Annotated in this window: 43 protein-coding genes and 4 pseudogenes (1 of these 47 only partly in view); 24 read left to right on the forward strand and 23 right to left on the reverse strand. The window is 70.4% G+C overall.

The annotated features are described in order from the left end of the window. Positions 1-996: the 3' portion of a C4-dicarboxylate transporter DctA gene (gene dctA / locus ACH4TL_RS41905; protein ID WP_398329382.1), read on the forward strand. It extends 438 nt beyond the left edge of the window; the window shows 996 of its 1,434 coding nt (coding positions 439-1,434); the start codon falls outside the window, past its left edge; it ends in the stop codon at positions 994-996. A gap of 71 nt (positions 997-1,067) precedes the next feature. On the opposite strand, the pseudogene ACH4TL_RS41910 reads toward dctA, so the two are convergent. Then, a pseudogene (locus ACH4TL_RS41910) lies at positions 1,068-2,153 on the reverse strand (MFS transporter); the annotation flags it as partial. A gap of 150 nt (positions 2,154-2,303) precedes the next feature. Between ACH4TL_RS41910 and ACH4TL_RS41915 the strand changes: the two are divergent. Continuing rightward, positions 2,304-3,572, forward strand: coding sequence for a cytochrome P450 (locus tag ACH4TL_RS41915; RefSeq protein WP_398329386.1), 1,269 nt, complete (start codon positions 2,304-2,306; stop codon positions 3,570-3,572). 28 nt (positions 3,573-3,600) lie between these two features. Here ACH4TL_RS41915 and ACH4TL_RS41920 read toward each other — a convergent pair whose 3' ends face one another. After that, positions 3,601-4,560, reverse strand: a complete 960-nt coding sequence (locus ACH4TL_RS41920; protein WP_398329390.1) for an EamA family transporter — start codon at positions 4,558-4,560, stop codon at positions 3,601-3,603. Positions 4,561-4,590: 30 nt separating this feature from the next. Beyond that, positions 4,591-5,568, reverse strand: a complete 978-nt coding sequence (locus ACH4TL_RS41925) for a zinc-binding alcohol dehydrogenase family protein (RefSeq protein ID WP_398329393.1) — start codon at positions 5,566-5,568, stop codon at positions 4,591-4,593. Between the two features lie 94 nt (positions 5,569-5,662). On the opposite strand from ACH4TL_RS41925, the gene ACH4TL_RS41930 reads away from it, so the two are divergent. Beyond that, positions 5,663-6,007: an ArsR/SmtB family transcription factor gene (locus ACH4TL_RS41930; RefSeq protein ID WP_398329396.1), complete on the forward strand. Its 345-nt coding sequence runs from the start codon at positions 5,663-5,665 to the stop codon at positions 6,005-6,007. A gap of 16 nt (positions 6,008-6,023) precedes the next feature. On the opposite strand, the gene ACH4TL_RS41935 is transcribed toward ACH4TL_RS41930, so the two are convergent. Continuing rightward, positions 6,024-7,256, reverse strand: coding sequence for a cytochrome P450 (locus tag ACH4TL_RS41935; RefSeq protein ID WP_398329399.1), 1,233 nt, complete (start codon positions 7,254-7,256; stop codon positions 6,024-6,026). A gap of 51 nt (positions 7,257-7,307) precedes the next feature. Continuing rightward, a complete protein-coding gene (locus ACH4TL_RS41940; RefSeq protein WP_398329402.1) occupies positions 7,308-8,528 on the reverse strand; it encodes a cytochrome P450 in 1,221 nt (406 codons plus the stop codon). Positions 8,529-8,774: 246 nt separating this feature from the next. Here ACH4TL_RS41940 and ACH4TL_RS41945 point away from each other — a divergent pair, with 246 nt between their 5' ends. The 5 genes from ACH4TL_RS41945 to ACH4TL_RS41965 all read left to right on the forward strand — a co-directional run bounded on the left by ACH4TL_RS41945 (position 8,775) and on the right by ACH4TL_RS41965 (position 13,614). Continuing rightward, positions 8,775-9,431, forward strand: a complete 657-nt coding sequence (locus ACH4TL_RS41945; protein ID WP_398329405.1) for a TetR/AcrR family transcriptional regulator — start codon at positions 8,775-8,777, stop codon at positions 9,429-9,431. 132 nt (positions 9,432-9,563) lie between these two features. Continuing rightward, entirely contained in the window at positions 9,564-10,793 is a 1,230-nt protein-coding gene (locus ACH4TL_RS41950; protein WP_398329407.1) for a cytochrome P450, read from the forward strand. 72 nt (positions 10,794-10,865) lie between these two features. Continuing rightward, positions 10,866-11,066 carry a ferredoxin gene (locus ACH4TL_RS41955; protein WP_398329410.1) on the forward strand — a complete coding sequence of 67 codons (201 nt, stop codon included), beginning with the start codon at positions 10,866-10,868 and terminating at the stop codon, positions 11,064-11,066. Further along, positions 11,063-12,235 (forward strand): NAD(P)/FAD-dependent oxidoreductase, encoded by a 1,173-nt coding sequence (locus tag ACH4TL_RS41960; protein ID WP_398329413.1) that lies wholly within the window; start codon positions 11,063-11,065, stop codon positions 12,233-12,235. Before ACH4TL_RS41955 ends, ACH4TL_RS41960 begins: the two co-directional genes overlap by 4 nt. 188 nt (positions 12,236-12,423) lie before the next feature. Further along, a complete protein-coding gene (locus ACH4TL_RS41965) occupies positions 12,424-13,614 on the forward strand; it encodes an alginate lyase family protein (RefSeq protein WP_398329416.1) in 1,191 nt (396 codons plus the stop codon). Between the two features lie 49 nt (positions 13,615-13,663). Here the strand turns inward: ACH4TL_RS41965 and ACH4TL_RS41970 are convergent, their stop codons facing one another. The 6 genes from ACH4TL_RS41970 to ACH4TL_RS41995 form a co-directional block, all read right to left on the reverse strand. Further along, a complete protein-coding gene (locus ACH4TL_RS41970; RefSeq protein WP_398329419.1) occupies positions 13,664-14,698 on the reverse strand; it encodes an ABC transporter ATP-binding protein in 1,035 nt (344 codons plus the stop codon). Then, positions 14,691-15,674: an ABC transporter ATP-binding protein gene (locus ACH4TL_RS41975; RefSeq protein WP_398329422.1), complete on the reverse strand. Its 984-nt coding sequence runs from the start codon at positions 15,672-15,674 to the stop codon at positions 14,691-14,693. Before ACH4TL_RS41975 ends, ACH4TL_RS41970 begins: the two co-directional genes overlap by 8 nt. Next, a complete protein-coding gene (locus ACH4TL_RS41980; protein ID WP_398329425.1) occupies positions 15,671-16,633 on the reverse strand; it encodes an ABC transporter permease in 963 nt (320 codons plus the stop codon). Before ACH4TL_RS41980 ends, ACH4TL_RS41975 begins: the two co-directional genes overlap by 4 nt. A 14-nt stretch (positions 16,634-16,647) precedes the next feature. Then, positions 16,648-17,577 carry an ABC transporter permease gene (locus tag ACH4TL_RS41985; RefSeq protein ID WP_398329428.1) on the reverse strand — a complete coding sequence of 310 codons (930 nt, stop codon included), beginning with the start codon at positions 17,575-17,577 and terminating at the stop codon, positions 16,648-16,650. A 1-nt stretch (position 17,578) separates the two neighbouring features. Then, positions 17,579-19,141 carry an ABC transporter substrate-binding protein gene (locus ACH4TL_RS41990; RefSeq protein WP_398329431.1) on the reverse strand — a complete coding sequence of 521 codons (1,563 nt, stop codon included), beginning with the start codon at positions 19,139-19,141 and terminating at the stop codon, positions 17,579-17,581. A 127-nt stretch (positions 19,142-19,268) separates the two neighbouring features. After that, a complete protein-coding gene (locus ACH4TL_RS41995; RefSeq protein ID WP_398329434.1) occupies positions 19,269-20,153 on the reverse strand; it encodes a methyltransferase domain-containing protein in 885 nt (294 codons plus the stop codon). A 195-nt stretch (positions 20,154-20,348) separates the two neighbouring features. Between ACH4TL_RS41995 and ACH4TL_RS42000 the strand changes: the two genes are divergently transcribed. After that, on the forward strand, positions 20,349-20,594 hold the full coding sequence (locus ACH4TL_RS42000; protein ID WP_398329437.1) for a hypothetical protein: 246 nt from the start codon (positions 20,349-20,351) through the stop codon (positions 20,592-20,594). A 21-nt stretch (positions 20,595-20,615) separates the two neighbouring features. Here the strand turns inward: ACH4TL_RS42000 and ACH4TL_RS42005 are convergent, their stop codons facing one another. Next, on the reverse strand, positions 20,616-21,236 hold the full coding sequence (locus ACH4TL_RS42005) for an L-threonylcarbamoyladenylate synthase (protein WP_398329440.1): 621 nt from the start codon (positions 21,234-21,236) through the stop codon (positions 20,616-20,618). A gap of 150 nt (positions 21,237-21,386) precedes the next feature. Between ACH4TL_RS42005 and ACH4TL_RS42010 the strand changes: the two genes are divergently transcribed. Both ACH4TL_RS42010 and ACH4TL_RS42015 read left to right on the forward strand, forming a co-directional pair. Continuing rightward, complete coding sequence (locus ACH4TL_RS42010) at positions 21,387-22,082, forward strand: type 1 glutamine amidotransferase domain-containing protein (protein ID WP_398329443.1); 696 nt, start codon at positions 21,387-21,389, stop codon at positions 22,080-22,082. 13 nt (positions 22,083-22,095) lie between these two features. Continuing rightward, positions 22,096-22,389, forward strand: a pseudogene (locus tag ACH4TL_RS42015) (transposase); the annotation flags it as partial. Between the two features lie 132 nt (positions 22,390-22,521). On the opposite strand, the gene ACH4TL_RS42020 reads toward ACH4TL_RS42015, so the two are convergent. Next, positions 22,522-23,451, reverse strand: coding sequence for a LysR family transcriptional regulator (locus tag ACH4TL_RS42020; protein WP_398329446.1), 930 nt, complete (start codon positions 23,449-23,451; stop codon positions 22,522-22,524). Between the two features lie 114 nt (positions 23,452-23,565). On the opposite strand from ACH4TL_RS42020, the gene ACH4TL_RS42025 reads away from it, so the two are divergent. Both ACH4TL_RS42025 and ACH4TL_RS42030 read left to right on the forward strand, forming a co-directional pair. Further along, on the forward strand, positions 23,566-24,093 hold the full coding sequence (locus ACH4TL_RS42025) for a DapH/DapD/GlmU-related protein (protein ID WP_398329506.1): 528 nt from the start codon (positions 23,566-23,568) through the stop codon (positions 24,091-24,093). Continuing rightward, the gene (locus ACH4TL_RS42030) at positions 24,086-24,517 is read left to right on the forward strand and encodes a transposase (RefSeq protein WP_398329449.1); all 432 of its coding nucleotides are present in this window, start codon (positions 24,086-24,088) and stop codon (positions 24,515-24,517) included. Before ACH4TL_RS42025 ends, ACH4TL_RS42030 begins: the two co-directional genes overlap by 8 nt. A gap of 120 nt (positions 24,518-24,637) precedes the next feature. On the opposite strand, the pseudogene ACH4TL_RS42035 reads toward ACH4TL_RS42030, so the two are convergent. The 9 genes and pseudogenes from ACH4TL_RS42035 to ACH4TL_RS42075 all read right to left on the reverse strand — a co-directional run. After that, positions 24,638-25,396: pseudogene (locus ACH4TL_RS42035) on the reverse strand (class I SAM-dependent methyltransferase); the annotation flags it as partial. 15 nt (positions 25,397-25,411) lie between these two features. Continuing rightward, positions 25,412-27,520, reverse strand: coding sequence for a SpoIIE family protein phosphatase (locus ACH4TL_RS42040; RefSeq protein WP_398329509.1), 2,109 nt, complete (start codon positions 27,518-27,520; stop codon positions 25,412-25,414). After that, on the reverse strand, positions 27,490-28,089 hold the full coding sequence (locus ACH4TL_RS42045) for a hypothetical protein (protein WP_398329512.1): 600 nt from the start codon (positions 28,087-28,089) through the stop codon (positions 27,490-27,492). The genes ACH4TL_RS42040 and ACH4TL_RS42045 overlap by 31 nt, the downstream gene beginning before the upstream one ends. A gap of 94 nt (positions 28,090-28,183) precedes the next feature. Further along, a pseudogene (locus tag ACH4TL_RS42050) lies at positions 28,184-28,441 on the reverse strand (dihydrodipicolinate synthase family protein); the annotation flags it as partial. Positions 28,442-28,450: 9 nt separating this feature from the next. Further along, the gene (locus ACH4TL_RS42055) at positions 28,451-29,191 is read right to left on the reverse strand and encodes a GntR family transcriptional regulator (protein WP_398329452.1); all 741 of its coding nucleotides are present in this window, start codon (positions 29,189-29,191) and stop codon (positions 28,451-28,453) included. 82 nt (positions 29,192-29,273) lie between these two features. Then, positions 29,274-30,521, reverse strand: a complete 1,248-nt coding sequence (locus tag ACH4TL_RS42060) for an NAD(P)/FAD-dependent oxidoreductase (protein ID WP_398329455.1) — start codon at positions 30,519-30,521, stop codon at positions 29,274-29,276. Between the two features lie 204 nt (positions 30,522-30,725). Beyond that, complete coding sequence (locus ACH4TL_RS42065; RefSeq protein ID WP_398329458.1) at positions 30,726-31,583, reverse strand: class I SAM-dependent methyltransferase; 858 nt, start codon at positions 31,581-31,583, stop codon at positions 30,726-30,728. Between the two features lie 24 nt (positions 31,584-31,607). Next, positions 31,608-31,955, reverse strand: a complete 348-nt coding sequence (locus tag ACH4TL_RS42070; RefSeq protein WP_398329461.1) for a VOC family protein — start codon at positions 31,953-31,955, stop codon at positions 31,608-31,610. Position 31,956: 1 nt separating this feature from the next. Then, positions 31,957-32,136: a CopG family transcriptional regulator gene (locus ACH4TL_RS42075; protein ID WP_398329464.1), complete on the reverse strand. Its 180-nt coding sequence runs from the start codon at positions 32,134-32,136 to the stop codon at positions 31,957-31,959. 170 nt (positions 32,137-32,306) lie between these two features. On the opposite strand from ACH4TL_RS42075, the gene ACH4TL_RS42080 reads away from it, so the two are divergent. Further along, the gene (locus ACH4TL_RS42080) at positions 32,307-32,384 is read left to right on the forward strand and encodes a 50S ribosomal protein bL37 (RefSeq protein WP_370443954.1); all 78 of its coding nucleotides are present in this window, start codon (positions 32,307-32,309) and stop codon (positions 32,382-32,384) included. A 90-nt stretch (positions 32,385-32,474) separates the two neighbouring features. Here the strand turns inward: ACH4TL_RS42080 and ACH4TL_RS42085 are convergent, their stop codons facing one another. Beyond that, entirely contained in the window at positions 32,475-33,506 is a 1,032-nt protein-coding gene (locus ACH4TL_RS42085; protein ID WP_398329467.1) for a LacI family DNA-binding transcriptional regulator, read from the reverse strand. Between the two features lie 227 nt (positions 33,507-33,733). Between ACH4TL_RS42085 and ACH4TL_RS42090 the strand changes: the two genes are divergently transcribed. From ACH4TL_RS42090 to ACH4TL_RS42135, 10 genes are all read left to right on the forward strand, one after another. Further along, positions 33,734-34,765, forward strand: coding sequence for a sugar ABC transporter substrate-binding protein (locus tag ACH4TL_RS42090; RefSeq protein ID WP_398329470.1), 1,032 nt, complete (start codon positions 33,734-33,736; stop codon positions 34,763-34,765). Beyond that, positions 34,765-35,841 (forward strand): ABC transporter permease, encoded by a 1,077-nt coding sequence (locus ACH4TL_RS42095; RefSeq protein ID WP_398329473.1) that lies wholly within the window; start codon positions 34,765-34,767, stop codon positions 35,839-35,841. The genes ACH4TL_RS42090 and ACH4TL_RS42095 overlap by 1 nt, the downstream gene beginning before the upstream one ends. Before the next feature lie 4 nt (positions 35,842-35,845). Beyond that, a complete protein-coding gene (locus ACH4TL_RS42100) occupies positions 35,846-36,778 on the forward strand; it encodes an ATP-binding cassette domain-containing protein (protein WP_398329476.1) in 933 nt (310 codons plus the stop codon). Further along, the gene (locus ACH4TL_RS42105; protein ID WP_398329479.1) at positions 36,762-37,619 is read left to right on the forward strand and encodes a sugar phosphate isomerase/epimerase family protein; all 858 of its coding nucleotides are present in this window, start codon (positions 36,762-36,764) and stop codon (positions 37,617-37,619) included. The genes ACH4TL_RS42100 and ACH4TL_RS42105 overlap by 17 nt, the downstream gene beginning before the upstream one ends. 147 nt (positions 37,620-37,766) lie before the next feature. Beyond that, positions 37,767-38,744, forward strand: a complete 978-nt coding sequence (iolC, locus tag ACH4TL_RS42110; protein ID WP_398329482.1) for a 5-dehydro-2-deoxygluconokinase — start codon at positions 37,767-37,769, stop codon at positions 38,742-38,744. Between the two features lie 4 nt (positions 38,745-38,748). Continuing rightward, complete coding sequence (locus tag ACH4TL_RS42115; RefSeq protein WP_398329484.1) at positions 38,749-39,621, forward strand: aldolase; 873 nt, start codon at positions 38,749-38,751, stop codon at positions 39,619-39,621. Then, complete coding sequence (gene iolD / locus ACH4TL_RS42120; RefSeq protein WP_398329487.1) at positions 39,618-41,501, forward strand: 3D-(3,5/4)-trihydroxycyclohexane-1,2-dione acylhydrolase (decyclizing); 1,884 nt, start codon at positions 39,618-39,620, stop codon at positions 41,499-41,501. Before ACH4TL_RS42115 ends, iolD begins: the two co-directional genes overlap by 4 nt. A gap of 9 nt (positions 41,502-41,510) precedes the next feature. Continuing rightward, positions 41,511-43,016: a CoA-acylating methylmalonate-semialdehyde dehydrogenase gene (locus tag ACH4TL_RS42125; protein ID WP_398329490.1), complete on the forward strand. Its 1,506-nt coding sequence runs from the start codon at positions 41,511-41,513 to the stop codon at positions 43,014-43,016. Between the two features lie 59 nt (positions 43,017-43,075). Next, positions 43,076-44,515: a sugar porter family MFS transporter gene (locus ACH4TL_RS42130; RefSeq protein ID WP_398329493.1), complete on the forward strand. Its 1,440-nt coding sequence runs from the start codon at positions 43,076-43,078 to the stop codon at positions 44,513-44,515. 58 nt (positions 44,516-44,573) lie between these two features. Then, positions 44,574-45,770 carry a Gfo/Idh/MocA family protein gene (locus tag ACH4TL_RS42135; protein WP_398329496.1) on the forward strand — a complete coding sequence of 399 codons (1,197 nt, stop codon included), beginning with the start codon at positions 44,574-44,576 and terminating at the stop codon, positions 45,768-45,770. Positions 45,771-45,880 lie beyond the last annotated feature (110 nt).

Below are 45,880 nucleotides of genomic sequence, written 5' to 3' on the forward strand. Positions count from 1 at the left end.
TTCGTCCTCGCCATGATTCCGGACACGCTGCTCGGCGCGCTGACCGGTCACGAGATCCTCCCGGTGCTGCTGATCTCGGTGCTGTTCGGCTTCGGCCTGAACGCCGCCGGCGAGGCGGGGCGGGGGCTCACCCAGGGCATCGAGAAGCTGTCCAAGGTCCTGTTCACGCTCATCCGCTGGATCATGCGGCTGGCCCCGGTCGGCGCCTTCGGCTCCATGGCCTTCACCATCGGCAACTACGGGCTGGACACCCTGCGCCACCTCTTTCTGCTGGTCGGCTCCTTCTGGCTCACCGCGCTGTTCTTCGTCCTGGTCGTCCTGGGCGCGGTCATGCGCCTCAACGGACTGCGTCTGCTTCCCTTCCTCCGCTACATCAGGGAAGAGCTGCTGATCGTCCTGGGCACCTCGTCCAGCGAGCCGGTGCTGCCGCGCATGATGGGCAAGCTGGAGCACGCGGGCGCCTCCAAGCCGGTCGTCGGCATCACGCTGCCCGCCGGGTACTCCTTCAACCTCGACGGCACCGCCATCTACTTGACGATGGGCTCGGTCTTCCTCGGCCAGGCCCTCGGCATCGACCTCAGCCTTACCCAGCAACTGTCCATGCTCGCCGTCATGCTGGTCACGTCCAAGGGCGCCGCCGGAGTCAGCGGCTCCGGCTTCATCGCCCTGGCCGCCACGCTCAGCGCGGTTCCGCACGTACCCGCCGCCGCGCTGGCGCTCATCTTCGGCGTAGACCGCTTCATGTCCGAGGCTCGCGCCCTGACCAGCGTGGTCGGCAATGGTGTCGCCACCCTGGCGGTGGCCAAGTGGGAGGGGCAGCTCGACGAGAAGCGTGCCAAGGCCGTCCTGAGCGGCGAGATCCCCTACGCCTCCGCCTCCGAGGACGACCGCGCGCCCGAGCCGCAGGGCGACCCCGCACCCGGCGAGAAGCCCGCGGCGGCCGCCCCGGAGGAAGCCGCGGGGACGGACCGTGAGCCCGTGCCCGCCGCCGGTTGACGTATCCCACGCACAGCCGGTCCGGAGCCCGTGCTCCGGACCGGCGCTTTCCCGTTGTGCGGAAGGGAGACCTACGCCGTCGGGGTGGCCGCTTCGGTGTCCTCGCGCTGGCGGGGGAGGAAGGAGGCGAGGAGCAGGGCGATGAGGGCGGCGCCGCAGCCGATGGCCATGATCACCTTGAAGGAGTTTTCGGAGGGGAGTGGGTGGCCGGCGAAGTCGGTGGTCATCTGGGCGAGGATGACGCCGGAGGCGGCACTGGCGATGGAGGTGCCGATGGAGCGCATCAGGGTGTTGAACGCGTTCGCGGCGGCGGTCTCGGAGACGGGGACCGCGCCCATGATGAGCATGGGCAGGGCTCCGTAGGCGAAGCCGATGCCGGTGCCGATGACGCAGGAGACCAGGATCAGCTGCCATATCTCGCTCATCATCACGATGTTGAGGGCGTAGCCGGCGGCGACGATGAGTGCGCCGATCATGAGCGTGAGCTTCGGTCCCTTGGCCTGGGAGATCTTGGAGGACAGGGGTGCGGCGATCATCACGATCAGGCCCTGGGGTGCGAGGACCAGGCCGACGGTGAGCAGGTTCTCGCCCAGTCCGTAGCCGGTCTGTTCGGGCAGCTGGAGGATCTGCGGGACGATCAGCTGGACCGCGAACAGGGAGAAGCCGAACGCCAGGCCGGCGAGGTTGGCGAAGAGGACCTGGGGGCGGGCGGTGGTGCGCAGGTCGACCAGCGGCTGGCGGGTGCGCAGTTCCAGGAGGCCCCAGACCAGGAAGATCACGACGGCGGCGGTGAAGAGGCCGAGGGTGGTGGCGCTGGTCCAGCCCCAGTCGCCGCCCTTGGAGATGGCCAGCAGCAGGCTGACGAGGCCGCCTGCCAGGCCGAGCCCGCCGATGAGGTCGAAGCGTCCGCCGGTGCGCACCTTCGACTCGGGCACGAGGGCGAGGACAGTGATGAGGGCGACGGTTCCCAGGGCGGCGGAGGCCCAGAACAGGGTGTGCCAGTCGAAGTTGTCGGCGACGAAGGCGGCGATGGGCAGGCCGAGGGCGGCGCCGATGCCGAGGGATGCGCTCATCAGCGCGGTGGCGGAGGCGAGCCGGTCGGCGGGCAGCTCGTCGCGCATGATGCTGAGGCCGAGGGGGATGACGCCGGCGGACAGGACGATACGCCGGGGCTCGGTCGTGTCAACCGCGAAGCGGTGGGTCGCAATATTAAATCAATGGGTTGACTTATTTTGCTGTGCGGTGTTGTCTGGGCCTCCGGACAACTCTCGGCGATCTTGCGATGGCCGTTTCCCGAGGAGGAATCAGTGACCAGTGCGGTAGGCGATGCGGCGAGGGCGCAGTCGGCCGAGATGCCGGAGTACGACATCAGCAGGTCGCCGCGGTGTCCGCTGGACCCCGCGCCTGCCATGCGGGCGCGGCAGGCGGAGGGCCCGCTGCTGCGGGTGCGGCTGTGGGGCGGCAGCACGGCGTGGCTGGTGACCGGTTGGGAGGAGCACCGGGCGGTGCTCTCCGATCAGAGGGTCAGCGTGGACCCCATGCGTCCCGGTGCGCCGAAGCTCTCCGCGGGGGAGGCCTCGATGGCCGAGAGCCTGCGGAAACAGGGCAAGAGCTCGGTCGGGATGAGCTTCATCATGATGGACGACCCCGAACACGCCCGGCTGCGGCGCATGGCGACGTCCGCGTTCACCATCAAGAGGGTGGAGGCGATCCGGCAGCCCACCCAGCGGGTCGTGGACGATCTGATCGACACCATGCTCGACGGCCCGAAACCGGCCGATCTCGTCGAGGCGTTCGCGCTGCCGGTGCCGTCGCTGGTGATCTCCGAACTACTCGGTGTGCCTTACGGCGACCACGAGTTCTTCCAGTCCAACAGCCGGACCATCATCAACCGCCACACGCCCGGCGATGAGCGGCAGGCGGCACGGCAGCGGCTGATCGACTACCTGGACGGACTGCTGGGCGAGAAGCTCGCCCACCCTCGTGAGGACCTGCTCTCCGGGCTCGCCGAGCGCGTCAAGGCCGGGGAGTTGTCCCGGGAGGAGGCCACCGAGATGGGCGTGCTGATGCTCTTCGCGGGGCACGAGACCACCGCGAACATGATCGCCCTGGGCACCATGGCCCTGCTCCAGCACCCCGACCAGCTGGCCCTTATGCGGGACAGCGAGGACCCGAAGGTGGTCGCTTCGGCCGTGGACGAGCTGCTGCGCTACCTCACGATCACTCATGGCGGGCTGCGGCGGGTGGCGCTGGAGGACATCGAGGTCGGCGGGCAGGTCATCCGGGCGGGCGAGGGCATCGTTCCGGTCAACGAGACCGCGAACCGGGACCCGTCGGTCTTCGCCGACCCGGACCGGCTGGACCTTGGGCGTGACAACTCCCGCCATCATGTGGCCTTCGGGTACGGGATCCACCAGTGCCTGGGGCAGCCATTGGCCAGGATGGAGTTGCAGGTCGTCTATCCCACCCTGCTGCGGCGGATCCCGACCCTGGCTCTGGCCACGGACGTGGCGGAGATCCCGTTCAAGCACGACGGGTTCATCTACGGGGCCTACGAGCTGCCCGTGACCTGGTGACGAAGCCGGGGGCGGGGCCCGGGGCCACTCACTCGACCGGCACCGCGACGTTGCCGCTCTCCACCCGGGACGGATCCGCACCGTGCGACGGCTTGCCCTCCGTGTTCCCTCGCTCTCCGGCTCCCAGGAATGTGGCGGCGACGGAGGCGATGGCGACCGCGGCGATGCCGAGCCACTGGGGCCAGGCCAGCCGCTGTCCGAGGATGAGGAGTCCGAACAGGGCACCGGCGGCCGGTTCCAGGCTCGTCAGGACGCCGAACACGCGTGGGGGGATTCGGCGCAGGGCCTCCAGGTTGAGCGAGTACGGCAGCACGCTGGACGCCACCGCCACCACCGCGGCGACCCACAGCACTTGCGGGTCCAGGAGCGCGCTCCCGGCGTGGGCGATGCCGTACGGAGCGCTCAGCAGCGCGGCCCAGAGCACCGCGAGCGCCAGGCCCTGGCCACCGCTGAGGCGGCGTGCCATGCGGGAGGAGACGAGGATGTAGCCCGCCCAGCAGCACGCCGCCACCGCGGCCAGGGCGAGACCGCCAGGGGCCAGGGGGACGCCACCCCCGCTCAGCAGGAGGACACCTCCGGCCGCCAGGCACGCGGGCAACAGGTCGACCACGCGTCGTGATCCGGCCAGGGCGATGACGAACGGGCCGAGGAACTCGATCGTGGCCACGGCCCCCAGGGGGATGTGCTTGACCGCCTCGTAGAACGCGAGATGGTGGGCCGCCAGCAGGGCCCCGGCGCCGATGACCGTGCCCCAGGCGTCCTTCACCGAGTTCAGCGCCTGCCGCCGGGGGCGCCATACGAGGCACAGGAGTACGCCCGCGATCAGCAGCCGGAGGAACACCACGCCCGCGGCGCCCACCTGCGGGTACACCTGGGGTGCGAATGCCGCGCCGAACTGGATCCCGCACACGCCGCCCAGCACCAGTCCGGGAGCGGGGATCTTCCCCACGACCGCCGCGTGCCCCCGGGCCACGCTGCTCTGACTCATTGCTCTGTCCGAACTCTCGTCGTCCCGCGCTTAGTTGGCGATCCGCAGCAGCAGCTTGCCCGTCGATGTACGCCCGCCCATCAGCCGGTGGGCCTCGGCCGCGTCCGACAGCGGGAACTCCGCGGTGACCGGCAGGGTCACGGTGCCGTCGGTGGCCGTGCGGAAGGCGCGTTCGGTGAGTGAGCGCAGTGCCTCGGGCGCCGTCTGCGCGAGGGCCAGGATGGAGAAACCCGCGACGGTACGACCCTGTGCGGCGAGGTCCGCCTGCCCTGCCTGCCACGGCTCAGCCCCGCTGGCGTTGCCGAAGGAGACCAGGCGTCCGAAGACGGCCAGGGTGTCGAGTCCGCGGCGCAGGGTGTCGCCGCCGACCGGGTCGAGCACCAGGTCGACGCCCTTGCCGCCGGTGGCGCGGTGGACGTCGTCGGGGAAGGTATCGGCGGTGAACACCGCGTCGTAGCCGTGGGCCAGGGCGTACTCGGCCTTGGCCGCCGAGGACACCACGCCGTACACGGCGCCCGCGCCCGCGGCCCGGGCCAGCTGCCCGGCCACCGTGCCGATGCCGCCGGCGGCGCCGTGCACCAGCACGCTCTCCCCGGCGCGCAGCCGCCCCACCTCGTGCAGCAGGGCGTGCGCGGTCGGCAGCACGGTGGGGAGGGTGGCCGCGGTCCGCAGGTCCAGGCCCTCGGGGAGCGGGAAGACGGTGGTGGCCTCGGCCGCCACCACCTCCGCGTAGCCGCCGCCACTGACGAGCGCGGCGACTTCCTGCCCCGGCCGCAGCGCCTCGACGCCCCGGCCGACGGCCCGGATCCGCCCGGAGACCTCCAGGCCCGGGCGGTACGGCAGCGATGCCACCCGGTAGCCGTCGGCGCGGGCCTTGAGGTCCGCGAAGTTCACGCCCGCGTAGGCGACGTCGATGGTGACCTGGCCCTGCCCCGGCTCGGGGGCTTCGGCCTCTACGACCCGCAGTACCTCGGGGTCGCCGTACTCCTGGAACGCGACAGCACGCATCAGCGGAACGCACCTTTCCGGCCAGTGTTCAATGAAAAGCGAACACTGGGGACTGTAAGGTATTCATCGAACACTGGGCAAGGTGAGGAGGGTCATGGAGAACCAGACCGCGGGGGGCGGCCACCGCGCCGCGCCGGTGCACACGGACCCCCGCGAGGTGTCCGTCCTGACCGCCCTGTCCGCGCTCGCCGACCCCGTACGCATCCAGCTGATCCGCGAGCTGGCGGGCTCCGCCGACTGGACGCGCAGCTGTGGTGGCTTCGACGTGTCCGTAGGTAAAGCCGCGCTCAGCCACCACTTCTCGGTCCTGCGTGGCGCCGGTCTGGTGGAACAGCGTGACCAGGGGCCCAGGCGGGTCAACCGGCTGCGCCGTGAGGAGTTCGACGCCCGCTTTCCCGGACTGCTCGACCTGGTCCTCCGGACCGACGCCACCGCCTGATCATGGCCGGTCGCCGCTACCAGGTCACGGGTAGTTCGTAGACGCCGTAGACGACGCCGTCGTCCTTGAACGGGATGTTCTCCAGTTCGGTGGCGCGGCGCAGGGTGGGCACGCGGCGGAAGAGGGTGCGGTAGACGACCTGCAACTCCAGCCGGGCCAGTGGCTGGCCCAGGCATTGGTGGACGCCGAAGCCGAAGGCCATGTGGCGGCGGGCGTCGCGGTGGATGTCGAGCCGTTCGGGGTCGGGGAAGATCTCGTGGTCCCAGTTGCCGGTGGCGCCGGGGATGATGACGCCTTCACCGGCCCGGATGAGCTGGCCCCCGATCTCGATGTCCGCCAGCGCGAGGCGGCGCTGCCCGTTGTGGACGATGGTCAGGTAGCGCAGCAGCTCCTCCACCGCGCCCGCGAGGACCTCCGGGTCGTCGGTGTCGCGGACGGTGGCCAGCTGATCGGGGTGTTCGAGGAGGGCGAGGACACCCAGGGCGATCATGTTGGCGGTGGTCTCGTGTCCCGCGCCTAGCAGCAGCAGGCCCAGCATGGCGGCCTCGTGGCGGGTGAGGTCGCCGGTCTTCGTCCGGGCGGCCAGGTCGGAGAGCAGGTCGTCGGCCGGGTCGGCGAGCTTGGCCCCGATTTGCTTGTCCAGGTACGTCATGAGCGCGCCGGAGGCGGCCCGTGACTCTTCGGGGGAGGCGTCCCGGCGTACCCCTACCGCGCTCTTGCTCTGGAAGAATTCGTGGTCTTCGTAGGGGACGCCGAGCAGTTCGCAGATGACGAGGGATGGCAGCGGGAGCGCGAGGGCCGGGACCAGGTCGGCGGGTTTGGGTCCGGCCAGCATGGTGTCGAGGAAGTCGTCGGTCATCTTCTGGACGGCGGGCCGCATGGCCTCGATGCGTTTGATGATGAACGGGCCGGTGACCATGCGGCGGATGCGGGCGTGGTCGGGGTCGTCCATGTGGAGGAAGGACGGCACGTTCTTGGAGAGGGCTTCCTGGAACGCGGCGCTCATGTGGGGGAAGCCGGGGCGTGTGGGGTCGACGCTGAGCCGCTGGTCGCCGTACAGGGTGCGTTGGTCGGCGTGGCGGGTGACGAGCCAGGGCGTACTGCCGTCCCATAGCCGGACCCTGGAGATCGGCTGCTCGTCGTGCAGCCGCATCATCTCCGGCGGCGGGGCGAACGGACACCCAGTGGCCCGGGGCATCGGGAACTCGGGAACGTCCTCGTCCGGGGTGCGGTCAAGGGCGTTGGTCATGTGCACTCCTCGTGGTGGGGGGAATGGAGGCGGAGGTGGTCGGATCAGAGGTCACCAGCGCACGGGCACCTCGCGCAGGCCACCGACGGTCAGTCCCTGGATCTGCCGCAGTTCCTCGACGGGCACGGCCAGGTCGAGGGTGGGCAGTTCGCGCAGCAGGACCTCCAGGACGACCTGGAGTTCGGTGCGGGCCAGGGACTGGCCCAGGCAGGAGTGCGGCCCGGCGCCGAAGGTCAGATGGGGGTTGGGGCTGCGACCGAGGTCCATCTCGTCCGGGTCGCTGAACACCTGCTCGTCGCGGTTGGCCGCAGACATGGCGCAGAAGACGGTGGTGCCGCCGGGCAGCGTGTCTCCGTCGACGGCGAAGTCCTCGCCGAGGTAGCGGCGGATACCGAAGCCGCCCAGATTGGCGTCGAATCGCAGTGCCTCGTCGACGGCGCTGCGTACGAGGGAGGGGTCGGCCAGCAGGCGTTCCCACCGCGTGCGGTCGGCCAGCAGCAGGGCGACCATCTTGCCGATCATGTTCGCGGTGGTCTCGTGCCCGGCGACCAGCAGCCCCGTGCCGGTGCCGAGGAGTTCGTGGTCGGTCAGCCCCTCGCCTTCGGCCCTGCTCTCCTCGATCAGCATGCTGAGCAGGTCCCCGCCAGGCTCGGCGCGCTTGGCGGCGACGAGCTCGGACATGTACGACACGAACTCCTCGTACGCCGCCGTGGTCTCCTCCTTCGAGAAGCGGGTGATGTTCAGGAACGCGTCGGACCAGTGGGAGAAGCGGTCCCGGTCCTCGGTGGGGGCGCCGAGGAGGTCGCAGATCACGTAGACCGGCAGCGGGAAGCCGAGCGCGGCCTTGAGGTCGGCGGGCCGGCCACTGTCGACCATGGCGGCGACGAGGGCTTCGGTCATCTCCACCATGCCGGGGCGCAGCGCGGTCATGCGCTTGGCGGTGAAGTACTTGCCCACCTGCCGGCGCCACCGCAGATGGGCCTCGCCCTTCAAGGGGACGCCGATCGACACGTCGCCATCGGCTGCCGCGCCGCCCCCTCCCTCGGGCGCGATCCGGGCGCCGTCGTCCTCGGAGGTCGGTCGGGCGAAACGAGGATCCGACAGCAGGGCCTTGATGTGGTCGTAGCGGGTCAGCAACACGCCCGTGTCCCCGCTGGGGAGTTCGGCGGTGGCCACCGGGCACCGCTCGCGCAGTCCCTTCCACGCGGTCGGCGGGGCCAGCGGTCCTTCGGCGGGCAGCGGCAGACGGACGACCTGGTCGTTCTGGCTCATCTGACATCTCCATGGAGGGCGAAGGTGTTGTGCGCGCAACGATTACCGACTTAAATCAATGGACTTATTTAAAGTAGCGCCAAGGGGTTCCTGCCTCAACCCGGGGGCGGGTTTCGGTGCGGCTCGTCCGTGACGTGCCGTTGCGTAGGCTTCCGACGTTTGACCTCGCCGGTTCGGGTGAGGGTCCGCGGCGGCCTGTGGGGCCGGTCGCCGCGGAGGTGGTGAGGCCCCGATGCGGTGGTGAAGATGGCAGACAGGGCGCGGCAGGATGAGCGGGTCGCCGCGACGCGGGAAGCGTTGCTGAGCGCCGCGGAGCGGCTGTTCGCCGAGCGCGGGGTGCACGCGGTGGCGAACCGTCAGATCAGTGAGGCCGCCGGACAGGGCAATAACGCCGCGGTCAGCTATCACTTCGGCACCAAGGTCGATCTGGTCCGTGCCATCGTTCGCCGGCATGCCGAGAAGATCGAAGGGCTCCGGGCGCGGCTGCTGGTCGACATCGGTGACTCCGTCGATCTCCGGGACTGGGTGGCCTGTGCGGTCCGTCCGACCACCGGGCATCTGGAGGCTCTGGGCAGTCCCAGCTGGTACGCGCGGTTCATCGCCCAGGTCACGGCCGACCCCGCGCTCTACGCGATCGCGACCGAGGAATTCACCGTCACCGCTCCGTCGATGCGTGCGTTGCGGGAGGGCATGAACCGCTGTCTGCCCGATCTGCCCGCCGAGGTATACGAGGAGCGTGCCGCCATGACGCGTCACCTGATCACGCAGATGGCCGTCGACAGGGAGCGCGCCCTCGCCGGCGACGCCCCTGCCCGCTCCCGTGCGGCGTGGTGTGGGGTCGCCACTGGCCTCATCGACGTGATCGTGGCGCTGTGGCAGGCGCCTGTCACGCATGAGCGCTGATCGACTCCGTTTAAAGCGTGCGCTTGACTTTTTTAAATCGTCGGGTTTACTTGTTCTCGAGAGGCGACGTGCCCGTGTTCCCCGCCGCCGGCCGGCCCGGTCGAACGGGGAGCAGAGGAGAGGACAGCAACCATGACCAGCGCACTGCGTTTCGTCGGGGAGAACCCGGCCAAGGTCCCCGACTTCCCGATGGCCAAATCGGCGGGCTGCCCGTTCGACCCGGCTCCGGAGCTTTACGCCCAGCGGCAGGAGGGTCCGCTGACCCGGGTCCGGCTGTGGGACGGCAGCACCCCGTGGCTGGTCACCGGCTTCGCCGAGCAGCGGGCCGCGCTGGCGGACCCGCGGATCAGCGCCGATGCCAGTCGCCCCGGCTACCCCAGCACGGTGCCCCTGCCGCCTGGTGGTGTGAAGCGCAGCTTCATCGGGATGGACGACCCGGAGCACGCCCGATTCCGCCGGATGGTCACCGCGCCGTTCGCCGTCAAGCGCGTCGAGGCCATGCGCCCGGCGGTGCAGAAGATCGTCGACGACCTGATCGACGACCTGCTGGCCGGACCGAACCCCACGGATCTGGTCGAGGCGTTCGCCCTGCCCGTGCCGTCACTGGTGATCTCCGAACTGCTCGGCGTCCCCTACGGCGACCACGAGTTCTTCCAGGAGAACAGCAAGACGATCATCCAGCGGACCGCCGCACCGGAGCAGCGGCAGGCGGCCCATGCGGCGCTGACCGAGTACCTGGACGGCCTGGTGGGCGAGAAGCTCACCGCTCCCGGCGACGATCTGCTGTCCGGGCTGGTCGAGCGGATTACGGCAGGGGAGTTGACCCGGGCGGAGGCGGCGCGGATGGGCACGCTGATGCTGATCGCCGGGCATGAGACCACCGCCAACATGATCGCCCTGGGCACGCTGGCCCTGCTCGAACACCCCGATCAGCTCGCCCTCCTCCGCGACACCGACGATCCGAAGCTGGTCGCTTCGGCGGTGGAGGAGTTGCTGCGCTACCTGAACATCGTCCACAACGGGCGGATGCGGGTCGCGCTGGAGGACATCGAGATCGCGGGGCAGACGGTCCGCGCGGGTGAGGGCCTGATCATGCCCAACGAGATCGCCAACCGCGACCCCCAGGTGTTCCCCGCCCCGGACCGGCTGGACATCACCCGCGACGCGCGCCGCCATGTGGCGTTCGGCTTCGGCGTCCACCAGTGCCTGGGGCAGCCGCTGGCCCGGATGGAACTCCAGGTCGTCTACAGCACCCTCTACCGGCGCATCCCCACCCTGCGGCTGGCCATCGAGCCGGACCAGATCCCCTTCAAGTACGACGGCCTGGTCTACGGCGTCTACGAGCTTCCCGTCACCTGGTAGCCCGCGACGCCAACCCCTCGGCCGCTCACGGCCACTTCTCAACCCGTTTGAATCAGCGAAGGAGTATCAGCGATGAAGGTCACCGTCGAAGAGGACAAGTGCTGCGCCGCGGGCACCTGCGTGATGGTCGCGCCGGAGGTGTTCGACCAGCGTGAGGAGGACGGGGTCGTGATCCTGCTCGACGCGACACCCCCCGCGGAGCAGCACGACGCGGTGCGTGAGTGCGTGCAGGTGTGCCCCGCGGGTGCGATCCACGTGAGCGAGGACGCATGAGTACTCCCGCCAGTGTTCTGGTGGTCGGGGCGTCCGCGGCCGGGCTCTCCACCGCGGAGGCCCTGCGGCGCAAGGGATTCCAGGGCAGTGTGACGGTGCTGGGTGCCGAGTCGCATCAGCCCTACGACCGGCCGCCGCTGTCCAAGCAGGTCCTCTCCGGCGTCTGGGAGCCCGACCGCGCCTCTCTGCGTCCGCCCGAGCAACTGGCGTCGCTGGATGCCGAGTTCATTCTCGGTGATGCGGCCGTCGGTCTCGACGCGGAGGCGCGTACCGTCCACACCGCTTCCGGCCGTGTGCTGCGGGCTGACGCGGTCGTGGTGGCGACGGGGCTTCAGCCCCGCACGTTCGCCGGACAGGGCGGTCTGGCCGGGGTCCATGTGCTGCGTACTCTCGATGACGCGTCGGCGCTGCGGGCCGATCTGCTGACCGCCTCGCGCGTCGTGGTGGTGGGGGACGGGGTGCTCGGCACGGAAATCGCCGCCACCGCACGGACCATGGGGGCGTCGGTCACCCTGGCCGGACCCCAGTCGGCCCCGCTGGAGAGCCAGTTCGGCCCCCTGGTAGCCCGGCAACTCGCCGCACTGCACACCGAACGCGGCGTCGACCTGCGGCTCGGCGCCGGGGGCACCGGGCTGGGCGAACACGACGGACGCGTCACGGGAGTGCACCTGGCCACCGGCGAGGTGCTGCCCGCCGACCTGGTCGTGGTGGCCTTCGGCTCCGCCCCGGCGACGGACTGGCTCACGGGCAGCGGCCTCAAGGTCGACAACGGAGTGGTGTGCGACTCCTCGTGCCGCGCGGCGGACGGCGTCTACGCGGTCGGGGACGTGGCCCGCTGGCACCACGAAGGGCTCGGCGCCCTGTTGCGCCTGGAGAACCGCACCAACGCCACCGAGCAGGCGGGCCATGTGGCGGCCGCCATCCTCGGCGAGAGCCGCCCCTACAGCCCGGTGCCGTACTTCTGGACCGACCAGTTCGACGTCAAGATCCAGGTGTACGGTGTGCTGTCGGCTGACGCCGAAGTGACCGTCGTGGAGGGGGACATGGCCGAGGGCCGGTTCGTCGCCCTGTACCGACGGAACGGCGTCACGACCGGGGTGCTCGGCTGGCGCATGCCCAAGCAGACCCGGCTGCGCCGACAGGAGGTCGTCGCCGCGTTCCAGGGGTGAGGTAGCCGTCCACATACTGAGCGTTCATGCTGCCCATGCCTGACGCGTGGTCAAGGGAGTGAACAGCGGCCATATACGCGCGCATTGACATGTCCACGGGCTAACCCTATGGTCCAGGCCAATCTTGTTCCGCTGCGCCACCGCTTCCCCCGTCGAGCATGCGAATCGAGCATGGAAGAGGTCATCGGATGGCACGAACCAGAACCGCGCTGCTCAGTGTTCTCGCCCTGCTGGCCGGGCTGCTGAGCCTTCAGCTCACCGGCCCGGCCCCGCGCGCCACCGCCGCGCCGACCACCTTCACCCACCCCGGGGTGCTGGTGAGCCGGGGGCAACTCGACTACGCCCGGGCGAAGGTGCAGGCCGGTCAGCAGCCCTGGAAGGCCGCGTACGACGACATGATGGGCAGCTCGTACGCCTCACTGTCGCGTAGCGCCAAGCCGCGGGCCGTCGTGGAATGCGGCTCGTCGTCCAACCCCAACTACGGCTGCACCGACGAGCGCCAGGACGCCATCACGGCCTACACCGACGCGCTCGCCTGGTACTTCACCCGGGACAGCAGATACGCCAAGAAGGCGATCGAGATCATGGACGCCTGGTCCGGGACCATCACCGACCACACCAACAGCAACGCCCCGCTCCAGACCGGCTGGGCCGGGTCCACCTGGCCGCGCGCCGCCGAGATCATCAAGTACACGTACGATGGCGGCTGGGCGAACTCCGGCCGCTTCGCGACCATGCTGCGCGATGTGTACCTCCCCGAGGTGATCAGCGGTGCCGAGACCAAGAACGGCAACTGGCAGCTGGTCATGACCGAGGCGGCGATCGGCATCTCCGTCTTCATCGAGGACCGCACCGCCTACGACAAGGCCGTCAGCACCTACCTCGCGCGCGTCCCCGCGTACGTCTACCTGACCAGCGACGGCGATCTGCCCGACCCGCCCGCGAACAGCAGCATCGACACCAAGGCCGAGATCATCAAGTACTGGCAGGGCCAGAGCACCTTCGCCGACGGCCTCGCCCAGGAGACCTGCCGCGACTTCGGGCACACCGGCTGGGGGCTCGCCTCCATCGCGGACATCGCCGAGACCAGCCGCATCCAGGGCCAGGACCTCTACCCGAAGATCCAGGACCGGCTGCGCTACGCCCTGGGCTTCCACACCTCCTACGAGAACGGCGCCACCGTGCCGTCCTGGCTGTGCGGCGGCTCGGTCAAGAAGGGCCTCGACGAGGTCACCGAGGTCGGCTTCAACGCCCTCCACAACCGCCTCGGCATCGCCATGTCCAACACCCAGAAGTACACCGAGGCACACCGCCCGTCCGGCACCGACAACTACTTCAACGCCTGGACGACCCTCACCCACGCGGACAACCCGAACTGACCGTCCACGGAGAGCGATGCCCGGCCGCGGTTCTGCGCCGGGGGTGGCATCAGCCGCCGAGCGGGAAGTGGCACAGGGCCTCGTGGGGCTCGTGCCCGGTGTCCCCGGCGGGTTCGCGGCCGACGGCCGCGGGGGCACCCTCGGCGCAGCGGGGCTCGCTCTTCCAGCAGCGGGTACGGAACCGGCAGCCCGAGGGAATGGCGTACGGGGACGGGATCTCCCCGCGCAGCGGAATCTCCTCGTCGGGCGCCGCCCCGGACACATCCAGCCGGGGTGCGGAGGACATCAGGGCGGCGGTGTAGGGGTGCAGCGGCCGGTCGAAGACCTCGTCGGCGCGGCCGTGTTCGACGACCTTGCCCAGGTACATCACCGCCACCCGGTCGGAGATGTACCGCACCACGGACAGGTCGTGGGAGATGAACACGTACGACACACCGAGCCGCGCCCGCAGTTCGGAGAGCACATTGAGCACCTGGGCCTGCACCGACAGATCCAGCGCGGACACCGGCTCGTCGCACACGATGAGATCGGGTTCGAGGGCCAGCGCGCGGGCGATGCCGATGCGCTGCCGCTGCCCGCCGGAGAACTCGTTCGGGTAGCGGTGGGCGTCGCTCTCCCGCAGCCCGACGAGGGACAGCAGCTCGACGACCCGGCGGTCCCGCTCCCGTGCCGTGGGCACGATGTCGCGGTGGGTGCGCCACGGCTCGCCGATGAGGTCGGCGGCGGACATCCGGGCGTTGAGCGAGGCGAACGGGTCCTGGAACACCATCTGCACCCGGCGCCGCCAGGCCAGCAGCTCCCGGCCCTTCAGGGTGAACGGATCGGTGCCGTCGAAGCGCACCTCTCCCGCGTCGGGCCGCTCCAGCCCGAGCACCATCCGGGCCAGGGTCGACTTTCCGCAGCCCGACTCGCCCACCAGGCCCAGGGTCTCCCCGCGCCCGACCCGGAGGTCGACGCCGTCCACCGCGGTCAGCCTGCGGCGGCCGTGGCCGAACGACTTCGTCACGCCACGGACGTCGAGCAGGGGCGTTCCGGGGCTCCCGGACACGTTCTCCGACACGTACGCGGACACGCTCTCAGACACGGTCCAGCTCCTCGGAGAAGTGGCAGGCGGCCGTGCGCGAGGCGCCCACGGACTCAAGGGGAGGGCGTTCGAGGGTGCAGCGTTCACCGGCCAGCGGGCATCGGGCCCGGAAGACACAGCCGGACGGCACCGCGCTCAGCTCGGGCGGGCTGCCCGGCACCGCGGGCAGTGGGCGGCCCCTGACGGCGTGTTCGGGAACGGAGTCGAGGAGCGCCTTGGTGTAGGGGTGGCGGGGGCGGGAGAACACATCCCGCACCGGGCCGGTCTCCACCACGTTGCCCGCGTACATCACCACCACGTCGTCCGCGCGCCGCGCGACCACCGCGAGATCGTGGGTGATCAGCACGAGCGCCATGTCCCGCTCGGTCTGGAGGTCCCGCAGCAGCCGCATGATCTGCGCCTGCACGGTGACGTCGAGCGCGGTCGTCGGCTCGTCGGCGATCAGCACATCGGGGTCCAGGGCGACGGCCATCGCGATCAGCAGGCGCTGGCGCATGCCGCCGGAGAACTGATGCGGATACGAGCGGGCCCGCAGCCGGGGCTCGGGGATGCCGACGCGCGTCATCAGCTCCACCGCCCGCTCGGCGGCCTGCCGCCGCGACAGCCCGCGGTGGATACGGAACGGCTCGGCGAGCTGACGGCCGACCGGCTGCACGGGGTTGAGCGCGGCCAGCGCGTCCTGGAAGACGATCGACAGCACCGGGCCGGCCAGCTTTCTGCGCTCGGCCCGGCCCAGCCGCACCACATCGGTCCCGGACACTCGTACGGATCCGCCCGCCACCTCGGCCACGGGGTCGAGCAGCCCGGCGACGGCCAGCGCGGTCATCGACTTCCCGCAGCCGGACTCGCCGAGGAGTGCCAGGGTGCGCCCCTTGTGCACACCGAAGCTGACGCCGTCCACGGCGCGGACCGTGCCGGTGGGGGTGTGCAGATCGACGCACAGCCCCTCGACCTCAAGAGCGGCTGACGGCTTCACGCGATCATCTCCGGGGGTACGGCGGCCCGTTCGCCGCGCCGCTTCCGGGGCAGCGTCAGCCGCCACCGCTGGCCGGGGTCCGTGGCCAGGCGCACCCAGGCGGCGAGCACCGTGGCGGACACCGTGGTGAGCATGATGGCGAGCCCCGGCAGCACGGCGATCCACCACGCGGTCCGCAGATACTGGCGGCCCTGGGCCACCATCAGCCCCCAGCTGACATCGGGCGGCTGGATGCCGATGCCGAGGAAACTCAAGGACGACTCGGTCAGCATGACGAAGCAGAAGTCGAGCGTGGCCACGGTCAGCAGCGTCGGCAGCGCGATCGGCACCAGATGCCGCCAGATGATGGCCCGGCTGGGCGTGCCGAAGGTCCGGGCCGCGTCCACGAACAGGCGGCTCCTCAGCTCGGCCGACTCCGCGCGGGCGGTGCGCAGATAGACGGGGATGCGGGCGACGGCGAGGATCAGCACGATGTTCAGCGCGCTGGGGGCGAAGACGTACAGCACCACCACCGCGATCAGCAGGGACGGAAAGCTGAGGATGACATCGGCGACGCGCATCGCGACGCTCTCCCGCACACCCCCGTGGTATCCGGCCCACAGCCCGAGGGCCGAGCCGATCAGCAGCGAGCACAGCACGGCGGGCACCGCGATGGACAGCGTCGTCCCGGCGGCGTCCACCAGCCGGGCCAGCACGCTGCGCCCCAGCACATCGGTGCCGAGCAGCCCGGACAGGCCGTGGTCGAGGGAGGGCGGCCGCAGCGAGGCGCGCAGGTCCTGCCGTACCGCCCGGTCGCCCAGGAACAGCCGCCCGAACAGCGCGACGAGGAACACCAGGGTCAGGACGACGGCCGCGGCGGCCGCGCTCCGGTCCCTGCCGAGCAGGAGCCACCAGCGGGGCGGACGGGTACGCGAGGAGGCGGCCGCACCGGAGGGGGAGCGGTCGTCGGGGACGGGCATGGTGGCTCCTTCGCTCACGCCGTCACCGCCTGGCGCACCCGCGGGTCGATCAGCGCGTGGCAGACGTCGACGAGGATGTTGAGCGCGAAGATCGTCACGGCAGTGAGCAGGACGGCGGCCTGCAACACCGCGAAGTCGCGCTGGAGGATCGAGTCGATCATGAGCTTGCCGATCCCGGGCCAGCCGAAGATGGTCTCCACCACCACCGCGCCGTTGACGAGACCCACGGCGAGGTCCCCGGCGACGGTCAGCACGGGCGTGACGGCGTTGCGCAGGGCGTGCCCGAACACCACGCGCGTGGCATCGGCGCCCTTGCTGCGGGCCACCTTGACGTACGGCGCGGACAGCGCGCCGACCATGCTGCCGCGCACCACCTGGACGAGCACCCCGAACGGGCGGACCAGCAACGTGGCCAGCGGCAGCACCCACACCTCGGGCCCGCCCAGGGTGCCGGAGGTCGGCAGCCAGTCCAGCGCCACTCCGAAGACCAGCACGCCCATGATCGCGAACCAGAAGTCGGGAATGCTGGCCGCGGTCATCGACAGCAGACCGGCGAGCCGGTCGACGGCCGACTGAGGCCGGTACGCGGCGAGGCTTCCCACCAGCAGGGCGCCGAGGACCGCCAGCAGCATGGTCATGCCCGCGAGCTGGAGGGTGACGGGAAACGCCTCCAGCACCATCGCGTCGGCGCGCTCCCCGGTGCGCAGCGAGACACCGAAGTCCAGCCGTGCGGCATTGCTGAGGTAGTCCCACAGCTGCACCGGGATGGAGTCGTCGAAGCCGTGGGCGGCGGAGAATTCCGCGCGCTGCCCGGGGGTGGCGCTGAGCGGGAGATAGAGGTCGACGGGGTTGCCGGCCAGCCGGGCCAGGCAGAACACGCCCAGCACCACGAACACCAGGGGGATCGCGCTGGAGATGATGCGCTTGCGCAGGAAGGACGCCATGTCAGCGGCTCCCCGCCGGTACGGGCCGGACCTCGGCCAGCCGCATCTCGTCCCCTGTGGCGGAGTCCGGGCGGTACCGCACCGAGGGCGACAGGCCGAGCAGCCCGCGCATGTGGGCCAGGTAGGCGTACTGCGCGACCTTCTCGTTCTGGTAGGCGAGCACAGTGGCGAAGGCCCGCTGGCGGGCCTTGCCGGACAGCGCGTTCGCCGCGGCGATGCGCTCGTCCAGTCGCGGGGTGCCGAAGGTGGACTGCGGGCCGTCGCTCTTCAGGTACTGGCTGGTGGTGAAGGCCGCGTCCCCGGCCTGGTTGCCGTGCATGATGAGCAGCGCGATCGGCCCGACGCCACGGGGGAGCGGGCGCAGCTGGTACTGGAGGTGGGTGGCGGTGTCGGCCATCCGTATCCGTACGTTCAGCCCGATGCGCGCCATCTGGTACTGAAGCGCCTCGGCCACCTCCGCGATCCCGGCGAACTGGCCGTTGCGCGCGACGAGGGTGATCCGCCGGTGGACGGGCACGCCGTCGGCGGCCGCCCGCTCGACCAGCGCACGGGCCGCGGCCACCCGGTACGGGGTGGTGGCGAGGCCGTCGTTGTGGCCCACCACACCGGGCGGGACGAGCTGCGCGGCGGGCTTGGCGAGTCCGCCGAGCAGGGCGTCGACGATCCCCGTGCGGTCGATGGCCATGCCGATCGCCTTGCGCACCCGGATGTCGTCCAGCGGTGCCTCACGGCCGTCCAGCCGCAGGGCGGTGGTCTCGTTGTTGGGGTAGGCGACGGTGGTGTCCTTGTCCGCGTCCACGGGGTCCAGCGCCGTCGCGATGTCGGCCTCGCCCTTGTCGATCATCGCGGCCCGGACGCCGGCATCGCCGCGCCAGACGTAGCGGGCCCGGGGATAGGCGGGGGCCTTGCCCCAGTAACTGTCGTTGCGGGCAAGGGAGATCGAGACCCCGGTCTCCCACTTCCGGACGGCGTAGGGGCCGGTCCCGACCGGTATGCGCACCTTGGCCCGGGTGTCGGTGGTGCGCGGCACTATCTCGATGAAGCTGAGCCGCAGCGGCAGGATGGGGTCGGCCTTCTCCGTGGTGACGGTCAGCCGGGTGGGGCTGACGGCGCGCACGCCGAGCTTCTCGTCGCCGAAGACATAGCCGTCGACATTGCAGGCCAGGTCCGAGTTGACGGCGCGTTCGATGGAGAAGGCGGCGTCCTCCGCGGTGAACTGGCGTCCGTTCTGGAAGGTCACGCCCGAGCGGATGTCGAAGGCCCACGTCGTGGGCTTCGTCTGCCGCCAGCCGGTCGCCAGCAGCGGTTGGAGCTTGCCCGATGTGGGGTCCCGTTCCACCAGCGGTTCGGTGACGTTCGAGCGGACGACGACCCCGGTCGCGGTCAGCGACGACTCGCAGGGCTCCAGCGTCGGGGGCTCCTGGGTGAGCACCACCCGCAGGGTGCCGCCCGCGCTCCCGGCATCGCCCGCGGCGTCGCCGTTCGCCACGGCACACGCGCTGGTCAGCAGCAGCGTCCCCGAGGCCACAAGGGTGAGCACGGTTCGCGCCCGGTCGGATCTCATCCTGGCCCCCGAGACTGTCCATATGTGCGTACTCGGTCTGCATTTATAAACGCCGAAGCTAAGGCGGTGCTGGCGGGGCGTCAAGAGATGTGACGGAAGCGGCCGTTGGGCAACGAGGGGCTGTGTCTCACCGGCGGGCAGTGGTGAGCACTCCCGTGAACGCGGCGAGAAACGGGCTGTCGTGGGCCGCGGCGGCCTGAGCCTCCAGCCAGGACCGGAGCTCGTCGCGTCCGCCGGATTTCCCTTCGCCCGGCCCCCGTTCGCCCGGCCCCCGTTCGCCCGGCCCCCGTTCGCCCGGCTCCCGTTCCAGGGCGAGGCGCAGGGTGTCGTGCACGATGCGGCGCCACACCGGTTCGTTCACGGAGAAGGAAAACGGGACTGCCGCGACCTCCGCCATGCCACGCGCCGTCAGCTCCAGCGGGATCTTCCGGCCCGCCAACGGCTGGGGAAGCGCCTGGTGCAGCAGATCCTCCAAGGGGCGCACCAGCGTATCGCCGTCAGGCCCGGGCGACAGCATGGTGGCACCGTAATCGAGCTCGAACAGCACCAGGCGCCCACCCGGGCGCAGGAGACGGACCAGCAGGTCCAGCAGTTCGCCGAAGAGCGGCCCCGGCGCGTACATCAGCACCCGTTCGGTGCGGACCGCGTCGTACGAACCCTCCGCGAGCCCCGACGTCTCCAGTGCCGCGTGGACCCAGGTGAGGTTGGGCGGCGGCGGGACGGCGCGCCGCCGGGCCGTGCGCAGCAGTTCCGGATTCTGGTCCAGCCCGGTGAAGTCCGCGTCCGGGTGCTGCCGGGCCAGCCGGGTCACCTCCAGCCCGATGCCGCATCCGGCGTCCAGTACGCGCATGCCGGGGCGAATGCCGAGTGAACGTCGTATGGCCCGGTGGACGGCCCGCACCCCCGGCAGCCGGTCGACTTCGTCCAGGAAGTCGGTCAGGGCGGCCGGGTCCGCGCGCAGCGGATCGCGGAACCCTTCGTGCAGGTCGGCTCTCGGTGAAGCATCGGTCATGGCTGGTCCTCACGGCGTCGGCCAACGAGCGGGGACTGATGGAGCCATTCGCCTCAACGGTAGCCCGTGGAGCCCCGATACGGCCGGTCCGCGGCGGCATGTGTGAAGGGGGTGTGATCGGTGGGCCCTCGCCACTCGGCGGGGCGGCGGATGACCTTAGACTGCCCTCGTCTTCAAGTCGATCAGGAGCACCACATGCAACGCCGCCTCGCCCCCGCCCTCGCTCTCGTGGCCGTGACCGCCCTCGCATTGACCGGGTGCGCACAGGACTTCGAGAAAGGCCCGGAGGGGAAGGTCACCGAAAAGGTGAAGGACGGGAAGAAGTTCTATCTGGTCGTGGACCCCGCTAAGGGGGGCGACGAGAAGAAGTTCCGCGTCAGCAAGTACGACTACCACGACTGCAACCGGGGTGCGAAGTACCCCAAGTGCATCGACGACTAGCCCTCGCCGGGGCCTCGGTCCTTATTCGAACCGCGTGGTGTCGCCCGCTCCCCTCCGCACGATCTGGGCCTCACCTTCGGAGAAGTCGATGACCGTGGTCGGCTCGGTGCCGCACTCTCCCGAGTCGATCACGGCGTCCACCACATGGTCGAGCCGTTCCTTGATCTCCCAGCCCTGGGTCATCGGCTCGTCCTCGCCGGGCAGCAGCAGGGTGCTGGACAGCAGCGGCTCGCCGAGGGCGGCGAGGAGCGCCTGGGTCACGGTGTGGTCCGGAATGCGCACGCCTACCGTCTTCTTCTTCGGGTGCGGCAGCGCACGCGGCACCTCCTTCGTGGCGGGGAGGATGAAGGTGTAGCTGCCGGGCGTCGCCGCCTTGATCGCGCGGAACACATCCTTGTCGATGTGCACGAACTGACCCAGCTGCGCGAAATCCTGGCACACCAGGGTGAAGTGGTGACGGTCGTCGAGATCGCGGATCGACCGGATGCGGCTGATGCCGTCGCGGTTGCCCATCTGGCAGCCCAGCGCGAAGCAGGAGTCCGTCGGGTAGGCGACCAGCGCGCCGGAGCGGATCCTGTCGGCCAGGTTGCCGATCGTGCGCGCTTGGGGATTGTCGGGGTGAACATCGAAGTACTTCGCCATCCGCCGAGCGTAATCGATCGTCGGGATCAATCGTCGGGATCATGCGCAGAGTGATGACGCGAGGCGGTGTCACCGCGGTGATTGGATCTTCAACGACCGGCGGACCTAGTGTGCGGGGCAGGCACGAAACACCGCTACGAGGAGAGCACCATGGCGAAGATCCTTTTTGTGATGACCGGAGCCGACGCATGGACGCTGGCGGACGGCAGCAAGCACCGCACGGGATTCTGGGCGGAGGAGGCCGTCGTCCCGCTGGAGGCCTTCAAGAGCGCCGGGCATGAGGTCACCGTGGCCACTCCCGGCGGCGTGGTGTCCCCGGTCGACCCCGTCAGCCTGGCTCCGGAGGCCGCTGGTGGCGCCGAGGAGGCCGAGCGGCTCACCACGGTGGTGGAAACCGCCGCCGAGTTCCAGCGCCCGGCCGTCCTGGCCGATGTGCGGCTGGAGGACTTCGACGCGGTGTACGTCCCCGGTGGCCACGGCCCCATGGAGGACCTCGCGGTCGACGCCGACTCCGGGCGGATCCTGACGCGGGCGGTGGACCGGGGGCTGCCGGTGGGCGTGGTGTGCCACGGCCCGGCCGCGCTGCTGGCGGCGGTCAAGGAGGACGGCACCAACGCCTACGCCGGTTACCGGATCACCGCGTTCACGAACACCGAAGAGCAGCTGGCGGGCAGCGCCGCGGCCGCCAAGTGGCTGCTCCAGGACCGGCTGACCGATGCCGGAATCACCGTCGAGGCCGGCGAGGCGTGGGCCCCGCACGTAGAGGTCGACCGCAACGTCGTCACCGGCCAGAACCCCGCCTCCTCCGGCCCCCTCGCCACCGAGCTGCTCAAGAAGCTCGGCTAGGCATGTTGGATGTGTGGATGCACACGAAGTGAACCGTGTACGGGCCGGGCTGGCGTCATGCGTAGCTGATGTGTTCGCCTCAGTGCCGCGCAAGGACCAGCGGGCCAAGGGTGACTGCTGACTGCGGGGGCTGATGCTGGGCGGCCGCCGCAAGTCGATTCAGGCCATGGCCGGTCGGCTGCCGGACGGCAACGGGCAGAACCTTCAGCAGTTCGTGAACCAGTCCACCTGGGACCCCGTGCCGGTGCAGCGTCGGATCTGCGCACGCATGCTGCCGCTCATCGCCCCGGCGGCCTGGGTGATCGACTCCTGGCCGGGCTGGCACCACCATGTCACTCTCGTGACCGCCGCCCACGCCTTCCTCACCGCCTGCCACCAACCCCTGCCCAGCAGGACACCAAGTTCGAGAGAACCTGGGCCGTGTCTGTCAGTTCGGTGGTCAGCGGGCTACCCAGTCCGGTGCCCACGCGTCGTGCGGGGTTCGCGGGCCTGCAGCGCGCAGATGGTTGCGTAGCGCGGTCAGCACAGGGTGCTGGTCTCCGCTGCGGAACAGCAGCACGTGCGGGTAGACCGGGGTCGGGTCGTGCAACGGGATGCGCCGTAGGTCGTGGGTCTGGGGCCACAGGTACCGGTCCCCGCTGCCGACGAGGGTGGCCAGCGAGGCCGAGTCGGCCAGAGTGTCCATCAGTGCCTCGTCACCGAAGTTGGGGCCGAGTGCGTCGATGCTCAGGCCGAAGGCCTCGGACAGTGCCTGGTAGAACGCTGCCCACTCCGTGCTCGGCCTGATCCCGGGGATCCAGATGCGGTGACCGCCCAGGTCCGCAGGACTGAGCCAGGGCACGTCAGCCAGGGGGTGGCCGGGGCCGACCAGGAGCTCCAGGGGTACGTCCAGAAGTCGTTCGGCGCTGATCCCGGCCGGGACCTGGGCTGCTGGCAGGGCACGGAAGGACGCGTCGACGGTCCCTTCGAGCACCGCCTGGACGGCCTGGGCGGCGTTCTCCTTGCTCAGCGTGACCGCGTCCAGGTCCGTCTCGGGGTGGGAGCGGTAGAACCGATAGACGGCCTGGGCCGGGGAGATACGCCGATTGAGGACGTCGACGCGCAAGGGACGGCTTCCGGGGCGCACGGCCTGCTCGGCCTGCTCGATGGCCGCCAGGACTTTCTTGGCGTGCGGCAAGAAGACCTGCCCGTCCAGGCTCAGCCGGGAGCCTCGGGACGTCCGCACCAGGAGCGTGACCTCGATGTGCCTCTCCAGGGCCGCAATCCGCTTGGAGACCGCCTGCTGGCTGATCCCCAGTTCGTCGGCCGCGGCCTGGAACTGGCCGGTCCCGGCGACGGCCACGAACGTCCGCAGTGCTTCAACATCCACGCTTCCACCCTACTTCCACAACCATTGGTTGTGTCTGGTGTGGTGGAGGGTTGTTTGATCAAGTGTTCTGCGCGGTGGTGGGATCAGCGCATGTCTACCCGCACAGAGCAGGTCATGTATGTCCAGACGCTTGAGTTCGCGCGCCATGCGGAGCGGATCGTGGAGGTGACTGATGTGACGTCTCGACTGAACGTGCTTCCGTTCAGCGACAGCGAAGGTCGCGCGGAACTACTTTCTGTTGTGTTCGGCGGCCCGCTGCCGGAGTCGGTGGTGATCTACCCGCCGTTCTTTACCGAGAACGGGCTGAACACGACGTTCGGGGAAAACGTCTTCGTCAACCAGGGATGCACCTTCATGGACAAGGGGGGCATCCGTATCGGGAACGGCGTCATGATCGCCCCCAAGGTCAGCCTCATCACCGGAGGCCATCCACTGCCCCTGGCCAAGCGCCGCGAGTACCTCTCCTTCGCCCCGATCGTCATCGAGGACGACGTCTGGATCGGGACGGCTGCCGTGATTACGCAGGGGGTGACCATCGGCGCCGGTGCGGTGGTCGCTGCCGGTGCGGTGGTCACTCATGATGTCCCTGGCGGCACCGTGGTCGCGGGAGTGCCCGCCCGGGTGATCAAGACGATTGGCTGAGCCCGGCCGGGCCGCCGGCCCGGCTGCGCAGCACCTCTGCGGTCTGATCCTGATGCCTCGTAACGCCCGGCTGACCGACCGGCAGTGGGATCGCATCCGGCCTCTGCTGCCCTCCAGTACCGGTTGTCGCGACAGGCCGCGGGCCGATCAACGCCTCATTGTCGAGGCGATCGTCTACCGGTATCGCACCGGTGTTCCTTGGCGAGACCTCCCAGCCGGATTCGGATCCTGGAAGACCGTGTGGGCCCGCCACCGCCGCTGGGCCGCCGACGGGACCTGGGACCGCGTGCTCCGGCGTCCTGCCGACCGCGCAGACGACGGCGGGCTGATTGACTGGCGGGTGGCCGTCGATCCGGTGGCCTGCAAGAACCGCAATGTGGTCGAGCGGTCCACACGCCTTAACGGAGTCCTGCTAGTGCCGTGACCTGAAACGATCACCGGGTCGGTGGTCGTGGCGGTTGGGGGCCGGGTCTTCGCCCGCGACGAGTTCGGACCATTCGGGATCCGGCCCACCGCACCGCCTCACCGCTGCCGCACAGCGTCGGGGGCGGAGCGCCACCAAGAGATCGACCACGTAGGTCTCTACCACCTCCTGGCGAGGAAAGATCCTGCTCAGCCGCTCCCGCTCATCGACGAAGAACGCGTGGCGAGCGGCCTCTTCGAGGACGAGGAATGCCGAGCGGCTGCCAATGTTGGCGAGATGCGTGTCCAGAGCGACGGTCCGGCTCCAGCGCACTTGACGGCGCACAACCCGCAGCCCCCTCAGCCCCGCCAACCGGATGGCATCGCTGTCGGAAGGGCGCACCGCAGACCTTGGCTCCACCCCGCAGTGGCGCGCGATGCGCGCGTGCTGCTCGCGGATCCACGGCACGTCGAAGGCCGTGGTGTTCCACCAGATCGCCAGCGCACCGCCCGCCCGCAGGACACGCAACGCCTCCGGGACGGACCGGCCGGGGTCGGTCCACTGCCAGGACTGCGCATACGTGATGAGGTCGCAGGAGGCCTCGGCCAGCGGCAGAGCGTTACCGTCACCTCGCACGACCGGCACCTCAGGGAGCGCCCGGTGGAACTCGCCGGCCATGGCCTCACCCGGCTCCACACCGATCACATCGGCACCCCGCTCCCGCAGCAGCACGCTGGCGATTCCGGTACCCGCGCCGACATCGGCGACCCGGGCACCCGCCAGACGACAGCCTGCGAACTCCTCGATGGAGTCCAAGAGCGCGGCTGGATAAGAAGGCCGACTCGCCGCGTACTGAGCCGCGGCTGCGTCGAACGACTGGGCGCGGGAACTGGCGGTCATACCCTCATCATCGCGTCAGAAGCGAGGTGCCGCGTTCCCATGAGGCGCAAGACCGGAATCCTGGTCGGAGGCCGGGAGCTTCTGCTCGCACCAGATGGTTTTCCCGGCGGTGGTCTGGCGTGTGCCCCAGTTGTGGCTGAGCTGGGCCACGAGCACCAGGCCGCGGCCGCCCTCGTCGAAGACACGGGTGCGGCGCAGATGGGGCGTGGTGCTGCTGGCGTCGGACACCTCGCAGATCAGCTTGCGGTCGCGGATCAGCCGCAGCCGGATCGGCGTGGCGCCGTAGCGGATGGCATTGGTGACCAGCTCGCTGACCAGCAGCTCGGTGATGAACGCCAGATCCCACAGCCCCCAGGCGTCGAGCTGTTCGACGGCCAGTTTCCGGGCCTGCACCACAAGGGCCGGATCGGCGTCGAGGTCCCAGCTGGCGACCCGGTCCGGGGTCAGGGCGTGGGTACGGGCGAGCAGCAGCGTGATGTCGTCCGCCGGGCGGTCGGTCGCCAGCGCCCGCAGGATGGTGTCGCAGGCCGCGTTCAGTGACACCTCCGGCACCGACAGGGCGTCGCACAGCTTCGTCAGCCCCACGTCGATGTCGCGGTCGCTGGAGCGCACCAGACCGTCGGAGTACAGGGCGAGGACACTGCCCGGGGCCAGGTCCAGCTCGGTGGTCTCGAACGGGAGGCCGCCCACGCCGAGGGGCGGGCCGGTGAAGCCGAGCACCAGATCGGCCCGGCCACCGGGGGCGACGAGGACGGGCAGCGGGTGTCCGGCCGAGGCCATCGCGCAGTGCCGGGAGACCGGGTCGTAGACCGCGTACAGACACGTCGCCCCCACCCCGCCGGTGATCGCCGTGTCCGCGTCCATGTCCTCGTCGGGGCTGGTGTCCCGCTCGTCGTCGGTGAGATGGACGACCAGGTCGTCGAGGTGGGTGAGGAGTTCGTCGGGCGGCAGATCCACATCGGCCAGGGTGCGCACGGCGGTGCGCAGCCGCCCCATGGTGGCGGAGGCGTTGATGCCGTGGCCGACCACATCCCCGACGACCAGCGCCACGCGGCTGCCGGAGAGCGGGATCACATCGAACCAGTCGCCGCCCACTCCGGCCCGGGAATCCGCGGGCAGATAGCGGGAGGCCACGTTGACGGCCGTTTGCCCGGGCAGATGCCGCGGCAGCAGGGCGCGCTGGAGTGCCAGCGCTGTGGCCCGCTCACGGGTGTAGCGGCGCGCGTTGTCGATGGCCGTGGCGGCCTTGGCGGCCAGTTCCCCGGCGTCGGACAGATCGGTGTCGGTGAAGGGCCGGGTGTCCCGCGTACGCCAGAAGCCGACCGTCCCCAGCACACTGCCGCGCGCCCGCAGCGGGGCCGTGATCAGCGACCGCATGCCGTAGTCCAGCACCGCCCCGGCGGGCTCGGGGACCAGCGTCTGCCAGTCGACACAGGCCCGCAGGTCGGGCTCGATCCTCGGGTGGCCGACCGGCGATCCGCGGGCCCGAGGGTCGGACAGGGCGAGCCTGGGCGGGCCGTCCACGGGGAGCAGCGGATGGCCGGAGCGGACCCCGGTCAGCGCCACCCGGCGCACCTGCGTGGCGCCGCCCGAGGGCACGTCCTCCCCGGCCAGGACGCACACCGCCAGATCGACGGTGACGAAGTCGGCGAACCGGCCCACCGCCACCCGCGCCAGCTCCTGCGCGGTCCGCTCCGCGTCGAGGGTGGCGCCGATGGCCGTACCGGCGTCGTGCAGCAGCTTGAGGCGGCCGTGTGCCGCCTGGGCCCGGTCGCGCTGGCTGAGGGCACGGACCGCCAGCTCGGAGACGGCGAGTCCGATGACGAGCAGCAGGGCGGCCGTCCAGCCCTCCTGGGCGCTGGTGACGGTCGCCGCGCCCCACGGCCGGGTCAGGAAGAAGCCGAACCACACGGTGGCCGACAGGGCCGCCACCACTCCGGCGCTGCGGTAGCCCAGGGCGGCAACCGCCACCACCACCGACACCAGCACGAGAGCCGCGTCGGTCCGGGGAAAGGCGGTACGGAACGGCACCAGCAGCAAGGAAACGATCAGCGGCCCCACCAGGGCGAACGCCATCGCTGTCCGGAAGTTGCTCAGCCAGCGCACACCAGGCCACTTACCCACCCGAATGCGGATGTACCGCATCGGGCGCGGGCGGTTCGGGGGAGGTGGCGGGACGGACCTCCGCGAGCGCGCGGTCGAGTGCTCGCCGCTCTCAGCGCGGCGAGGAACAGCGCGACGCTCGCCACCATGGCCCCCATGTACCAGGGGAAGGCCCAGCTGCCCGGCCGCTGCACCCCGCTGACGTGCATGAACCAGCCTCCGCGCGCGGTGATGACGATCCACGCCACCAGAAAGAGGGCGGACAGGGCCCGTCCCGTGCCCCGGCGGACCCAGCCGCTGCGCACCGAGGTGTAGGCCCCGTACACGGCGAGTCCCGCGAGGGTGATGATGAGCAGCTGGACGAGCGAGGAGAAACCGGCGGCGTAGACGATGAACAGCCCGGCGGCGTACTCGGTGGGCGCCCACACGCGATAGGCGGGCAGCCACCATGTGCCGCGGAGGTCCGGCGCGGTGCGGCGCAGCACGGGCAGGATGGCGCTGCCCATGAGATAGCTGAGCACCAGCCCGGCGGAGACGACGGACACCAGCTGGTACCAGCTGGGGAAGGGCAGCAGGAACAGCGCGCTCACGACGAGCGCGGTGATCAGGGAGACCCACGGGATGCCGTACCTGTTGACCCTGGCCAGCGGCGCGGGGGCATAGGCGTCGGCCAGTCTCGGCGGTGCTCAGCGCACCGGTGCCCGCGACGACCGGGACCCGCCCCGCGGCGGCCTCGACGTACAGCTCGGTCACGTGCTTGCGCTCCGCGGTGCTCAGGGTGGTGAACTCACCCGTGCTGCCGCCGGGTACGAGACCGCCGATGCCACCGGAGATGATGTGCTCGGCCTGGCGCCCGACACCCTCGGCGTCCACGGCCGTTCCGTCCGCGGTCAGCGGTGTGACGACGGCGGCGAGGACGCCGGTGAACTGCGGGGCATTCATGGAATCTCCTCAACTCTCGAATTTCTGGGGGGACTTCTCGGGGGACTGCTGGGGGTCTCGCATGAGGTGGACGAGTTCTTCCGCACTCGACCGGATGTGCAGGTCCACTTCGGCGCGGATGCGTGTCGCGTCGCCGGATTCGATGACCTCGACCAGCCGCCGGTGCAGTTCGAGGTCGCGCTGGGGATCGTCACGGGTGAGCTGGTCGACCGTCATGGCCATCCGGATCTGGGCGGCGACCAGCGGCCAGATCTTGGTCAGCATCGCGTTGCCCGACGCCAGCCACAGCGTGCGGTGGAACTCCAGATGGGTGAGGTCGGCCGCCACCGGATCCGCCCGCCGCACGGCGGCCTCGTGGTCGTCCAGGGCCTGCCGCAGAGCCGCCACCCCCGCGCCCCGGGGGTCCTCGGCCAGCCGGAGCGCGGCCATGGTCTCCAGGGACACCCGGACGTCCGCGAGGTCGAGCAGCACCTCGGGGCTGGTCTCCGCGACCCGGATCCCCTTGTACGGCTCCTGGACCAGGGCTCCCTCGTGGATGAGGGCGTGCAGGGCCTCCCGCAGGGTCGGCCTGCTCACGTTCAGCACGGCGGCCAGCTCGACCTCCTTCACCCGCTGGCCCGGGGCGAGTTCCCCGGCCAGCAGCGCGCGGCGGATCGCCTCGACGACCTCCTCCTTGCGGGTGCCGCCGCTGACCGGCCGCAGCGCCCGGTTCGCGGAGCCTGCTGCCGACGGTGCGTCCGGCTGAGCCATGTGAATACCCCTTGCTCTGTGCTGACGGCGGGTGTCCGCCCCGACGTGCCCATCCTCGCCCGGTCGGGCGGGGGTGGTGGCGTCATCCACGGGTGAAACGGCCGGGGGAGACGGTTTCCGCCACCGGGGGAGTGCGCCGCCGGGTGATGGCCTCAGTGATGATCTCCGCGGTCGCGGGGGCCAGGGTGAGCCCCAGCATTCCGCGGCCGGAGGCGACGTAGACGTTCTCCAGCGGGTCGAGCCGCCCGATGACCGGCAGGCCGTCGGGGGTCATCGGCCGCAGCCCCGCCCAGGGCGCCGCCTCTCCCGTGGGGCTGCCCCAGCCGGGGAGCGCCTCGGCTGCGGCGCGCTTGATGGCGGCGATACGACGGGGCCGGATCCGCTCGTCCAGGCCGCCGAACTCCATCGTCCCGGCCAGTAGTCGCACCATTCCGTTCAGCGGTGTCACGGCGACCCGGGCGTCCTCCAGCGTGAGCGAGGTGCGCAGGTCGACGGGGGCGGGGGAGTAGTCGACGCTGTAGCCCTTGCCCGGCCGGGTCGGCAGGGGAACGCCCAGTTGCCGGGACACCCGCCCGGTCCACACCCCGGCGGCCAGCAGCAGCGCGTCCCCGGTGAACTCGCCCTTGTCGGTCAGCACACCCGTCACTCCGTCGCCGCGCCGCAGGACGCGCCGTACCGGGGTGTGTTCGTGGATCGTCACCCCCAAATCCCGGCAGCGCCGCACCAGTCCACGGGTGAGGGAGTCCGGCTCCACCTGGCGGTCGTCGGGGAAGTACAGGCCGTGGCGGATCCGGTGGGACAGCGCGGGCTCCCGTACGCGGACGGCGTCCCCGTGCAGCCGCTCCGGGACCGTGCCGAACCGCTCGAAGACATCGAGCGCGCCCAGTTGCTCCTCGTAGCGCTTCCGGCTCTCGAAGGCGAGCAGCACACCGGCCCGGTGCATCTCGAAGCCGATGCCGTCCTCGGCCCAGCCGTCGAGGAGGTCCACGGTGCCCTCGGCCAGCCGCAGATGGGTCTCCAGCCCGCTGCGGAAGGCCCGGTCGGTGCAGTGCGCGGCCATGCCCAGAATGAACCTCACGAAGGACGGAGCGAGCGAGGGCCTGATGTACAGCGGGCTGTCCGGCTTCAGCATCCACCGCAGCGACTGGAACACGACGCCCGGGGCCGGGACGGGGCCGCTCTCGGCGAGGGCGATCTTGGCCGCGTTGCCGTGGGAGGCGGCCGACCCCGCGCCCCGGGCCTCCAGGACCACCACCTCGCAACCGCTTCTGGCCAGGCGGTACGCGCTGGCCGAACCGACGACACCGGTCCCGATCACGATGACGCGCATGGAGTCGCGCCCTCCTGACAGTCCTCGCCTGGAATGCAGATTGTCAATTTGCGTCGAGCACGCTAGGTGTGGCGTTCCGGGAGCGTCAATAAGGCGCCGCGAAGTTTGTGGTGGCGGCACACGCGAAAGGGGCCCGTCATGGATGACGGGCCCCTGAGCTGCGTGGTGTCCCTGCGCCCGGGTGTGCCAGCTGGATTCGGGAGGTCAGGTGGTGGCCACCAGCAGGTCTTCTCCGCTTGATGGACGCAGGCCATCGGCGCGGTCGGCGAAGTAGCGCGCGGCATGCGAGGCCCCCGACACATGGCGGGCGTCCCGGAAACCGGCCTCGCGGGCCAGGGCCAGCATCTCCCGCGGGGTGTAGAAGCTGAGGAACGGCGTCCCGGACGCCCGGGCGCCCTCCGCGCTCGCCCGGAGCCCGGGCCGGTCGGCGTCGTCGACGAGTTCGACCGGCAGCAGAAACGTCATGGCGAACGTCGACCCGGGAGCGAGCCCGGCGATCCGGCGCAGGGTGGCGGTGGTGGCGTCCTCGGTGAGGTACATGCTGACGCCGGTGGACACGATGACCGCGGGCTGCCCGGGATCGAACCCGGCAGCGGTCAGCCGCTCCAGCCAGGACCCGCCCGCTTCGAAGTCGAACGGCACCAGACGCAGCCACTCCGGGATGCCATAGCCGAGTTCGGTGAGCCGTCGGCGCTTCCACGCCTGGGGGCCGGGCTGGTCCACCTCGAAGGTCCGCAGCCGGGAGGCGATCTCCGGCCTGCGCTGGGCGAAGGTGTCCAGGCCCGCACCCAGGATGACGTACTGGCCGACGCCGCGCCCGGCCTGCTCCGCGATCAGATCCTCGATGAACCGCGCCCGGGCCACCATGGCCGCCCGGAAGCCGCTGGTGGCGTCCGGATCCATGTCCGGCCGCTCCCGCCACCCCTCACCGGGCGCCACCAGTCGCAGCCCGATCTCGTCCTCGACCACATGCGGTAGCGCGTCCACCTGGACATGCATGGCCCGCCACAGGGCCGTCCGCGCCGCGGTGCTGTCCGGCGCCTCGATCTGCTCGTCCGTCATGGTGTCCTCACCCTTCGCCGCGGATCATTTCCCGGCGGGAGCCTGGAGGCTCCACAGCCGCCCGTCGGGGTCGCGGACGGTCATCTCCCTGGTCCCGTAATGCGTGTCCTCGAATGGCGTGACCACCTCGACGGCGGCCGGATCGGGCTGGAACGCGTCCGCGTCGGCAACCTTCAGCACCATCCGCGTCTCGGGCTCCTGGTCCTCGGGGACCTCGGCGATGAACACATAGGGCCCGTCGCCGTTGCGGAGCTGGCCGGAGTTGTGGTCCGTCGCGAACTCCAGCTCGTAGCCGAGTGTCTGGAAGAACTTCGCCGCCTTGCCCCAGTTGTGCGTCGTGAGGAACACGGCCTCGATGCCTTCGGTTGCCATGTCAGCTCTCCTGCTCGGTCGATTGCTGTCCGGACCCATCGGCGTCGTCGAGATAGGCGCGCAGCGCGTCGGCGACCAGCGCCGACAACGACGAGCCCGACTCGATGGCGCGGTACTTGACCTGCTTGATCAGCCCGATCGGCAGGTACACGTTGAACTGCTTGACGTCCTCATCGCCCACACAGGCGATGCTAGCATCCTAGCAAGCTAGGCCATCGCGCGACCGTGGCGTGAGGTGCTTCACAATGAAATGAGGGGTGACGTGGTGCGAGGTGGGTACGCGCGCCATGATCACCGCGTGAAACATCGATGTGATCGGCACAGGTAGAGCATCGTTGGAAGGAGGGCGACATGTCGTCGAAGCGACGTCGCAAGAAGAAGGCCCGTCGTAAGAACGGTGCCAACCACGGTAGCCGCCCCCAGTCCTGATCTGAGGCGCTCTGCCGAGTGGCGATGAGGGACTCCCTGCGCAGGGCGCGTGGGGAGTCCCTCGTTCTGTGACGAGCTGTGGCGAGCGGGTCAGGCGGGCTCGGCCACCGTGCCGCGGACGACGAGTTGCGGGCTCAGGACGACCTCGCGGAAGGCGGTGCGGCCCTGGTCGAGGCGTTCGACGGCGGCGGTCACCGCGTGCCGGGCCTGCTGCTCGGCGTTCTGGCTGACCGTGGTCAGGTTGAAGCAGCTCAGCCGGGAGAGGGTGTCGTCGTCGTATCCGGCCACGGACACCTCGCCGGGGACGGCGACACCGGCGCGGGAGAGGGCGGCCAGGACACCGATGGCGCACTGGTCGTTGAAGGCGACCACGGCGGTGGGCAGGGTGGCGCCGTCGAGCAGGTGGCGGGCGGCGCGCTCGCCGGCCGCCTCGGTGTTGTCGCCGCGCAGGACCGTGATGTGGGCGTCCAGGCCGTGGCGGCGCATGGCGGTGCGGTAGCCGCGGCGCCGGTCGGTGGCGATGACGCCCTTGCCGCCGTCGACATAGGTGATGGCGCGGTGGCCGAGCCCCACCAGATGGTCGACTGTCTGGCCGACCCCGTCGTCGTCCGCGGTGCGGACCACGTCCAGCTGCTCGTCGGTGATCCGGCGGCCGACGACGATCACCGGGGCCTTGCGGTCGAGCGAGGCGAGCGTGTCGGCGGGGGAGGTCGGGCCGAGGAGGATCAGGGCTTCGCTGCGGAAGGCCAGCAGGGTCTCGACGGCGGTGTGCTCGTCGCGGGTCCGGGTCAGGGTGCTGAGGACGAGGTCGTAGCCGACCTCCTCGGCGGCCGTGTGCAGAAAGTCGACCACTTCGGCGTGGTACGGGCTGTGCACGTCGACCATCACGCCGAGCAGCCGGGTGCGCCTGCTGGCGAGCAGGCTGGCGGTGCGGTCCGCCTGGTAGCCCAGCTCGGCCGCGGCCTTCAGGACGCGCTGCCGGGTGCGCTCGCTGGGGCCGGACACACCGCGCAGCACCAGGGAGACGGACGCGGTGGACACACCTACGCGGGCCGCCACGTCCTCGAGTCGGGGGCGTTTGTTCGCGCCGTTCTGGCGGCGCTCGGAATCGGCATCGTCCACCTGTACCTCCCGGCCGGCGATCTCCTCGCACAACGCCCTTGACACGCTCTCGAAACGAGTCGATAGTACCAGCACTTAAAGCGCTTTAATCGCTCTTGGCCGGTCCCGGTCACATCTGGTCGTCCCGGCGAAGCGGGTTCGCGCATACGGCACCACACGGCCGTGCGCCCGGCTTCCGTCCGCTCTCCCTCCCGTCCCCCTTCCAGCTGCACAGTGAGGTGCGCGCCATGAACCGCGTTTCCCGTACCCGTTCCCGTTCCCGCTCCCGAAGAGCCGTCCCCGTCGTGGCCGTGGCCGCCTCGGCCGCCCTGGTCCTCGCGGGCTGTTCCAGCAGCTCCGGCGGGAAGAAGGCCCAGGAGGCGGGCGACAACGTGTCCGCGGGCAAGGCGTCCACTCCCCGGATGAGGATCGCGATGGTCACCCACGCGCCCGCGGGCGACACCTTCTGGGACACCATCCGCAAGGGCGCCCTGGCCGCCGCCGCCAAGGACAACGTCAAGCTCATCTACTCCAGCGACGAGAACGCGGGCGACCAGGCCAACCTGGTGCAGAACGCCATCGACCAGAAGGTCGACGGCATCGCCGTCACCCTGGCCAAGCCGGACGCCCTGAAGGCCGTGGTGGCCAAGGCCGAGAAGACCGGTATCCCGGTCGTCGGCTTCAACGCCGGGCTGTCCGTCTGGAAGAAGCAGGGTCTGCTGTCGTTCTTCGGCCAGGACGAATCCGTCTCAGGGCAGGCACTCGGCAGCAAGATCAACACCACCGGCGCCAAGCACGCCCTGTGCGTCATCCAGGCCCAGGGCGACGTCAACCTCGAAGAGCGCTGCGCCGGAGTGAAGAAGACCTTCCACGGCAAGACCGACATCCTCTATGTCAACGGCACCGACATGCCGTCGGTGAAGTCGACCATCAACGCCAAGCTCTCGCAGGACAAGTCCATCGACGAGGTGGTCACGCTCGGCGCCCCGTTCGCGCTCACCGCCGCGCAGGCGGCGTCCGAGGCGGGCAGCAGGGCGAAGGTGGCGACCTTCGACCTCAACAAGGACCTCATCTCCGCCATCGAGAAGGGCAGTGTCCAGTTCGCCGTGGACCAACAGCCCTATCTCCAGGGCTACTTGGCGGTGGACTCGCTGTGGCTCTACAAGAACAACGGCAACTACAGCGGCGGCGGTGAAGAGCCCGTGCTGACCGGCCCGGCCTTCGTGGACAAGTCCAACGTCGACACCGTCGCGAAGTTCGCCGCGAAGGGCAACCGGTGATGAGCATGGCCCAGCAGGCGGCCCCCGCGGTGACCACGCCACCGGCTCCCGGCTCGAAGCCGACCGACGGCCGGACCACGCGGCGCTCCCTGGTGTTCAGGCTGCTGGCCCAGCCGGAGGTCGGGGTCTTCCTCGGCGCCGTCGCCGTTTTCGTGTTCTTCCTCGTCGCGGCGCCACCGGTCCGCGACGCCGGGTCGATGGCCAACATCCTGTACCAGTCGTCGACGATCGGCATCATGGCGCTGCCGGTGGCGCTCCTGATGATCGGCGGCGAGTTCGACCTGTCGTCCGGCGTCGCCGTGATCACCTCGGCGCTCACCGCGAGCATGCTCAGCTACCAGCTGACGCTGAACGTGTGGTCGGGCGTGATCATCGCCCTGGTGGTGTCGCTGGCGGTCGGCATGTTCAACGGCTGGATGCTGGTCAGGACCGGTCTGCCGAGCTTCCTGGTCACCCTCGGCACCTTCCTGATCCTCCAGGGCGTGAACCTCGCGGTCACCAAGCTGGTCACCGGCAATGTGTCGACCGACGACATCAGCACCATGGAGGGGTTCGACCAGGCCAAGGCGCTGTTCGCCTCCTCGTTCGACGTCGGCGGCGCCCAGGTGAAGATCACCGTCGTATGGTGGCTGGTCTTCGCGGCCCTGGCCACCTGGGTGCTGCTCCGCACCAAGTACGGCAACTGGATCTTCGCCGTCGGCGGCAACAAGGAATCGGCCCGCGCGGTCGGCGTCCCGGTGACCTTCACCAAGATCTCGCTGTTCATGCTGGTCGGCTTCGGCGCCTGGTTCGTCGGCATGCACAACCTGTTCTCGTTCAACACCGTGCAGTCCGGCGAGGGCGTGGGCCAGGAATTCATCTACATCGCCGCGGCGGTGATCGGCGGCTGTCTGCTGACCGGTGGCTACGGCTCCGCGATCGGTCCCGTCTTCGGCGCCTTCATGTTCGGCATGGTCCAGCAGGGCATCGTCTACGCCGGCTGGAACCCCGACTGGTTCAAGGCGTTCCTCGGCGTGATGCTGCTCGGCGCCGCCCTGATCAATCTGTGGGTCCGCCGCACGGCGACCCGGAGGTGACCCCATGACCACCACCAACGCCACCCACACGGCCCTCGCGGACGCCGCGCCCGGGGACGGCGCCGCCATCGTCGAACTGCGCGGGGCGGGCAAGTCCTACGGCAACGTCCGCGCCCTGCACGGCGTCGACCTCACCGTCCGCCCCGGCCGGGTGACCTGCGTCCTCGGCGACAACGGCGCGGGCAAGTCCACCCTCATCAAAATCATCTCCGGACTGCACCAGCACACCGAGGGTGAATTCCTCGTGGACGGCGCGAAGGTGCGCTTCACCACCCCCCGCGAGGCCCTCGACAAGGGCATCGCCACCGTCTACCAGGACCTGGCGACCGTGCCGCTCATGCCGGTGTGGCGCAACTTCTTCCTCGGCTCCGAGATGACGAAGGGACCCTGGCCGCTGCGCCGCCTCAGCATCGAGAAGATGAAGAAGACCGCAGACGAAGAGCTGCGCGACATGGGCATCGTCCTGGACGATCTGGAACAGCCCATCGGCACCCTCTCGGGCGGCCAGCGCCAGTGCGTGGCGATCGCCCGCGCCGTCTACTTCGGCGCCCGCGCGCTGATCCTGGACGAGCCGACAGCGGCCCTCGGGGTGAAGCAGTCCGGCGTGGTGCTGAAGTACATCGCCGCCGCCCGCGCCCGCGGCCTCGGCGTCATCTTCATCACTCACAACCCGCACCACGCCTACATGGTCGGCGATCACTTCAGCGTGCTGCGTCTCGGCACCCTCGAACTCAGCGCCGACCGCAGCGAGGTCGGTCTCGAAGAGCTGACCAACCACATGGCCGGCGGCGCCGAACTTGCCGCGCTCAAACATGAGTTGGCGCCGGTCCACGGTGTCGACGTGGACCGGCTCCCCGAAGCGGCGGACCTCACGGCGCCCACCGCCGTGCCGTCTCCCCACGACCCGGAGGCATTCCCCCATGAAGATCTCCCTTGATCCCTACATGCTCCGCGACATCCCGCTCCTCGAACTGCCCGCCGTGATAGCCGAGTTGGGCTACGAGTGGATCGAGCTCTCCCCGCGGGAGGACTTCATCCCCTTCTTCCGCCACCCGCGTGTCGACGATGCCACCGTGGCCGCCTTCCGCAAGGCGCTGGACGCGGCGGGCGTCGGGATCTCCTCCGTCCTGCCCCTGTTCCGCTGGTCGGGGCCGGACGAGGACGCGCGGCAGGCCGCCGTCCGCTACTGGAAACGCGCCATCCAGATCACCGCCGATCTCGGCGTGGACAGCATGGTGTCCGAGTTCAACGGGCGCCCCGAGGACCCGGACCGCAGTGAGGCCCAGTTCTGGAAGTCCATGGACGACCTGCTGCCGCTGCTGGAGCGGGAGGGCATCCGCCTCGCGCTGGAGCCGCATCCGGACGACTTCGTCGAGAACGGCTACGACGCCGTCAACCTGATCCGGGGCATCAACCACCCCAACGTCGGCTTCCTGTACTGCGCGCCGCACACCTTCCACATCGGCGACGACGCGCCCGGCATCATCCGGTACGCGGGGGACCTCCTCACCCATGTCCACCTGGCCGACGCCCTGGACCACACCGCCTCGTCCGGCCTTCGCTACATCCTCAACCCGCCCGGGACCCCGGCCCGTGTGCACCAGCACCTCGACATCGGCCAGGGCGAGGTCGACTTCGGTGAGCTCTTCCGCGAGCTGCGCGCGAACGGCTTCGACGGCACCCTCACGGCCTGCGTCTTCGCCTGGGAGGAGCGGGCCAGGGAGTCGTCCGTCTTCATGCGCCGGACGATCGGCGAATACCTGGCCACCTGGTCCTGACGGGTCGTGGCCACCAGGTCGCGCAACACCGTAGTGACAACCTATTGACATGACATTTACGCGAGGGCATCGTACTCGCAGAAGCCGCGTTTAAAGCGCTTTAACTCCGCCATCCCCGGGCCCGCAGAACCGAAGGGAAACCGCGTTATGCCGTTGGAAGTGCTGACCATGGGCCGTGTCGGAGTGGATGTGTATCCGCTCCAGACCGGCGTGGGGCTGGCGGAGGTCACGTCGTTCGGCAAGTACCTCGGCGGCAGCCCGAGCAATGTCGCCGTCGCCGCCGCCCGCCACGGCCACCCCTCCGCCGTGATCACCAAGACGGGCCGTGATCCGTTCGGGGACTTCGTCCGCACCGCGCTCGCCGGGTACGGAGTCGACACCCGCCACGTGGGGACGTCGGACATCGCGCCGACGCCGGTGACCTTCTGCGAGATCTTCCCGCCGGACGACTTCCCGCTCTACTTCTACCGGCTGCCCAAGGCCCCGGACCTCGACATCCGCCCCGACGAACTGGACCTCGACGCCGTGCGCGACGCCCGGATCTTCTGGGTCACCGGAACGGGGCTGTGCGACGAGCCGAGCCGTTCGGCCACCCTCGCCGCGCTCGCCCACCGGGCGAAGGCGGGGACGACGGTCTTCGACCTCGACTGGCGGCCGATGTTCTGGAACGACCCCCGCCAGGCGCGGACGTACTACGCCGAGGCCCTGCGACACACCACCGTGGCCGTCGGCAATCTCGAGGAGTGCGAGGTGGCGACCGGCGAGACCGAGCCGTACGCCGCCGCCAAGGCGCTGCTCGCCGCCGGTGTGGAGCTGGCGGTGGTGAAGCAGGGCCCCAAGGGTGTGCTGGCCGTCGGCCGCGACGGCTCGGCCGCCGAGATACCGCCGGTGCCGGTGGACGTCGTCAACGGCCTCGGCGCGGGGGACGCGTTCGGCGGCGCGCTCTGCCACGGCCTGCTGGCCGGATGGGACACCGGCCGTACGGTCGCCTTCGCCAACGCCGCGGGCGCCATCGTGGCGGGCCGTCTGGCCTGCTCCGATGCCATGCCCACGGAGGCCGAGGTGGAGGCGAAGCTGCGCTCCGCGGGCCCCGCCTCCGCCGCCGGCCCTCAGCGGAAGGTGTGACGACGTGCTGTCCGACAACGTGAGCCGGATCGTGGGGTCCCGGGTCAACGATCCCGGTGCCATCGCGGCCGCGGCCGCACGACGGGTCAAGGCCACCTCGCTGCTCGGCGAGCACGGCAAGGCCATGATCATCGCCGCGGACCATCCAGCGCGCGGCGCCAACCGCGTCGGCGGCGACCCCAACGCCATGGCCGACCGCTTCGAGCTGCTGGACCGGCTGTGCACGGCCCTGGACCGGCCCGGTGTGACCGGGGTGCTGGCCACCGCCGACATCCTGGAGGACCTGCTGCTGCTCGGCGTCCTCGACGGCAAGAGCGTCTTCGGCTCCATGAACCGCGCCGGGCTCGCCGGCTCGGCCTTCGAGATCGACGACCGGTTCACCGGCTACGACGCCGAGACCATCGCCGCGATGGGCTTCGACGGCGGCAAGATGCTCACCCGCATCGCCCTGGACGACCCCGCGACCCCGTCGGCACTGGAGAACACCGCCCGCGCGGTGGACGAGCTGAACGACCGCCGGCTGATCGCGCTGGTGGAGCCGTTCCTCAGCGGCTGGCAGGACGGCGGAATCCGCAACGACCTGTCGACCGACGCCGTCGTCAAGTCGGTCAGCATCGCCTCCGGTCTGGGCCGCCGCACCGCCTACACCTGGCTCAAGCTGCCCGTGGTCGCCGACATGGAGCGCGTGCTGTCCGCCTCGACGCTGCCCGCGCTGCTGCTGGGCGGCGAAGTCACCGACCCCGACGCGGCGTTCGCGTCCTGGGGCAAGGCGCTCAAGCTGCCCACCGCACAGGGCCTGGTCGTGGGCCGGTCCCTGCTCTACCCCTCGGACGGCGACGTCGCCACCGCCGTGGACCGGGCGGTGAGCCTGCTGTGACCGACACGACCATTCGCCTCACCACGGCCCAGGCCCTGGTCCGCTTCCTGGCGAACCAGTACAGCGAGCGCGACGGCCGGGAACAGCGGCTGATCCCCGGCGTATGGGGCATCTTCGGGCACGGCAACGTCGCCGGGATCGGGCAGGCGCTGCTCCAGGCGGCCGTCACCCGGGAGGCGAACCTGCCGTACTACCTGGCGCGCAACGAGCAGGGCATGGTGCACGCGTCGGTGGCGTACGCGAAGATGCGCGACCGGCTGGCCACCTTCGCCTGCACGGCGTCCACCGGACCCGGCTCCACCAACATGATCACCGGTGCCGCGCTCGCCACGACCAACCGGATCCCGGTGCTGCTGCTCCCCAGCGACATGTTCGCCACCCGGGCGGCCGACCCGGTGCTCCAGCAACTGGAGGACACCCGCGGCGGGGACGTCACGGTCAACGACACCTTCCGGTCGGTGTCCAAGTACTTCGACCGCGTCTCCCGTCCGGAACAGCTCATCCCGGCCGCCCTGGCCGCCATGCGGGTGCTGACCGACCCGGTGGAGACCGGCGCCGTCACGCTCGCGCTGCCGCAGGACGTCCAGGCGGAGAGCTACGACTGGCCGGCGTCCTTCTTCCGGCGCCGGGTCTGGCACGTGGGCCGCCCGCTGCCGGAACCGGCCGCCGTCGAACGGGCCGCACGGCTGCTGCGCGGCGCCAGGAAGCCGCTGATCGTGGCCGGTGGCGGCGTCGTCTATTCCGAGGCCCGGTCCCGGCTGTGCGCCTTCGCCGAAGCCACCGGCATCCCGGTCGCGGACACCCACGCGGGCAAGGGCGCGGTGCCCTGGGACCACCCGTGCGCGGTCGGCGGCCTCGGCTCGACCGGCTCCTACGCGGCGAACGAGCTGGCCAGGGAGGCCGACGTCGTTCTCGGCATCGGCACCCGCTACTCCGACTTCACCACCGCCAGCCACACCGTCTTCGGCAACCCGGACGTCACGTTCGTCAACCTCAACGTGGCGCGCCTCGATGCGGTGAAGCACTCGGCGGAGCCGCTGGTGGCCGATGCCCGGCTCGGCATCGAGGCGCTGTCCGCGGCGCTCACGGGCTGGGAGACCGACCAGGAACACCGCGAGCGCACCAGCCGCCTCATCGCCCGCACCCGGGAGATCGAGGAGGAGTGCTTCCACCGCGGCCACGGCCCCCGGCCCGCCCAGACGGAGATCCTCGGCGCGCTCAACCAGGCGCTCGACGACCGCGACGTGGTCATCAACGCCGCCGGCTCCATGCCCGGCGACCTCCAGCAGCTGTGGCGGGCCCGGGACCCGAAGGCGTACCACGTCGAGTACGCGTACTCCTGCATGGGCTACGAGGTGGCCGCCGGACTGGGCGCCAAGATGGCCGACCCGTCGCGTGAGGTGGTCGTCCTCGTCGGCGACGGCTCGTATCTGATGATGGCCCAGGAGATCTCGACCATGGTCAGCGAGGGCCTGAAGGTCATCATCGTCCTCGTCCAGAACCACGGGTTCGCGTCCATCGGGTCGCTGTCGGAGGCGCTCGGCTCCCAGCGGTTCGGGACCAAGTACCGCTTCCGCGACGGCGATTCGGGCCTCCTGGACGGCGATGTACTTCCCGTCGACCTCGCCACCAACGCCTCCTCCCTCGGCGCCGACGTCCTGCACGCCACCACCGTCGATGAATTCGGCACCGCGATGGAGAAGGCCAAGGCCGCCGTCCGCACGACCGTGGTGCACGTCGAGACCGACCTCTACGGACCGAACCCGCCCGGCCACGGCTGGTGGGACGTGCCGGTCAGCCAGACCTCCGCCCTGGACTCCACCCGCGCCGCATACGAGACGTATGCCGCCCACAAGCTCGCTCAGCGGCACTACCTGTAAGGACATCTCGTGAAGACCATTCAGCACTGGATCGACGGATCCCCGGCCACGGGCGCGGACCCCCGCACCGCGCCGGTGTTCAACCCGGCCACCGGTCAGGAGCGGGCCCGGGTCGTCCTCGGCGGCTCCGCCGACGTCGACGCCGCGGTCACCGCCGCCGCGCGGGCCGCCGAGGAGTGGTCGGAGTCCTCGCTCTCCCTGCGCACCCAGGTGATGTTCGCCTTCCGGCAGCTGCTCGTGGAGCACGAGGAGGAGCTGGGCCGGATCATCTCGGCCGAACACGGCAAGACGATCGACGACGCGCGCGGCGAGATCGTGCGCGGCCGGGAGGTCGTGGAGTTCGCCTGCGGTCTCGGCGACGTCCTCAAGGGCAGCTTCTCAGACCAGGTCTCGCGCGGCGTGGACGTGCACGACTTCCGGCAGCCGCTGGGCGTGGTGGCGGGCATCACCCCGTTCAACTTCCCGGCCATGGTGCCGCTGTGGATGCACCCCGTGGCCATCGCCACCGGCAACACCTTCATCCTCAAGCCCAGCGAACGCGACCCGTCGGCCGCGAACTTCGTGGCGGAGCTGTACCGGCGGGCCGGACTGCCGGACGGCGTGTTCAACGTCGTCCACGGGGACAAGGAAGCGGTCGACGCGATCCTCGGCCACTCCGGCATCGAGGCGGTCTCCTTCGTCGGCTCGACCCCGATCGCCAAGTACGTGCACGAGCACGCCACCAGCACCGGCAAGCGGGTCCAGGCGCTCGGCGGCGCCAAGAACCACGCCGTCGTCCTACCCGACGCCGACCTGGAGTTCGCCGCCAACCACCTCACGGCGGGCGCCTACGGCTCCGCCGGTGAGCGCTGCATGGCCGTCTCGGTGGCCGTGGCGGTGGGGGAGGCGGCCGACGGGCTGGTCGAGGTCCTGGAGCGCAAGGCCCGCGAGGTGACGGTCGGCCCCGGCGACGCCCCCGGCACCGACATGGGACCGCTGGTCACCCAGGCCGCGCGGGAGCGCGTCGAGAACGCGGTGGGCACCGCCGCCGCCCAGGGCGCCACCGTCGTCGTCGACGGCCGCGGGCTGAAGCTCGACGGCCACCCCGACTGCGCCGCGGGCTTCTTCACCGGCCCGTCCCTGCTCGACCACGTCACCGCCGAGATGGACGCGTACCGGGAGGAGCTGTTCGGACCCGTCCTCGCGGTCGTCCGTGTCGACAGCCTCGACGAGGCGATCGGCCTCATCAACGCCAACCCGTACGGCAACGGCACCGCCCTGTTCACCGGCTCAGGCGAGGCCGCCCGCCGCTTCCAGCGCCGGGTCAAGGTCGGCATGATCGGCGTCAACGTGCCGGTGCCCGTGCCGATGTCGTACTACTCCTTCGGCGGCTGGAAGGACTCGCTCATCGGCGACTCACCCATCCACGGCCCCGAGGGCGTCCGCTTCTACACCCGCCCCAAGGTCGTCACCAGCCGCTGGCCGCAGCCCGCCCAGCAGGTCACGGCCGGATTCACCTTCCCCACATCCCACTGACGCAGGACCTTGACCCGACTGGCTTCCCACACCCGCACACCTACCCGTAGGAGGTGGCCATGGACGTCAGGGACGACACGCCCCAGGCCCCCACACAGAGCACCGCAGTCACGGAACACGCCTCGCCCGAGGTCTACCGGAGACTGCGCGTCATCACCATCATCGCCACGTTCGGCGGACTTCTCTTCGGCTACGACACCGGCGTCATCTCCGGTGCGCTCCCCTTCATGGCCCTCTCGGCCGAGAAGGGCGGGCTCGGGCTCAACCCCCTGACCGAGGGGATCGTCGCGTCCTCCCTCGTGGCGGGTGCCGCCTTCGGCGCCCTGTACGGCGGACGCCTCTCCGACCGCTACGGACGCAAGCGGGCCATCCTCGGACTCGCCGTGCTCTTCTTCATCGGAGCCCTGGGCACCGCGCTCGCGCCCGACCTCGTGGTGATGGTGCTGTTCCGCATCCTGCTCGGGCTCGCCGTCGGCGGCGCGTCCGCCACCGTGCCGGTCTTCATCGCCGAGCTGGCCCCCGCCGTCCATCGCGGCCGCCTGGTGACCCAGAACGAGCTGATGATCGTGACCGGCCAGCTCCTGGCCTACACCTCGAACGCGGTCATCGCGAAGACCATGGGCGAAAGCGGCGTCTGGCGCTGGATGCTCGCGCTGGCCACCATCCCGGCCGTGCTGCTGTGGATCGGCATGCTGTTCGTGCCCGAGTCCCCGCGCTGGCTCGCCTCCCGCGGCCGCTTCGACGACGCCGCCCGCACCCTGGGCCTCATCCGCGACCCGGAGGTGGTCGAGCCGGAGTTCGCCGAGATCAAGCGGCGGGTCATGGCGGACGCCGACGAACCGAAGGCGAGCTGGGGCGATCTGCGCACCCCGTGGGTGCGGCGCCTGGTGGTATTCGGCTTCGCGCTCGCCACGCTGACCCAGCTCACCGGCGTCAACTCGATCATGTACTTCGCGCCCACGATCCTGCTGGACACCGGGCTCGGCACCCAGGCCGCGCTGACGGCCACCATCGCCAACGGTGTCGTCGCGGTGCTCGCCGTCTCCACCGGCATGTGGCTGCTGGGCCGGTACGGGCGACGCCCGATGCTGCTGACCGGACAGATCGGCGTCACCGTGTCGCTGGTCCTGATCGCCTTCTGCTTCCTGGTCCTGCCCCAGTCGGCAGCTCGCAGCTATCTGGTCCTGGCGTCCATGCTGATGTTCCTGCTGTTCATGCAGGGCTGCGTCGCGACCGTCTTCTGGCTGATGCTTTCCGAGATCTTCCCGCTGCGGCTGCGCGGCTTCGCGATGGGCATGGCCGTGTTCGGCACCTGGTCGGCCAACTTCGTGGTGACCCTGGCCTTCCCGCCGCTGATCGCCGCGGTCGGCGGCGCCACGTTCCTGCTCTTCGCGGCGGTCAACACCGCCACCATCTTCTACTACCTCCGCACCGTCCCCGAGACGCGTGGCCGCTCGATGGAAGCCATCGAGGCCCACTTCCGCGGCCAGTCCGCCTGACCACCGAACCGCCACTCCACGTCGACCCGACCACCCCCACACGCTGAAAGGCACACCCATGGCCACGTCCGGCAAGCCCCTTTCCGTCGCCGTCATCGGAGCCGGCATGGCCGGCCGCACCCACGCCGCCGGTTACCGCAACGTCAACACGGTCTTCGCGGCCGGCCTGCCGCCGGTCCGGCTGGCCGCCATAGCCGACGCCAACGTCGCACTCGGCGAGGACGCCGCCCGCCGGTACGGCTACGAGAAGGCGCTCCCCAGCTGGGAGGCGGTGGCCGAGGACCCGACGATCGACGCGGTCAGCATCGTCGTCGGCAACGATCTGCACCGCCCGATCGCCGAGGCCCTGGTCGCCGCGGGCAAGCACGTCCTGTGCGAGAAGCCCCTGGCCGGATCGCTCGAGGACGCCCGTGCGATGGCCGAACTGGAGCGCACCGCCGACGTCGTGACGGCCGTCGGCTACACCTTCCGGCGCTCTCCCGCCATCTCCGCGGTCCGCGACCACGTCCAGCGCGGTGAGCTGGGCGACCTCACGCTGTTCAGCGGCCGCTACTGGTGTGACTACGCCACCGACCCCAACGGCCCGCTGAGCTGGCGCTTCAAGGGCGGCCCCGGCTCCGGCGCGCTCGGGGACGTCGGCGCCCACGTGATCGACACCGCCGAGTACATCGCCGGTCCGATCGCCGCGGTCTCCGGCGCCTCGCTCTCGACGCAGATCCCCAAGCGCCCGCTGCCGCTGGGCGCGGTCGTCGGCCACAACGCCGCCCCCGTCTCGGACGAGTTCGGCGAGGTCGAGAACGAGGACACCGCGTCCTTCACCGCGCGCTTCGAGTCCGGTCTCGTGGGCACCTTCTCGCTGTCGCGCACCGCCTTCGGCCTGCCCAACGGCCTCGGCTTCGACATCCTGGGGCTGGGCGGCCGGGCCGCGTTCGACCAGCACAGGCCCGCCGAGTACCTCTTCGACGACGCCCAGCCGGACGCCCGTACGCGAGGTGCGCGCCACATCATCGCCGGGCCGCAGATGCCGTACTTCAAGGGCGGCTACCCGATGGAGGCGCCGGGCGTGGGCGGCGGCAACGCGGAGATGTTCACCTACCAGGCGCGCGCCTTCCTCGACCAGGTCGCGGGCGTCAGCGACCCGCTTCCGGCCTGCGCCACCTTCGCCGACGGGCTGCGGACCATGGAGATCATCCGGGCCGTCGTCGAGTCCTCCCGGAACAGCGGCGCCGCCGTCACCATCCCCGCCACCTCCTGACCACCCCCATGACGTAAGGAGAATCTCAATGATCGTGTCAAGCCGCCTGCGTGACCGGCGGGGCGGAGGTGAAGAACCTCTTGTCACGCAGCATTGCCCACAGAACGTCG

Origin of the sequence: Streptomyces sp. NPDC021115, from assembly GCF_044333065.1 — a bacterium.
Taxonomy (GTDB): Bacteria; Actinomycetota; Actinomycetes; order Streptomycetales; family Streptomycetaceae; genus Streptomyces.

What these genes read in the sequence shown, in the direction of transcription:
- ACH4TL_RS41920 (WP_398329390.1), bottom strand. Translation starts at nt 4,560, where the DNA reads ATGAGTCAGAGCAGCGTGGCCCGGGGGCACGCGGCGGTCGTGGGGAAG.
- ACH4TL_RS41925 (WP_398329393.1), bottom strand. Translation starts at nt 5,568, where the DNA reads ATGCGTGCTGTCGCGTTCCAGGAGTACGGCGACCCCGAGGTACTGCGG.
- ACH4TL_RS41930 (WP_398329396.1), top strand. Translation starts at nt 5,663, where the DNA reads ATGGAGAACCAGACCGCGGGGGGCGGCCACCGCGCCGCGCCGGTGCAC.
- ACH4TL_RS41935 (WP_398329399.1), bottom strand. Translation starts at nt 7,256, where the DNA reads ATGACCAACGCCCTTGACCGCACCCCGGACGAGGACGTTCCCGAGTTC.
- ACH4TL_RS41940 (WP_398329402.1), bottom strand. Translation starts at nt 8,528, where the DNA reads ATGAGCCAGAACGACCAGGTCGTCCGTCTGCCGCTGCCCGCCGAAGGA.
- ACH4TL_RS41945 (WP_398329405.1), top strand. Translation starts at nt 8,775, where the DNA reads ATGGCAGACAGGGCGCGGCAGGATGAGCGGGTCGCCGCGACGCGGGAA.
- ACH4TL_RS41950 (WP_398329407.1), top strand. Translation starts at nt 9,564, where the DNA reads ATGACCAGCGCACTGCGTTTCGTCGGGGAGAACCCGGCCAAGGTCCCC.
- ACH4TL_RS41955 (WP_398329410.1), top strand. Translation starts at nt 10,866, where the DNA reads ATGAAGGTCACCGTCGAAGAGGACAAGTGCTGCGCCGCGGGCACCTGC.
- ACH4TL_RS41960 (WP_398329413.1), top strand. Translation starts at nt 11,063, where the DNA reads ATGAGTACTCCCGCCAGTGTTCTGGTGGTCGGGGCGTCCGCGGCCGGG.
- ACH4TL_RS41965 (WP_398329416.1), top strand. Translation starts at nt 12,424, where the DNA reads ATGGCACGAACCAGAACCGCGCTGCTCAGTGTTCTCGCCCTGCTGGCC.
- ACH4TL_RS41980 (WP_398329425.1), bottom strand. Translation starts at nt 16,633, where the DNA reads ATGCCCGTCCCCGACGACCGCTCCCCCTCCGGTGCGGCCGCCTCCTCG.
- ACH4TL_RS41985 (WP_398329428.1), bottom strand. Translation starts at nt 17,577, where the DNA reads ATGGCGTCCTTCCTGCGCAAGCGCATCATCTCCAGCGCGATCCCCCTG.
- ACH4TL_RS41990 (WP_398329431.1), bottom strand. Translation starts at nt 19,141, where the DNA reads ATGAGATCCGACCGGGCGCGAACCGTGCTCACCCTTGTGGCCTCGGGG.
- ACH4TL_RS41995 (WP_398329434.1), bottom strand. Translation starts at nt 20,153, where the DNA reads ATGACCGATGCTTCACCGAGAGCCGACCTGCACGAAGGGTTCCGCGAT.
- ACH4TL_RS42000 (WP_398329437.1), top strand. Translation starts at nt 20,349, where the DNA reads ATGCAACGCCGCCTCGCCCCCGCCCTCGCTCTCGTGGCCGTGACCGCC.
- ACH4TL_RS42005 (WP_398329440.1), bottom strand. Translation starts at nt 21,236, where the DNA reads ATGGCGAAGTACTTCGATGTTCACCCCGACAATCCCCAAGCGCGCACG.
- ACH4TL_RS42010 (WP_398329443.1), top strand. Translation starts at nt 21,387, where the DNA reads ATGGCGAAGATCCTTTTTGTGATGACCGGAGCCGACGCATGGACGCTG.
- ACH4TL_RS42025 (WP_398329506.1), top strand. Translation starts at nt 23,566, where the DNA reads ATGTATGTCCAGACGCTTGAGTTCGCGCGCCATGCGGAGCGGATCGTG.
- ACH4TL_RS42055 (WP_398329452.1), bottom strand. Translation starts at nt 29,191, where the DNA reads ATGGCTCAGCCGGACGCACCGTCGGCAGCAGGCTCCGCGAACCGGGCG.
- ACH4TL_RS42060 (WP_398329455.1), bottom strand. Translation starts at nt 30,521, where the DNA reads ATGCGCGTCATCGTGATCGGGACCGGTGTCGTCGGTTCGGCCAGCGCG.
- ACH4TL_RS42065 (WP_398329458.1), bottom strand. Translation starts at nt 31,583, where the DNA reads ATGACGGACGAGCAGATCGAGGCGCCGGACAGCACCGCGGCGCGGACG.
- ACH4TL_RS42070 (WP_398329461.1), bottom strand. Translation starts at nt 31,955, where the DNA reads ATGGCAACCGAAGGCATCGAGGCCGTGTTCCTCACGACGCACAACTGG.
- ACH4TL_RS42080 (WP_370443954.1), top strand. Translation starts at nt 32,307, where the DNA reads ATGTCGTCGAAGCGACGTCGCAAGAAGAAGGCCCGTCGTAAGAACGGT.
- ACH4TL_RS42090 (WP_398329470.1), top strand. Translation starts at nt 33,734, where the DNA reads ATGAACCGCGTTTCCCGTACCCGTTCCCGTTCCCGCTCCCGAAGAGCC.
- ACH4TL_RS42095 (WP_398329473.1), top strand. Translation starts at nt 34,765, where the DNA reads ATGAGCATGGCCCAGCAGGCGGCCCCCGCGGTGACCACGCCACCGGCT.
- ACH4TL_RS42100 (WP_398329476.1), top strand. Translation starts at nt 35,846, where the DNA reads ATGACCACCACCAACGCCACCCACACGGCCCTCGCGGACGCCGCGCCC.
- ACH4TL_RS42105 (WP_398329479.1), top strand. Translation starts at nt 36,762, where the DNA reads ATGAAGATCTCCCTTGATCCCTACATGCTCCGCGACATCCCGCTCCTC.
- iolC (WP_398329482.1), top strand. Translation starts at nt 37,767, where the DNA reads ATGCCGTTGGAAGTGCTGACCATGGGCCGTGTCGGAGTGGATGTGTAT.
- ACH4TL_RS42130 (WP_398329493.1), top strand. Translation starts at nt 43,076, where the DNA reads ATGGACGTCAGGGACGACACGCCCCAGGCCCCCACACAGAGCACCGCA.
- ACH4TL_RS42135 (WP_398329496.1), top strand. Translation starts at nt 44,574, where the DNA reads ATGGCCACGTCCGGCAAGCCCCTTTCCGTCGCCGTCATCGGAGCCGGC.